The 55821-nt window shown below is 73.5% G+C and carries 56 protein-coding genes; 41 read left to right on the top strand and 15 right to left on the bottom strand.

The features are described from left to right. The first annotated feature begins 42 nt into the window (after positions 1-42). Entirely contained in the window at positions 43-408 is a 366-nt protein-coding gene (locus CRP52_RS07995; RefSeq protein WP_097235764.1) for a hypothetical protein, read from the top strand. A gap of 21 nt (positions 409-429) precedes the next feature. Here CRP52_RS07995 and CRP52_RS07990 read toward each other — a convergent pair whose 3' ends face one another. After that, on the bottom strand, positions 430-1329 hold the full coding sequence (locus CRP52_RS07990; RefSeq protein ID WP_097235763.1) for a HipA family kinase: 900 nt from the start codon (positions 1327-1329) through the stop codon (positions 430-432). Between the two features lie 91 nt (positions 1330-1420). Between CRP52_RS07990 and CRP52_RS07985 the strand changes: the two genes are divergently transcribed. The 9 genes from CRP52_RS07985 to CRP52_RS07945 all read left to right on the top strand — a co-directional run bounded on the left by CRP52_RS07985 (position 1421) and on the right by CRP52_RS07945 (position 12377). Beyond that, a complete protein-coding gene (locus CRP52_RS07985; protein ID WP_097235762.1) occupies positions 1421-1861 on the top strand; it encodes an SRPBCC family protein in 441 nt (146 codons plus the stop codon). A 270-nt stretch (positions 1862-2131) separates the two neighbouring features. Further along, a complete protein-coding gene (locus CRP52_RS07980; protein WP_097235761.1) occupies positions 2132-3286 on the top strand; it encodes a glycosyltransferase in 1155 nt (384 codons plus the stop codon). Positions 3287-3680: 394 nt separating this feature from the next. After that, on the top strand, positions 3681-5204 hold the full coding sequence (locus CRP52_RS07975) for a sugar transferase (RefSeq protein ID WP_097235760.1): 1524 nt from the start codon (positions 3681-3683) through the stop codon (positions 5202-5204). Positions 5205-5208: 4 nt separating this feature from the next. Beyond that, positions 5209-6570, top strand: a complete 1362-nt coding sequence (locus CRP52_RS07970) for an O-antigen ligase family protein (RefSeq protein WP_097235759.1) — start codon at positions 5209-5211, stop codon at positions 6568-6570. Beyond that, complete coding sequence (locus tag CRP52_RS07965; protein ID WP_101948164.1) at positions 6567-8336, top strand: lipid II flippase MurJ; 1770 nt, start codon at positions 6567-6569, stop codon at positions 8334-8336. Before CRP52_RS07970 ends, CRP52_RS07965 begins: the two co-directional genes overlap by 4 nt. After that, a complete protein-coding gene (locus CRP52_RS07960) occupies positions 8326-9297 on the top strand; it encodes a polysaccharide deacetylase family protein (protein ID WP_097235757.1) in 972 nt (323 codons plus the stop codon). The genes CRP52_RS07965 and CRP52_RS07960 overlap by 11 nt, the downstream gene beginning before the upstream one ends. Beyond that, entirely contained in the window at positions 9294-10409 is a 1116-nt protein-coding gene (locus tag CRP52_RS07955; RefSeq protein ID WP_097235756.1) for a glycosyltransferase, read from the top strand. Before CRP52_RS07960 ends, CRP52_RS07955 begins: the two co-directional genes overlap by 4 nt. 49 nt (positions 10410-10458) lie before the next feature. Then, on the top strand, positions 10459-11220 hold the full coding sequence (locus tag CRP52_RS36905; protein ID WP_101948162.1) for a Wzz/FepE/Etk N-terminal domain-containing protein: 762 nt from the start codon (positions 10459-10461) through the stop codon (positions 11218-11220). Beyond that, positions 11217-12377 (top strand): GNAT family N-acetyltransferase, encoded by a 1161-nt coding sequence (locus CRP52_RS07945; RefSeq protein WP_097235755.1) that lies wholly within the window; start codon positions 11217-11219, stop codon positions 12375-12377. Before CRP52_RS36905 ends, CRP52_RS07945 begins: the two co-directional genes overlap by 4 nt. 4 nt (positions 12378-12381) lie before the next feature. Here CRP52_RS07945 and CRP52_RS07940 read toward each other — a convergent pair whose 3' ends face one another. Beyond that, on the bottom strand, positions 12382-13587 hold the full coding sequence (locus CRP52_RS07940; RefSeq protein WP_107474890.1) for a glycoside hydrolase family 26 protein: 1206 nt from the start codon (positions 13585-13587) through the stop codon (positions 12382-12384). A 368-nt stretch (positions 13588-13955) separates the two neighbouring features. Between CRP52_RS07940 and CRP52_RS07935 the strand changes: the two genes are divergently transcribed. From CRP52_RS07935 to CRP52_RS07895, 9 genes are all read left to right on the top strand, one after another. Beyond that, the gene (locus CRP52_RS07935; protein WP_097235754.1) at positions 13956-14978 is read left to right on the top strand and encodes a hypothetical protein; all 1023 of its coding nucleotides are present in this window, start codon (positions 13956-13958) and stop codon (positions 14976-14978) included. Between the two features lie 213 nt (positions 14979-15191). Continuing rightward, positions 15192-16790 (top strand): ABC-F family ATP-binding cassette domain-containing protein, encoded by a 1599-nt coding sequence (locus CRP52_RS07930; protein ID WP_097235753.1) that lies wholly within the window; start codon positions 15192-15194, stop codon positions 16788-16790. 327 nt (positions 16791-17117) lie between these two features. Beyond that, a complete protein-coding gene (locus CRP52_RS07925; RefSeq protein ID WP_030059940.1) occupies positions 17118-17351 on the top strand; it encodes a helix-turn-helix domain-containing protein in 234 nt (77 codons plus the stop codon). A 263-nt stretch (positions 17352-17614) separates the two neighbouring features. After that, positions 17615-18421, top strand: a complete 807-nt coding sequence (locus CRP52_RS07920) for an enoyl-CoA hydratase/isomerase family protein (RefSeq protein ID WP_097235752.1) — start codon at positions 17615-17617, stop codon at positions 18419-18421. 208 nt (positions 18422-18629) lie between these two features. Beyond that, the gene (locus tag CRP52_RS07915) at positions 18630-19139 is read left to right on the top strand and encodes an Asp23/Gls24 family envelope stress response protein (protein ID WP_097235751.1); all 510 of its coding nucleotides are present in this window, start codon (positions 18630-18632) and stop codon (positions 19137-19139) included. 99 nt (positions 19140-19238) lie between these two features. Then, positions 19239-19430, top strand: a complete 192-nt coding sequence (locus tag CRP52_RS07910; protein WP_097235750.1) for a hypothetical protein — start codon at positions 19239-19241, stop codon at positions 19428-19430. Further along, on the top strand, positions 19430-19777 hold the full coding sequence (locus CRP52_RS07905) for a hypothetical protein (RefSeq protein WP_097235749.1): 348 nt from the start codon (positions 19430-19432) through the stop codon (positions 19775-19777). Before CRP52_RS07910 ends, CRP52_RS07905 begins: the two co-directional genes overlap by 1 nt. Then, entirely contained in the window at positions 19774-20376 is a 603-nt protein-coding gene (locus tag CRP52_RS40395) for a DUF6286 domain-containing protein (RefSeq protein ID WP_097235748.1), read from the top strand. Before CRP52_RS07905 ends, CRP52_RS40395 begins: the two co-directional genes overlap by 4 nt. Next, complete coding sequence (locus CRP52_RS07895) at positions 20373-21017, top strand: alkaline shock response membrane anchor protein AmaP (RefSeq protein ID WP_097235747.1); 645 nt, start codon at positions 20373-20375, stop codon at positions 21015-21017. Before CRP52_RS40395 ends, CRP52_RS07895 begins: the two co-directional genes overlap by 4 nt. An 8-nt stretch (positions 21018-21025) precedes the next feature. On the opposite strand, the gene CRP52_RS07890 is transcribed toward CRP52_RS07895, so the two are convergent. Next, positions 21026-21787 (bottom strand): SDR family oxidoreductase, encoded by a 762-nt coding sequence (locus CRP52_RS07890; protein WP_097235746.1) that lies wholly within the window; start codon positions 21785-21787, stop codon positions 21026-21028. A gap of 133 nt (positions 21788-21920) precedes the next feature. Here CRP52_RS07890 and CRP52_RS07885 point away from each other — a divergent pair, with 133 nt between their 5' ends. Further along, positions 21921-22328 carry a MerR family transcriptional regulator gene (locus CRP52_RS07885; protein WP_097235745.1) on the top strand — a complete coding sequence of 136 codons (408 nt, stop codon included), beginning with the start codon at positions 21921-21923 and terminating at the stop codon, positions 22326-22328. A 3-nt stretch (positions 22329-22331) separates the two neighbouring features. Beyond that, positions 22332-22664: a thioredoxin gene (gene trxA / locus CRP52_RS07880; RefSeq protein ID WP_097235744.1), complete on the top strand. Its 333-nt coding sequence runs from the start codon at positions 22332-22334 to the stop codon at positions 22662-22664. A gap of 20 nt (positions 22665-22684) precedes the next feature. On the opposite strand, the gene CRP52_RS07875 is transcribed toward trxA, so the two are convergent. Both CRP52_RS07875 and CRP52_RS07870 read right to left on the bottom strand, forming a co-directional pair. Next, positions 22685-23485 carry an SURF1 family cytochrome oxidase biogenesis protein gene (locus tag CRP52_RS07875; RefSeq protein ID WP_097235743.1) on the bottom strand — a complete coding sequence of 267 codons (801 nt, stop codon included), beginning with the start codon at positions 23483-23485 and terminating at the stop codon, positions 22685-22687. A 31-nt stretch (positions 23486-23516) separates the two neighbouring features. Next, positions 23517-24512, bottom strand: a complete 996-nt coding sequence (locus CRP52_RS07870; RefSeq protein ID WP_097235742.1) for a DEDDh family exonuclease — start codon at positions 24510-24512, stop codon at positions 23517-23519. Between the two features lie 127 nt (positions 24513-24639). On the opposite strand from CRP52_RS07870, the gene CRP52_RS07865 reads away from it, so the two are divergent. The 4 genes from CRP52_RS07865 (at position 24640) to moaA (ending at position 28975) form a co-directional block, all read left to right on the top strand. After that, positions 24640-25683 (top strand): zinc-dependent alcohol dehydrogenase family protein, encoded by a 1044-nt coding sequence (locus CRP52_RS07865; protein WP_097235741.1) that lies wholly within the window; start codon positions 24640-24642, stop codon positions 25681-25683. 257 nt (positions 25684-25940) lie between these two features. After that, the gene (locus tag CRP52_RS07860; RefSeq protein WP_097235740.1) at positions 25941-26297 is read left to right on the top strand and encodes a DUF485 domain-containing protein; all 357 of its coding nucleotides are present in this window, start codon (positions 25941-25943) and stop codon (positions 26295-26297) included. Continuing rightward, on the top strand, positions 26294-27913 hold the full coding sequence (locus CRP52_RS07855) for a solute symporter family protein (protein ID WP_097235739.1): 1620 nt from the start codon (positions 26294-26296) through the stop codon (positions 27911-27913). Before CRP52_RS07860 ends, CRP52_RS07855 begins: the two co-directional genes overlap by 4 nt. A gap of 75 nt (positions 27914-27988) precedes the next feature. Further along, positions 27989-28975 (top strand): GTP 3',8-cyclase MoaA, encoded by a 987-nt coding sequence (gene moaA / locus CRP52_RS07850; protein ID WP_097235738.1) that lies wholly within the window; start codon positions 27989-27991, stop codon positions 28973-28975. A gap of 69 nt (positions 28976-29044) precedes the next feature. On the opposite strand, the gene CRP52_RS07845 is transcribed toward moaA, so the two are convergent. The 6 genes from CRP52_RS07845 to CRP52_RS07820 all read right to left on the bottom strand — a co-directional run bounded on the left by CRP52_RS07845 (position 29045) and on the right by CRP52_RS07820 (position 35015). Then, positions 29045-29275: a hypothetical protein gene (locus CRP52_RS07845; RefSeq protein ID WP_097235737.1), complete on the bottom strand. Its 231-nt coding sequence runs from the start codon at positions 29273-29275 to the stop codon at positions 29045-29047. Positions 29276-29577: 302 nt separating this feature from the next. Continuing rightward, on the bottom strand, positions 29578-29961 hold the full coding sequence (locus CRP52_RS07840; protein WP_097235736.1) for a DUF3099 domain-containing protein: 384 nt from the start codon (positions 29959-29961) through the stop codon (positions 29578-29580). A gap of 163 nt (positions 29962-30124) precedes the next feature. Then, on the bottom strand, positions 30125-30673 hold the full coding sequence (locus CRP52_RS07835) for an RNA 2'-phosphotransferase (protein ID WP_097239919.1): 549 nt from the start codon (positions 30671-30673) through the stop codon (positions 30125-30127). 32 nt (positions 30674-30705) lie between these two features. After that, positions 30706-32103 carry a metallopeptidase TldD-related protein gene (locus CRP52_RS07830; RefSeq protein ID WP_097235735.1) on the bottom strand — a complete coding sequence of 466 codons (1398 nt, stop codon included), beginning with the start codon at positions 32101-32103 and terminating at the stop codon, positions 30706-30708. Then, complete coding sequence (locus tag CRP52_RS07825; RefSeq protein WP_257032352.1) at positions 32103-33665, bottom strand: TldD/PmbA family protein; 1563 nt, start codon at positions 33663-33665, stop codon at positions 32103-32105. Before CRP52_RS07825 ends, CRP52_RS07830 begins: the two co-directional genes overlap by 1 nt. A 204-nt stretch (positions 33666-33869) precedes the next feature. Next, positions 33870-35015, bottom strand: coding sequence for an MBL fold metallo-hydrolase (locus tag CRP52_RS07820; protein ID WP_097235733.1), 1146 nt, complete (start codon positions 35013-35015; stop codon positions 33870-33872). 319 nt (positions 35016-35334) lie between these two features. Between CRP52_RS07820 and fabG the strand changes: the two genes are divergently transcribed. Together fabG and fabI are read left to right on the top strand one after the other, a co-directional pair. Continuing rightward, positions 35335-36054, top strand: coding sequence for a 3-oxoacyl-[acyl-carrier-protein] reductase (fabG, locus tag CRP52_RS07815; protein WP_097235732.1), 720 nt, complete (start codon positions 35335-35337; stop codon positions 36052-36054). A 2-nt stretch (positions 36055-36056) separates the two neighbouring features. Beyond that, complete coding sequence (gene fabI / locus CRP52_RS07810) at positions 36057-36824, top strand: enoyl-ACP reductase FabI (RefSeq protein WP_097235731.1); 768 nt, start codon at positions 36057-36059, stop codon at positions 36822-36824. Between the two features lie 124 nt (positions 36825-36948). Here the strand turns inward: fabI and CRP52_RS07805 are convergent, their stop codons facing one another. Continuing rightward, positions 36949-37704, bottom strand: a complete 756-nt coding sequence (locus CRP52_RS07805; RefSeq protein ID WP_097235730.1) for a FadR/GntR family transcriptional regulator — start codon at positions 37702-37704, stop codon at positions 36949-36951. 115 nt (positions 37705-37819) lie between these two features. On the opposite strand from CRP52_RS07805, the gene CRP52_RS07800 reads away from it, so the two are divergent. The 3 genes from CRP52_RS07800 to CRP52_RS07790 all read left to right on the top strand — a co-directional run bounded on the left by CRP52_RS07800 (position 37820) and on the right by CRP52_RS07790 (position 40043). Continuing rightward, complete coding sequence (locus tag CRP52_RS07800; RefSeq protein ID WP_373560469.1) at positions 37820-39124, top strand: CynX/NimT family MFS transporter; 1305 nt, start codon at positions 37820-37822, stop codon at positions 39122-39124. A gap of 124 nt (positions 39125-39248) precedes the next feature. Further along, on the top strand, positions 39249-39371 hold the full coding sequence (locus tag CRP52_RS39335; protein WP_097235728.1) for an SGM_5486 family transporter-associated protein: 123 nt from the start codon (positions 39249-39251) through the stop codon (positions 39369-39371). Between the two features lie 144 nt (positions 39372-39515). Further along, positions 39516-40043 (top strand): SixA phosphatase family protein, encoded by a 528-nt coding sequence (locus CRP52_RS07790; protein ID WP_097239918.1) that lies wholly within the window; start codon positions 39516-39518, stop codon positions 40041-40043. Positions 40044-40132: 89 nt separating this feature from the next. Here the strand turns inward: CRP52_RS07790 and serB are convergent, their stop codons facing one another. Then, positions 40133-41389, bottom strand: a complete 1257-nt coding sequence (gene serB / locus CRP52_RS07785; RefSeq protein WP_097235727.1) for a phosphoserine phosphatase SerB — start codon at positions 41387-41389, stop codon at positions 40133-40135. A 224-nt stretch (positions 41390-41613) separates the two neighbouring features. Here serB and CRP52_RS07780 point away from each other — a divergent pair, with 224 nt between their 5' ends. The 3 genes from CRP52_RS07780 to CRP52_RS07770 all read left to right on the top strand — a co-directional run bounded on the left by CRP52_RS07780 (position 41614) and on the right by CRP52_RS07770 (position 46320). Then, positions 41614-44208 carry an FHA domain-containing protein gene (locus CRP52_RS07780; RefSeq protein ID WP_097235726.1) on the top strand — a complete coding sequence of 865 codons (2595 nt, stop codon included), beginning with the start codon at positions 41614-41616 and terminating at the stop codon, positions 44206-44208. 350 nt (positions 44209-44558) lie between these two features. Further along, positions 44559-45656, top strand: coding sequence for a GAF domain-containing sensor histidine kinase (locus CRP52_RS07775; protein ID WP_257033025.1), 1098 nt, complete (start codon positions 44559-44561; stop codon positions 45654-45656). Beyond that, the gene (locus CRP52_RS07770) at positions 45649-46320 is read left to right on the top strand and encodes a response regulator (RefSeq protein ID WP_097235724.1); all 672 of its coding nucleotides are present in this window, start codon (positions 45649-45651) and stop codon (positions 46318-46320) included. The genes CRP52_RS07775 and CRP52_RS07770 overlap by 8 nt, the downstream gene beginning before the upstream one ends. A 177-nt stretch (positions 46321-46497) precedes the next feature. On the opposite strand, the gene CRP52_RS07765 is transcribed toward CRP52_RS07770, so the two are convergent. Beyond that, positions 46498-47301 carry a hypothetical protein gene (locus CRP52_RS07765; RefSeq protein ID WP_097235723.1) on the bottom strand — a complete coding sequence of 268 codons (804 nt, stop codon included), beginning with the start codon at positions 47299-47301 and terminating at the stop codon, positions 46498-46500. Between the two features lie 150 nt (positions 47302-47451). On the opposite strand from CRP52_RS07765, the gene CRP52_RS07760 reads away from it, so the two are divergent. The 7 genes from CRP52_RS07760 to CRP52_RS40390 all read left to right on the top strand — a co-directional run bounded on the left by CRP52_RS07760 (position 47452) and on the right by CRP52_RS40390 (position 53586). Beyond that, complete coding sequence (locus CRP52_RS07760) at positions 47452-48243, top strand: ABC transporter ATP-binding protein (protein ID WP_097235722.1); 792 nt, start codon at positions 47452-47454, stop codon at positions 48241-48243. Positions 48244-48363: 120 nt separating this feature from the next. After that, on the top strand, positions 48364-48786 hold the full coding sequence (locus tag CRP52_RS07755; protein WP_097235721.1) for an NfeD family protein: 423 nt from the start codon (positions 48364-48366) through the stop codon (positions 48784-48786). Positions 48787-48796: 10 nt separating this feature from the next. Then, a complete protein-coding gene (locus CRP52_RS07750) occupies positions 48797-49846 on the top strand; it encodes an SPFH domain-containing protein (RefSeq protein WP_097235720.1) in 1050 nt (349 codons plus the stop codon). A gap of 187 nt (positions 49847-50033) precedes the next feature. Then, positions 50034-50792, top strand: coding sequence for a sulfite exporter TauE/SafE family protein (locus tag CRP52_RS07745; protein ID WP_097235719.1), 759 nt, complete (start codon positions 50034-50036; stop codon positions 50790-50792). A 63-nt stretch (positions 50793-50855) separates the two neighbouring features. Continuing rightward, the gene (locus CRP52_RS07740) at positions 50856-51035 is read left to right on the top strand and encodes a DUF1272 domain-containing protein (RefSeq protein ID WP_097235718.1); all 180 of its coding nucleotides are present in this window, start codon (positions 50856-50858) and stop codon (positions 51033-51035) included. 65 nt (positions 51036-51100) lie between these two features. Further along, on the top strand, positions 51101-51406 hold the full coding sequence (locus CRP52_RS07735; RefSeq protein ID WP_097235717.1) for a 4a-hydroxytetrahydrobiopterin dehydratase: 306 nt from the start codon (positions 51101-51103) through the stop codon (positions 51404-51406). Between the two features lie 116 nt (positions 51407-51522). Then, positions 51523-53586 carry an outer membrane protein assembly factor BamB family protein gene (locus CRP52_RS40390; protein ID WP_097235716.1) on the top strand — a complete coding sequence of 688 codons (2064 nt, stop codon included), beginning with the start codon at positions 51523-51525 and terminating at the stop codon, positions 53584-53586. A gap of 41 nt (positions 53587-53627) precedes the next feature. On the opposite strand, the gene CRP52_RS07725 is transcribed toward CRP52_RS40390, so the two are convergent. Further along, positions 53628-54158 (bottom strand): HNH endonuclease, encoded by a 531-nt coding sequence (locus CRP52_RS07725; protein WP_097235715.1) that lies wholly within the window; start codon positions 54156-54158, stop codon positions 53628-53630. A gap of 325 nt (positions 54159-54483) precedes the next feature. Here CRP52_RS07725 and tyrS point away from each other — a divergent pair, with 325 nt between their 5' ends. After that, entirely contained in the window at positions 54484-55761 is a 1278-nt protein-coding gene (gene tyrS / locus CRP52_RS07720; RefSeq protein WP_097239917.1) for a tyrosine--tRNA ligase, read from the top strand. The last annotated feature ends 60 nt before the right edge of the window (positions 55762-55821 follow it).

Below are 55821 nucleotides of genomic sequence, written 5' to 3'. Positions count from 1 at the left end.
ATGGATCCGTCACCACCGGAGCCACCACAGGAGTCGATCGGCATGGCGCAGTACCTTCCCGGCGAGCGGGCCCTCCCCGGCCGACCGGCCACCCCCGGCCGGCGGAACCGGATCGCCCTGGCCCTGGGCGTGGGTCAACTGCTGCTCGCCGCACCGATGCTCGCCCAGGTCCTGACCGGCGGCCTGGTGGTCGCGGTGATGGGCCTGGCCGCCGGAGGTCCGGCCGTCGCGGTGCTGCCCCTGGTCCTGCTGCTCACCGGCGGCCCGCTGCTCGGGTTGGGCGCCGCGGCCCTGGTCGCCCGGGTGCGGGGGCTGCCCGGGTCCGTGAGGTTCGCCGTGCTCGCCTCCGGCCTGCTGCTCGGCACCGCCGTCGAATACCTCGGCTGGGTCCGCCCCGCGATCGGCTGACGGCCTACGCCACCGGAGACCCTAGTCCTCGTCGAAGTGGTGGTCCCAGGCCGTCTCCACCGACGGCTTGCCGTGCAGGTCCGGTACGTCCCGCAGCCAGGCCGGCCGCCCGGCCCGGGTCCGGGCCGCCCGCCGGCGCTCGGCCTCGCGCAGCTGCTCGGGCGTGGCGAAGCCCTCCGGCATCCACTCCTCGGAGAGCACCGCCCGGGCGGCCAGGTGGGCGACGTACGCGTGCCGGACGGCGTCCACCGAGTCGAAGCCGGGCTCGCCGGCCAGCCACTCGTCCGGGACGAGCGCCAGCACCTCCTCCAGCAGCGGCACCGTGACCAGTGGGCCGAGCTCCTCGTCGGCCAGCCGGACGTCCGGGGCCGAGCCGCCGAGCGCGTGCGCGCTGAGGTCGTAGCGCTTGCCGACCGCCGCCTCGGCGCCCGCCCAGCGGTGGTGGAAGATCAGCGCGGCGCCGTTGTCGATCAGCCAGAGCCGCCCGTGCCAGACCACCAGGTTGGGGTTGTGCACGGTGCGGTCGACGTTGCCGGTGAGCGCGTCCAGCCAGACCACCCGGCCCGCCTCGGCGGAGTCCACCGGGACGAGCCCGGGCCGGTAGTCCGCCGCCCCGGGCAACAGGTCCATGCCGAGGTTGAGGCCGGCGCTGGCCTTGAGCATGTCCTGGATCTCGGTGTCCGGCTCGTCCGCGGCGACGGCCGGGTCGAAGTCCACCAGCCGCAGCTCCGGCACCCGCAGCCCCAGCCGCCGGGCCAGCTCGCCCACGATCACCTCGGCGATCAGCGCCTTGCGGCCCTGGGCGGCCCCGGTGAACTTGACCACGTACGTTCCCAGGTCGTCGGTCTCCACCACACCGGGCACCGAGCCACCGGCCCGCAGGGGGTCGACGTAGCGCACCGCAGTCACCAGATCGAGCACACCGGCCACCCTATCCCGCCGCGTCACGGGCGTGACCCTGTGATTGGCTTGCCGGTGAGAGCGCGACCCACCACACGAGGAGAGCAAGGTCATGGGACAGGTGCAGGCCACCACCGAGCGGGTCTACGATGCCGCCCCCGAGCGGGTCTACGAGGCGCTGGCCGACTACCAGGTGACCCGCCCGAAGCTGCTGCCCGCGCAGTACAGCGAGTACGAGGTCCGGGTCGGCGGCACCGGCGCGGGCACCCAGGTGCACTGGAAGCTGCAGGCCACCGAGAAGCGGGTGCGCGACTGCCTGTTCACCGTCTCGGCGCCCACGCCCGACCGGCTGGTGGAGAAGGACGCCAACTCCAGCATGGTGATCACCTGGACGGTCTCGGCCGTCGGCGAGGGCCGCTCCAAGGTCACGGTGACCGCCACCTGGCAGGGCGCCACCGGCATCGGCGGCTTCTTCGAGCGCACCTTCGCCCCCAAGGGCCTGAACCGGATCCATGACCAGGTGCTGGCCAACCTGGCCGCCGAGGTCCGCTGACGTCCGCTGACGTCCGCTGACGTCCGCTGACGTCCGCTGAGGTCCGCTGAGGCCTACCGAGGTCCGCCGAGGCACGCCGGCAGCGGAACCGGAGGCACCGGCACCGCGCGATTCGAGCCGTCCGTTCTTCAACACGCTTGAATCGCCCGGGAATTCGAATGGCTCGGGCACCCGTACGAGCAGCAAGCCGTACGGGTGGCCGAACCGCCACCTGCGGGTGACGAGGGCCGCCCGGCACGGGGGAGCCACCCTAGGCTCGCCGCCGTGCATATGACGATCCTTCACATTTCCCAACCGGTGGACGGCGGCGTCGCCCGCGTCGTCACCGACCTGGTCCGGGGGCAGCGCGAGGCCGGCCACCGGGTGCTGGTCGCCTGTCCGCGCGGCGGCCGGCTCGCCGAGGAGGCCGCCGCGGTGGGTGCCCTGGTCCAGGACTGGCCGGCCGGGCGCTCGCCCGGCGCGGGCACCGCCGCCGAGGCCTGGCGGCTGCGCCGGATCGTCCGGGCGGCCGCGCCCGACGTGGTCCACCTGCACAGCGCCAAGGCCGGGCTGGCCGGCCGGCTGGCCGTGCGCGGCGCGGTGCCGACCGTCTTCCAGCCGCACGCCTGGTCCTTCGCCGCCGTCGACGGCGCGCTGGCCGCCGCCACCCTGCGCTGGGAGCGCTTCGCCAGCCGCTGGGCGCACCGGCTGCTCTGCGTCAGCGTCCAGGAGCGGGCCGACGGCGTGGCCGCCGGGGTGCACGCCGACTGGGCCGTGGTGCCCAACGGCGTGGACGTCCGGCACTACGCGCCCGCCGACCGTCGGGCCGCCCGGATCGCGCTGGGCCTGGACCTGGACGCCCCGGTGGCGGTCTGCGTCGGGCGGCTCTGCCGGCAGAAGGGCCAGGACGTGCTGCTGGCCGCCTGGCCGGAGGTGCTGCGCCGGGTGCCGCAGGCCCGGCTGGCGCTGGTCGGCGGCGGGCCGGAGGAGCAGCGGCTGGCGGAATTGGTCCGCGGGACCGCCGAGCCCTCCCGGGTCCGGCTGGTCGGGGACGTGGCGGATCCGCGCCCGTGGCTGGCGGCGGCCGACCTGGTGGTGCTGCCCTCGCGCTGGGAGGGGATGGCGCTGGCCCCGCTGGAGGCGATGGCGGCCGCCCGTCCGGTGCTGCTGACCGACGTGCCGGGTGCGCGGGAGTGCCTGCCGCCGGGGGAGCGGGAGCACGCGGTGATCCCGCCCGAGGACGCGTCGGCCCTCGCCACCCGAATGGCCGAGGCGCTGTCCGATCCGATCGAGTGCGAGCGACGCGGCGCACGGCTGCGCGACCACGTCGTCGCCCGCCATGACGTGCGCACCGTGGTCGAACAGGTGGACGTCCTCTACCGCCATCTGCTGGGCGCCGGACCGGCCGCGGGGCGCCGCCGAGCCCGTGTCCCACAGCGGATCTGATCGTTTCACATGCCGTGAATGCCCGCCGTTCCGGCGCTGTCGTATTCGCACCCTCAACCGGATATGGGGCGAGGCGTCAAATCCGAAATACCTATTAATGGGCGGCTGGAATGAAACGGCAAGTCACCTTCCAGCCGGTGCTGCCCGGTTCTGTATTGTCGGATTTTGCCTGCTTCGTTCAGATTTCATTCCGGGAATTCACGGCTGAGCCCCTCGCAACCGAGTCCCTGGCGACCGGTCCCGTCGCGATCGGCCCCGCCGCGGGACATCCGAACGCCGCCAGCGGCAGCAGGTGCTGTCAGGACCGCGCCCGCCGGGCCGGGACGGCAGCCCCGCGCCAACCGGTGCCGGGGCACCGTCACCCCGGGCACACAGCAGGGGAGATCGTGCGCTGATGACCATTGACCACGACAGTGTGCCGCGAGCGGGCGGGCTGCTGTCCGGCCCCCGAAGGCCCGGCACCGGGCTGCTCGACCGTCCGACGGGGACGACGCGCGAACGCGCCGTCCCGGCACCGCGCCGCCACCGCGGGGCGGTCCGCAGCCGGCTGGCCCTGCCGCTCGCCCTGGTCCAGGCCGACATCATCGCGCTGTGCTCCGCCACCGGCATCGCCAACCGGGCCGTCGACCCGGCCGCCCCGCTCGACCCCCTGCTCGGCGTCCCCGCCGTCCTGCCCCTGCTGCTCCTGCTCAACCTCGCCGGCGGCCTCTACCGCTCCCGGCTCACCCTGTCCGTCCTGGACGAACTGCCCGCGCTGGCCGCCAGGGCGGTGGTCGCCGCCGCCTTCGCCGTCACCCTGTCCGGCTGCCTGAGCGGCCGCTGGCCCGACTGCGGCCCGGCCGACCCGGGCCGCCTCACCGCCCTGCTCGGCGCCCAACTGCTGATCGCCGGCATCGGCCGCGCGATCCTCTACGACATGGCCCGGCGGATCCGCCGCAGCCGCCCCAGTCCCGTCCTGGTGCTCGGCGCCGGCCGGCTCGGCCGCCGGATCGCCGCCGCCCTCGGCGAGCACGGCGAGTACGGGATGCGCCCGGTCGGTTTCCTCGACACCAACCCCCAACTGCCCTCCGACGGCACCGGCCTGCCAGTCCTCGGCGGCAGCGAGGTGCTGGAGCGCGAGGTGCGCCGGCACCGGGTCCAACACGTGATCGCCACCGCCGGCGCCACCGACGAGGCCGAGACCGCCACCGCCCTGCGCGAGGCCGCCCGGCTCGGCTGCCAGGTCTGGCTGGTACCGGCCCTGCGCGAGTACGGCTCGCTGCCCGCCACCCCGATCGCCGGCGCCGACCACCTGTGGGGCTTCCCCTGCCTGCGGGTCGGCCGCCCCGCGATGCGCCGGCCCGGCTGGGCCGCCAAGCGTGCCCTGGACATCACCGCCGCCACGATCGGCCTGCTGCTGCTCGCCCCCGTCCTGGTGCTCTGCGCCCTCGCCGTCCGCTTCGACACCGGCCCCGGCGTCCTCTTCCGCCAGCAGCGCACCGGACTGGACGGCAAGGTCTTCACCGTCCTCAAGTTCCGCACCCTGCGCCCCAGCAACGAGCACGAGTCGGCGACCCGCTGGAACATCGCCCAGGACCACCGGATGGGCGCCGTCGGCCGGCTGATGCGCAAGAGCTCGCTGGACGAGCTGCCGCAGCTGTGGAACGTCCTGCGCGGCGACATGAGCCTGGTCGGTCCGCGCCCCGAACGCCCGTACTTCGTCATGCGGTTCGGCCAGGCCTACCCCGAGTACGCCGACCGCCACCGCGTCCCGGTCGGCCTCACCGGCCTCGCCCAGGTCAACGGCCTGCGCGGGGACACCTCCATCGAGGACCGGGCCCGGTTCGACAACCGCTACATCGAGAGCTGGAGCCTCTGGCAGGACGTCAAGATCCTGTGCCGCACCGCGGCCATGATGCTCCACCCGGACGGGAGCTGACCGCGTGGCCCTGACCCTCACGGCCCTTCCCCGTCCCTCCTTACGGCGCGCCCTGCCCGCCCTCGCGGACCGGCCCAGCCTGCTGGCCGCGGCCACCGTCCTGCTGGTCTGCGTGCCCACCGGGGAGAAGGACGTCGCCGCGGCCGTCCACATCACCGCCGCCGACCTCGCCTCGCTGGCCCTCGTCGCCCTCACCGCGCTGAACCTGCTGCGCGGGCGGCTGCCCGCCGTCGACCGGACCACCTGCCTGCTGTTCGGCGGGATCGTGGTTGCCGCCGCCGTCGCCACCGTCGGCTCGATCGACCCGGCCACCAGCGTCACCGGCTTCGTCCGGCTGACCCAGGTCTTCGTCCTGGTGCCCGCCGGGGTGCTCTGCGCGCTGCGCGACCGCACCGACCAGCGCCTGGTCCTCGGCTCCTTCGTGCTCGCCGCACTGATCCAGGGCGTGGTCGGCGCGAACCAGTACCTCACCCGCACCGGCGCCTCCTACACCGGCCAGCCGATCCGCGCCGTCGGCACCTTCGGCGCGCTCGACATCATGGCGATGTCCACGGTGGTCAGCTACGGGCTGCTCGCCGCCCTCGCGCTCGCGCTGGGGGCCCGCGAGCCGGACGGCAACGTGCGGCTGCTGCGGCGGGCGATGTTCGCCGCCGCGGCCTTCCTCGCCTTCCCGCTCGCCGTCTCCTTCAGCCGCGGCAGCTGGATCGCCACCGCTCTTGCCGCCACCGTGCTGCTGCTGCGCGCCGACGCCCGGCTCGCCGTCCGCAGCGCCGTCCTCGGCCTGGCCGCCGCGGTCGTCCTGGTCGGCGGCCTCGGCCTCGGCGGCTCCGGCGTCACCCAGCGGCTCAGCTCGATCGGCTCCGTCTCCGCCGCCCCCGACCAGTCCGTCTCCGACCGCTACGACCTGTGGGCCACCGCCGGGCGGATCTGGCAGGACCACCCGGTGCACGGCGCCGGCCCCAAGGCCTTCCAGCAGCTGCGCGACAGCCACGCCCCGCTGCGGCTGTCCTCCGGCAGCGACGCCGCCGACGCCACCATCGGCTTCCAGCGCGAACCGCTGCTCTCCCCGCACAACATGTACTTCCTGGTCCTCAGCGAGCAGGGCCTGATCGGCATCGTCGCGTACGCTGCGCTCTTCCTCGTCCTCCTGATCGGCTGCCTGCGCCGCTCCCGCGGCCCCGGCCTCGCGGCGCTCGCCCTGCTCACCTGGGTACTGGTCGATTTCCTGTACGCCGACATCGGCGGCACCACCACCGTGCTGACCTCCGTCGTCCTCGGCCTTGCCGCCCGCGCCGCCGCCGGGGAGCCGGGACCCGGGGGCCGCGGGACCGAGCGCCCCGGAGGCGAGGGGGCGATGACGCCGTGAACACCGACCAGCCGGCCGCCCTGGCCCCCGCCCTCCCGGCCCCGCGCAGCGCCCCCGCCGTGCAGCCGGCCCCGGGTGCGGACCCGCCGCCCCGGCGCGGCTTCCTCGCCAAGGCCTTCGGCATCACCGCCGTGCTCAGCGCCGCCGGCTCCGGCCTCGGCCTGCTGCGCGACCTCCTGCTGGCCCGCTACTTCGGGGCCAACCAGGGCACCGACGCCTTCCTGGTCGCCTGGACCGTCCCCGAGACGGCCGCACCACTGCTGATCGAGGACGCCATGTCCTTCCTCATGGTGCCCGCCTTCGCCCTCGCCCTGGTGCTGCGCGAGGAGGACCCGGACGCGCCCGACCCGGTCCGCCAGCTGGTCCGCGCCACCATGCCCTGGCTGCTGATCGCACTCAGCGCCCTCGCCCTGGCCGCCGCCGTCGGCGCCCCGCAGCTGGTCGACCTACTCGCCCCCGGCCTGCCCGACCCGGGCCTGGCCGTCACCTGCACCCGGATCACCGCGATCACCGTGCTGCCCTTCGGCGTGGCCGGCTACCTGGCCGCCGCGCTGCGCGCCCACCACCGCTTCACCGCCCCGGCCGGCATCTACGTCGTCTACAACCTCGGCATCCTCGCCGTCCTGCTCGGCTTCCACGCCGCACTCGGCGTGAGCTCCGCCGCCCTCGGCGTCGCGGCGGGCAGCCTGCTGATGGCCGGTCTGCTGGTCGGCCCGTTCCTGCGCGGGCTGCGCCGGGGCCCGTCCGGCGCCGGGCGCGGCCGCCGCTCCCGGCAGGCGCTGGTGCTGATGCCGCTGGCCCTGCTGCCGGTGGGCGCCTTCACCCTGACCCGCCAGTCGCAGGTCTTCGTCGAGCGCTACCTCGGCTCGGCGCTGCCGCCCGGCACCATCTCGCACCTCAACTACGCCGCCAAGGTCTCCCAACTCGCCATGACGGCAGGCATCCTGATCTGCACCGTCACCTTCCCGCTGGTCGCCCGGGCGCTCGCCGCCGGGGACCTCACCGCCGCCCGCGACCGGGTGGAGAAGGACCTCGGCCAGGCGGCGGCCGTCGTCCTGCTCGGCACCGCCTTCCTGATGGCCTGCGCGCCCTCCGTGGTCTCGCTGCTGTTCGAGCGCGGCGCCTTCGGTCCGCACGACACCGCTGCCACCGCCGACGTCATCCGGGTGTACAGCTTCGGCCTGCCCGCCCAGGCACTGATCGGCGTGATGATCCGCCCGTACTTCTCGCTGCGCCCGGTGGTCCGCCGAGCCGACGACCCGGCCACCGAGGACGGCGGGCGCAGACTGCTGGACTGGTACCCGGCCGCGGCCATGGTGCTCGGCCTCGGCGTCACCGTCGCCACCGGCCTGCTCGCCACGTCCCGCTTCGGCGCCCTGGGGCTCGCCGCCGGCAACGCCGCCGGCATCACCACCACCGCCGCGCTGCTGCTGCGCGGCCTGGTGCTGCGCGGCATCCCGCTGCGGCTGCGCCGGGTGCTCGGCGGCCACGGCCGGCTGGTGGCCGCCGCCGCCGGGGCCACCGTGCTCGGCACCGCGGCCGCCGGACTGGCCGCCGACCCGCTGCTCTCGACCCTCCTCGGGGGCCTCACCGTGGCGCTGGCCTTCGCCGCGCTCGGCACCGGCCTCGGAGCCCGCGAGGTGCGCGGTCCGGTCCTCGCCGCCGCCCGGGCCGTGGGGCCGGTCCGGACTCCGCCGGCCGGCGCCGGGCCCACCGCCGCCGCGCCAACCGTCGCCGAAGAAGGGAAGCGTCCCGATGGACAATGAACGGGGAACCGTCCGTTCGGCCCGGAAGGGCGTCGGCAGCGTCCCGCCGTACCGGGCACGACTGCCCAGGAGCCGTCACCCGGTCGGCGAACCGCCGAACCCGGGCTCCGCCTCGCCGTGGATCCTGATGTACCACTCGGTGGCGGTCGAGAAGGAGGACCCGTACCGGCTCACCGTCAGCCCCGAGCGGTTCGCCGAGCAGATCGCCTGGCTGCACCGGAGCGGCCGGCGCGGCGTCTCCGTCCGCGAGCTGATGCGGGCTCGCGCGCTCGGCCGGGACGACCGGCTGGTCGGCCTCACCTTCGACGACGGCTACGCCGACTTCGCCCGGTACGCCGTGCCGATCCTCCAGGCGTACGGCTTCACCGCCACCGCGTACGTGGTCGCCGATCTGCTCGGGCGGGACAACGACTGGGACGCCGAGGGCCCGCGCAAGAAGCTGCTCACCGTCCAGGAGGTCACCGAACTCGCCGCCGCCGGCTGGGAGATCGGCTCGCACGGCCTCGGCCACCAGGCGCTGCCCGGCCTGCCGGCCGAAGCCCTGGCGGTGCAGGCCCGGGAGAGCCGGCGCCTGCTGGAGGAGGTCGTCGGCGGCCCGGTCACCGGCTTCTGCTACCCGTACGGCGCCGTCGACCTGCCCGCCACCCAGGCCATCCGGGACGCCGGCTACGACTACGCCTGCGCCATCGCGCACTCCCCGCTCACCGGCCGCTTCGCCTTGCCCCGCTGCTACGTCGGCGACCGCGACGGCGCCTGGCGGCTGCGCGCCAAGAAGGGCCGGCTCCGGCTTCGCGACGCCGTCACCGAACTGCGCCGCGCTCGCACCGCCCGAGGCGCGGGCGAGCGTGGTGGAGGCGAGCGGGCGAAGACGGACCGCCCCGAGCCGAAGCCGAAGGGGAATGTCGGCAGCGGGTCCGAGCGTCGTGGAGGCGAGCGGGCGAAGACGGAGCGCCGGTCATGAAGGTGCTGCACATCGTCACCGGGCTCGCCTCCGGCGGCGCGGAGCGCCAACTCCAGTTGCTGATCCGGAACTTGCCCGCGCACCAGCAGTGCGAGGTGCTGGCCCTGACCAACCCCGGCACGGTCGCCGCGGCCCTGCGCGCCGAGGGCGTGACCGTCCACCACCTCGACATGCGCGGCAACCGGGACCTCGGCGCCCTGCCCCGGCTGGTCCGGCTGGTCCGGGTCGGCCGTTACGACCTGGTGCACACCCACCTCTACCGGGCCCAGCTGTACGGCCGGCTGGCCGCGCGGCTGGCCGGGGTGCGCGCGGTGGTCTCCACCGAGCACTCGCTGCACGCCGGGGTGATCGAGGGCCGTCCGGTCACCCGGGGCGTCAAGGGCCTCTACCTGGCGGCCGAACGGCTCGGCAGCACCACCGTCGCGGTCTCCCGCCAGGTCGCCCAGACGCTGCGCTCCTGGGGCGTCCCGTCGGCCCGGATCGAGCTGATCCCCAACGGCATCGACACCGGCCGCTACCGCCTCCCGCCGGTCGAGCGGGCCGCCGCGCGCCGTCGGCTGCGGGCCGAACTCGGCCTGCCGCAGGGGAGTTGGGTGGTCGGCGGGGTCGGCCGGCTGGTCCCCGGCAAGCGCTTCGAGGTGCTGGTCGAGGCGCTGGCCGAGCTCGACCCGGCGACCCGGCTGGTGCTGGTCGGCGAGGGCCCGGCGCGCACCGCATTGGAGCGCCGGGCCGACGAGCTCGGTGTCCGGGAGCGGCTGTTGCTCACCGGCGAGCGCGACGACGTACCGGAGTTGCTGACCGCGCTGGACGTGCTGGCCGCGCCTTCCACCGCGGAGACCTTCGGCCTCGGGGTCCTGGAGGGCCTGGCGGCCGGGCTGCCGGTGCGGCACAGCGCCTGCCCGGCGCTCGACGAACTGCCGCCCAGCGCCGCCCCGCAGGCCCGCCGCATCCCCTCCGAGCCCGCCGCCTACGCCGCTGCGCTGCGCGACCTGCGGCACCTGAGCGAGCACATCGCCGACCCGCTGCCGCACCCCCCGGCCGTCGGCCACTACGACATCGCCCGGGTCGCCGCCGACCTGGGCGCCCTCTACGACCGGCTGGCCCGCGTCTGACCGCCCGCCACCGCCGGAACCGCCGTCCCATCCCCAAGGAGCCACAGCCATGACCACACCGCGCCGAACCGCTCGCCGCCTGGCCCGCCGCTGGTGGCCGGTGGCGCTCGCGGTGCCGCTGGGCGCCGCGGCCGGCGCCGGGTACGCCGTCGTCTCGCACCCCTCGTACGCCGCCAGCGCCTACGTCCTGGTGGTCCCGCAGAACCCGGGCGAGGCCGCGACCGCGACCAACTTCGCCCAGGCGTACGGACGGTTGGCGGGCCAGCCGCAGGTGCTCGCGGTGGCGGCCGGCGAGACCGGCCACACCCGGGCGGAGCTGGAGTCCCTGGTGCACGGGACGACCTCCCCGGACGCTCCGATGATCGAGATCACCGGCACCGGGACGAGCGGACAGGAGGCCGCCCGGACCGCCGACGCGGTGGCCGACTCGCTCGTCGCCTTCGCCAACACCAGCAGCAGGGACACCAACGTCCGGCTGGTGACGCTGGCCCCGGCCGCCGCGCCGGACAAGCCGACCACGCCCTCCGGGAAGCTGGACGTCGCGGTCGGCGGCGCGGCCGGGCTGCTGCTCGGCGCGCTGGTGATGATGACCCGTCGGCGGGGCGGGGCCGGGGCGCCGGAGGCCGCCGAGGCCGTCGAGGGCACCGGGAGCGCGGACGCCGTTGCGGAGCCGACCGAGGCTCCCGTGACGCCGCGCCCGCGCAGCGAAGAGCAGCCGGCCGAGGCCGAGGCCGACGCCAAAGCCGACGCCAAGGGCACGGCGGTCGCGGCGCCGGTCAAGGAGAAGGCCGTGGCCCGGAGCGGACGATGAGCACCGAGACCCGCGGCGCGGGACTGCCGGCCCAGGCCGCGGCGCCCTCCTGGACCACCGAGCTGCGCCACGAGGACGACGCCCTGGACAGCCTCGCCGAGGAGTGGGACGCCCTGGCCGCCCGCTGCCGGACGGCCACCTTCTTCCAGGCCGCCGCCTGGCAGCGCTCCTGGTGGCGTCAGTACGGCCGCCCTGGTGCCCTGCTCGTGGTGCTGGTGCGCCGGGACGGCCGGCTGGTCGGCGCGGGCGCCTTCATGCGCCGCGGCGGCCCGCTCGGCGGTCTGACCGGCCTCGGCGCCGGGCTGGTCGACTACTCCGACGTGCTGCTCGACGACGACTGCGCCGACCGGGCCGCCGCCGAATTCGCCGCCGCGCTCCCGCTGAACCGCCCCTGGCACTCGCTGGAGCTGCGCGAGGTGCACCCCGAGGCCGCGGTGCAGCGGGTGTACGAGCACTGGCGGGGCAGTCGCCGCCGCTTCCAGGACTCGCTCTGCCAGTACCTGCCCGCCGTCCCGATGGAGCGGCTGCTCAAGCGGTTGCCCGGCAAGACCGCCCAGCGCAGCCGAGTGAAGCTGCGCAAGATCGCCGAGGCCGGGATCCAGGTCCGCTCGACGCCGCCGGCCGAGGTGGCGGAGGCGCTGGAAGGGCTGCTGCGGCTGCACTACCTGCAGTGGCAGGAGCGCGGCGTCACCCCCGAGCACCGCACCGAGCGCTTCGCCCGGCACCTGACCGAGTCCACCACGGGGCTGGTAGCCGCCGGCAAGGCCGCCGTCCACCAGTTCCACCTGGACGGGGAGCTGGTCGCGGTGAACCTGCTGCTGCTCTGCCCGTCCTTCGGCGGGCTGTACCTGTACGGCGCGCATCCGGTGCTGCGCGAGCGGCTGGACATCGCCGGGCTGCTGTTCGGCGCGGCGCTGGAGGAGACGGTCGGCGCGGGCATCCCGGTGCTCGGGCTGCTGCGCGGCCAGGAACCGTACAAGCAGCGCTGGCGGCCGGACCGGCTGCCCAATCAGCGGTTGCTGCTCGGCCCGGCGGGGGCGGCGCCGGTGGCGGCCGTCCGGGCCGGGGCGGTGCGGGTGCGGCAGCAGGCGGCGCACCAGCTGCGCACCCGCTTCCCGCGGCTCAAGGAGGCGCTGCTGGCCTGCCGCCGCGGCTGACCGCTCACCGCCGCGCCGGCGTCGAGGTCGGCGTCGAGGTCGTCACCGGGCTCGCGGTCGGGCTCGGCGTGGCCGGCGACGGGCTCGGCCGGGCGGGGAGGCTCGGGCTGGCGGGCGCGGTGGGCACCGCCGGGGCGGTGGGGGCCGGGGGCGCGGTCGGCACCGCCGTCGGCGCCCCCTTCGAGCCGGACATCAGCTGCTTGAACCGCGCCGCCGAGCGCGGGTTGCGGGAGCACTGGAAGAAGCCGTGCGGGCAGTAGTCGGTCACGGTCTGGTAGGCGGTGTCGTGGGTGCGCATCCACTCGACCATCCGCTGCACGAACTCGGGGTTGTCGCCGTTGCGGAACAGCCCCCACTCCGGGTACGAGACCTGCTTGCCGCGCTTGGCGGCGAACTCCACCTGGTCCTGCAGGCCGTACGGCTCGCGGACGTAGTCGTCGAAGGTGCCCCCGGCGGGCTGGTCGTAGCTGTCCATGCCGATGATGTCGACCACGTCGTCGCCGGGGTAGCACTTGGTCCAGGGGATCGCGTCCAGGCCTCGGTTGGGGGCGAAGTCGAAGCGGAAGCGCTGCCCGGGCACCGAGCGCATCACGCCGACGATCCGCCGCCAGTACGACTTCCAGGCGGAGGGGTCGGGCTTGCAGCGGTGGGTGTAGGTAGTGCCGTTCATCTCCCAGCCGAGGGTCAGTACGGTGTCCGCGCCGCCCAGCGCGACCAGCCGCCGGGCGAGCTTGAGGAAGTGCCCGTCGAAGTCGCCGCGCGCGCCCTGGGCGAGCAGCTTGGCCACCTCGCCGTCGGGCACGTTCGCCTCGTTGGGCACCAGCATCGGCACGCCGAGCACGAGCAGCCGGGAGGGGTCCGCCAGCCGCCACTGGGACCACATGCCGAGGACCACCGGCTCGCCCTCGACGTCGGCCCAGCCGTTGCCCGCCAGGTAGGTGTGGCCGACCTGCAGGTTCGCGTTGCCCAGCCACTGCGCGTACCGGCCGATCTGCGGGATGTAGTTGTCCCAGGAGCCGACGAAGGCGCCGAAGGGCGGCTCGTGCCGGGGCCGCTGCACCGGTGGGCGGGGAGCGGCGCCTCGGGGTTCGAAGGCGTCCGAGGAGAGGCTGTGCCGTTCGGTCTGGCTGAACGGCGTCCCGGCCGGGACGCTGGCGGTGGCCATCAGCAGCAGGGCGGCGGCGGCCAGCGTCAGACGGCCGATTCGCATGGTCTCTCCTCCGGACGTCGCGGGGGTGGGGCGCCCGGTCTCGGCGTGGACGGACCGTGGCGCCCCGGTCGCCGAGAGTAGGTCCGCCGGGGGACGAAAAAGCCGAATGTCACCCTAAAGTGGGCGGTATTCGAACGCCGTCTGCCGCATCGGCGGCCGCTGCACCGCCATGTATCAGCTCTGTAACGGTCCGGCCGGGCCCGCGCGGGCCGCTCCGGCGCGCCCCGCGAAGCGGCCCGGGCGCCGACGACGCAGGTGGGCGGGCGGACGAACGGGCGGGTCGGACGGGCCCGGGCCGCCGACCGCGGAGCCGGGCGGGGGAGTGAACCGAGCTGACTCGCGTGCCCGCCGAAAGGTACGCTCCGGCCGTGTCCCGGAAGCCGCTGCGTGTACTGACCCCCCGCTCGATCCTGCCTGCCCTGGCGGTGATGCTGGTCCTTGCGGCCGGAGCGGCGGCACACGCGAACAAGCCGGTGCCGTTCGGCGACCGGGTGGCCGGGCCGGGCGCGGAGGCCACGCCGGTGAACTCGGAGTCGCTCAGCGCGGCCGACCTGGACCTGCGGGTGGGCCCGGGCCTGGAGGCCTTCCACAAGCAGACCGGCGAGCAGGCCTGGTCGTACCGGCGCGAGGGCGCCGAGGCGCTCTACCTGGCGATGGCCGGGGACAACGCGATCGTGGTCTGGGACGACGGCCTGGTCACCTCGGTGCGCCCCGGCGACCACGAGGTGCGCTGGCACCGCGCGGTGCCCGGCCTGGCGGACTGGCTGCGCGGCGACGGCGAGCCCGGCGCCGACAAGCGGACCGACGTCCAGCGCAAGCAGCTCGCCAAGCAACGGGCCGCGGCCGCGCTGCACACCGTCCAGCGGGACGGCTCGCCCTGGCTGGCCCTGGTGACGCCCAACCTGACCATGGGCCTGCGCGACGCCGACGGCGACCTGCGCTACAACGACAAGCCGTCCAACGGCTGCGTCTACGACCCGCTGCGCGCCGTGCACACCGACTACGCGGTGCTCATCCCGCGCACCTGCAGCAACAGCAGCGGGCAGGCCGTCTCCGGCGGCATCACCGGCTACCGGCTGGACAGCAACGGCTGGGCGACGAGCACCGGCCCGACCGCGACGGTCAAGGTGCTGGACCGCAGCCGGGTGGAGATCACCGACGGCCCGATCGTCCCGCCCCGGGTGTTCGACACCAGGGCGGCCGCGCCCGAGACGCCCTGCGGCAGCCTGGACGCGCCGTTCGCCGCGGTCCGTCCGCAGGGCGGCTGCGCGGACCCGGCGGTGACCCCGACCGTGGACGCCCCGCCGGCTCCGGTCGCTCCGGTGGCCCCGGCCGGGTCGGACGCCCCGACGGCCCCCACGGGGGACCAGCCGGACGCGCAGCAGCAGTGACCGGCCGCCTCGCGGGCACCCCCGGTCGGCCGTCCCCCAAAGGGGTGTTCCGGACGGCCCGGTAGACTTGCCGCCATGGCTATCTTCTCCGGGCAATAGCGGGCGGCGGCGCCCTGCCCGTCGCGCCGACCGCCGATGAAGCCCCTTTCCGCTCGCCCGGCCCCGGGCCCTCCGTCCGGCCGCCCGCCCACGTCCCAGGAGTAGTTCCCAGCCATGATTTCCGCCAACGCCGTAGAGCTGCGCGCCGGTGCCCGGATCCTGATCGAGTCCGCGAGCTTCAAGGTCGCCGCCGGTGACCGGATCGGCCTGGTCGGGCGCAACGGCGCCGGCAAGACCACGCTCACCAAGGTGCTGGCCGGCGAGGGCCTGCCCGCCGCCGGGACCATCACCCGTTCTGGCGAGGTCGGCTACCTCCCGCAGGACCCGCGCACCGGCGACCTGGACGTCCTCGCCAAGGACCGCATCCTGTCCGCCCGCGGCCTCGACACCGTGCTGAGGAAGATGCGCGAGAACGAGGACCGGATGGCGAACGGTCAGGGCGCCACCCGGGACAACGCGATGAAGAAGTACGCCCGGCTGGAGACCGAGTTCCTCACCAAGGGCGGGTACGCCGCCGAGGCCGAGGCCGCCACCATCGCCGCCGCGCTGGGCCTGCCGGACCGCATCCTCGGCCAGCCGCTGCACACCCTCTCCGGTGGTCAGCGCCGTCGCGTCGAGCTCGCCCGGATCCTCTTCTCGGACTCCGACGTGCTGCTCCTCGACGAGCCCACCAACCACCTGGACGCGGACTCCATCGCCTGGCTGCGGGACTTCCTGAAGACGTACAAGGGCGGCTTCATCGTCATCTCGCACGACGTCGACCTGGTCGAGACGGTCGTCAACAAGGTCTTCTACCTGGACGCCAACCGCTCCGCCATCGACGTCTACAACATGGGCTGGAAGCAGTACCAGCAGCAGCGCGAGGACGACGAGAAGCGCCGCAAGCGCGAGCGCGCCAACGCCGAGAAGAAGGCCGCGACCCTCAACGCGCAGGCCGACAAGATGCGCGCCAAGGCGACCAAGACGGTGGCCGCGCAGAACATGGCCCGCCGCGCCGAGAAGCTGCTCACCGGGCTGGAGCAGGTGCGCCAGAGCGACAAGGTCGCCAAGCTGCGCTTCCCGGACCCGGCCCCCTGCGGCAAGACCCCGCTCACGGCCAGCGGGCTCTCCAAGTCCTACGGCTCGCTGGAGATCTTCACCGACGTCGGCCTGGCCATCGACCGCGGCTCGCGGGTCGTCATCCTCGGCCTCAACGGCGCCGGCAAGACCACCCTGCTGCGGATGCTGGCCGGGGTGGAGCAGCCCGACACCGGCGAGGTGATCCCGGGCCACGGCCTGAAGATCGGCTACTACGCCCAGGAGCACGAGACGCTGGACCCGGAGCGCTCGGTGCTGGAGAACATGCGCTCCTCGGCGCCGGACACCGACCTGGTGCAGATCCGCAAGATCCTCGGCTCCTTCCTGTTCTCCGGCGACGACGTCGACAAGCCGGCCGGGGTGCTCTCCGGCGGTGAGAAGACCCGTCTGGCGCTGGCCACCCTGGTGGTCTCCTCGGCCAACGTGCTGCTGCTCGACGAGCCCACCAACAACCTCGACCCGGCCAGCCGCGAGGAGATCCTGGGCGCGCTGCGCGAGTTCTCCGGCGCGGTCGTGCTGGTCACCCACGACGAGGGCGCGGTCGACGCGCTCCAGCCGGAGCGGATCATCCTGCTGCCGGACGGCGTGGAGGACCTGTGGAGCCCGGCCTACGCCGACCTGGTCTCCTTGGCCTGACCGGAAGTAGACACGGCATCCGCTTTTCGGACCAGAAAATCTAGTCCTTACGGCGTGTCCGGGAATGAAGTAGACCCGGATTCCGTTTAAGGACTTCCTGTCGGCCCGCCACTCGATCGTGGTCGGGCCGACGCTGCTGATCAGCTCTTTCTCGGCGAACGGCGGCACCCGCCCGGGGGCGTGCACTCTGCGTGAGCGCCCTGGTGCGCTCGGATCACCACCGACGGACCACGCATTTCCGACATCGACCTTGTCGAATGGGTGGCCAGGACGCGGTGGATGGGTGATCATGGGAATCTGACCGAGCAACGCTACGAGGAGGCACGGGTGGCCGAGACTCTGAAAAAGGGCAGCCGGGTGACCGGTGCCGCGCGTGAGAAGCTCGCGGCCGATCTCAAGAAGAAGTACGACTCCGGGGCGAGCATTCGCGCTCTCGCGGAGGAGACCGGTCGTTCGTACGGCTTCGTGCACCGGATGCTGAGCGAGTCCGGAGTGATCCTCCGGGGCCGCGGCGGTGCCACGCGGGGCAAGAACAAAGCGACTGCCGGGGCCGGTTCCTGACGGTTCGTCAGTCATTGGCTGGATGACGCGGCGGCAGGACGCCGACCGAGGAGACGACAGCTGGACGGTCAGCTGGGCGTCCGCCCTCGGGTCGTGTGAACCGGCCGCCGATCGTCATGTCCGGGGTGTCCGCCGACCCCGCCCTCCTTTCTCCGGCGGCGCCCGAAGGCCCCCGTCGATCTTTCCGGGCCGGGCCCCTGCCCTCGCGCGCCCAGGTTTGTTACTCTCCGGTAGCCACGTCCCTCGCCACCGGAGGTCCCCGCATGACCGCCCCCGCCACCGAACCGCAGGCCCCGAGCTGGGAGCGGGACGGCGTCCGCCTGGAGATCGAAGGCGAACTCGCCGTCGTCACCCTCTGTCAGCCCAAGCGGCGCAACGCCCAGTCGCCCGCGCTCTGGCGTGCCCTCACCGCCGCCGGCCGCGAGCTGCCCGGCAGCGTCCGGGTGGTCCTGCTCCGCGCGGAGGGCGTCTCCTTCTCGGCCGGGCTCGACCGGGCCATGTTCACCGCCGAAGGCATCCCGGGCGAGCCCACCTTCCTCCAGCTCGCGGCCGAGGGCGACAAGGAGCTGGACGACACCATCGCCTCCTACCAGGAGGCCTTCACCTGGTGGCGCCGCCCGGACCTGATCTCCATCGCCGTCGTCCAGGGCCACGCCGTCGGTGCGGGCTTCCAGCTGGCGCTCGGCTGCGACCTGCGGGTCGTCGCCGAGGACGTGCAGTTCGCGATGAAGGAGACCTCGCTCGGTCTCGTCCCTGACCTGGCCGGCACCAAGCCGCTCACCGAACTCGTCGGCTACGCCCGGGCGCTGGAGATCTGCGCCACCGGTCGCTGGGTCGGCGCCGAGGAGGCCGCGGCGATCGGGCTGGCCAACCTGGCCGTGCCGGGCGCGGAGCTGGACGCCGCCGCCCGTGACCTCGCGGGGGCCCTGCTGGCCGCTCCGCGCGGAGCGGTGATCGAGACCAAGGCCCTGCTGCAGGGGGCCGCCGGGCGCTCCTTCGAAGAGCAGCGTTCAGCCGAACGGGCGGCCCAGGCCCGTCGGCTGCGGGAGCTGGCCGGGATCGGCGACTGACCTTCCGTCGCCGACCGGTCGTCTCCGACCGCTCGTCGCCGAGCAGAGGCCCAGCCTCGGGGGACACCCCCGGGGCCGGGCCTTCCGCGTTTCCCGGGCACTCCGAGGGAGCCGGGCGGGCGCCGCTCGGCGGGCGAGGAACGTGGCGAAATGCCAGAGTTGGGGAGGTTTGCGATATAGCTGGAGCCGTACGACGGGAGACTCGCCCATGCCTGACACTCCGACGCCCGCGACCCTGCACAAGAACGCCGGCGGCACCCCGAACCCCGGACCGCCGCCGGGTTCCGGCGGCGCGAAGCCGGTCGCGGATCGCGGTCGTACGGCGCTGGCCGTCGGCGTGGTGGAGAAGATCGCCGGGATGGCCGCCCGGGAGGTCCCCGGGATCCACGCGCTGGGCTCCGGGCTCGCCCGGACCTTCGGCGCGATGCGGGACCGGGTGCCCGGCGGAAAGCCCAGTGTCGGGCGGGGCATCAAGGCCGACGTCGGCGAGAAGCAGACCGCGATCGACATCGCCCTGGTCGTCGAGTACGGCGTGGTCATTCCCGAACTCGCCCGCCAGGTACGGGAGAACATCATCAACGCGGTCGAGCGGATGACCGGCCTGGAAGTCGTCGAGGTCAACATCGCGGTCAACGACGTCCACCTCCCGGACGAACCGGAGTTCGAGGAGGAAGAGGAGTCGGTGTCGGCACCGGGGCAGCGGCCCAAGCTCAAGTAGGGCGCCCGCCCGGGCGGAGACGGCACGAGGCGGCGCGCAACGAGGCAGCGCGCAACGAGGCAGCGCGGAACGAGGCGGCGCGGAACGAGGGAGTAGCGGATGAACCTGGCCATCGTCGGCCTGGTGGTGGGCATGGCCCTCGGCTTCGCCGGGTACTTCGGGGGGTTCGCGGCGTTCCTGCTGGTGGCCGCGCTCGGACTGGTCGGCTTCGTGGTCGGGCGTCTGCTGGAAGGCGACATCGAGCTGAGCGAGCTCGGGGACCTGCTCCGCGGCCGCGACCGGCGCCGCTGATGGCGGCCCCCGTTCCCGCGACCGTCCCTGCCCCGGGGCGCCGGGGGCGGCTGCGGGTCGCCGACCGCGTCTACGCCGGGATCGCCGCCCGGGCCGTCCGGGAGGTGCTGGCCGAGGCCTGGCCCGCCGGGCGGGCGAAGGGGGCGCCGCCGCACGTCACGGTGGCCGTGCCGGGCAGCACGGTGACGGTGCGGGTGGCGCTGGAGCTGCCGTTCCCGTCCGATGTCGCGGGGCTGGCCGGGGAGGTGCGGGCGCGGATCGCGGCGCGGGTGGTGGGGCTGACCGGGACGAGGGTGTCGGACGTGGTGATCGTGGTCGAGAAGCTGGTGACGGGGGGAGCGTCGTGAGCACGGAGGTCTCCGAGGTCTCGGACGCCGCCGAGAAGGCGGAGCGGGCCGGGAGGTTGCGGGCGCCGCGGACGGCGGCCGCAGCGCTGGTGGCGACGGGGGTGCTGGTGGTCGCGGGGGCGCTGCTGTACGACGTGGTCGCGGTCCGGGCCGGGCAGCCGGCCCGCAGGTGGCGGGCGCAGATCGCGGACGAGCTGGCGACGCGGCACCTCGACGACCTGTGGGTGCTGGTGGGGGCCGGGGTGGTGACGCTGCTCGGTGGGTGGCTGCTGTGGCTGGCGATCGCGCCGGGGCTGCGGCGGTGGCTGGTGCTGCGGCCGTACGGCGGGACCACCGCGGCCATCGAGCGGGCCGGGATCGGGCACCTGCTGGTGGACCGGGCGGCGGGGCTGGACGGGATCGAACATCTGCGGATCCGGGTCGGGCGGCGGCGGGTCCGGGTGTCGCTGGTCGGGCCGGCGGATCCGGCGCCGGTGGAGCGGCAGCTGCGGGACGAGCTGGAGAGGGTGGGGCTGGCGCGGCCGCTGCGGCTGGATGTGCGGACGGCCGGTGGCCGGGCCGCCGTCGGTGCGCAGGAGAGCACGGAGGTGGCGGAGTGAGGCGGGCAGTCGTCAACCGGGTGCTGCTGGGGGTGGTGGGGGCGGTGCTGCTGGGAGTCGGGGCGCTGGTCCTGCTGGGCGGGCTGGACCTTTACCGGCGGGTGGGCCTGCACCCGCCCGCGCGGTGGCCGCTGTCCTCGCCGGAACAGCCGGTGGTGAGTGCGCGGTCGCGGGGGCGGTGGGTGTCCTCCGGGTGGTGGTGGCCGACGGTGATCGGCGGGCTGGCCGTCCTGGTGGCCGGCATGGCCTGGTGGCTGGTGGCGCAGCTGCGGCGGACCGGGCTGTCGAGCGTCGCGGTGCCGACGCCGGGGGTGAGCGGGTTGCGACTGCGGGTCGGTGCGCGGGCGTTGGAGGAGGCGCTGGAGACCGGGACGGCGGTGCTGCCGGAGGTGGAGCGGGCGGGAGTGCGGCTGGTGCGGGCACCGGGGCACCCCCGCCTTCGCGGTGCGGTGCGGTTGACGCCGGGCGGGGATCCGGCGGCGCTGGTGGAGCACTTCGAGGACGGGCCCCGGGCCGATGCGCTCGGCAGTCTGCGGCTCCCGGAGCTGCCCGCCGACCTGCGGATCCGGGTGTTGCAGGCGGCCCCCGCCGAGCCGCGGCACCGGTGGCCGCGGCGGCGGAGGCCGTCGAGGGTGATGTGACCCGGCGGTCAGAGGGTGCGGAGCGCGCCGCCGTCGACGGGGATCATGACGCCGGTCAGGTAGGAGGCGGCGGGGGAGAGCAGGAAGGCCGCGACCTTGCCGAACTCCTCGGGGGTGCCGTAGCGGCCGAGCGGGATGCCGGCGCTGGCCTGGGCGCGGGCGGCCGCCGGGTCGGCGGCGAGCGAGTCGAGTTCGCGGACCCGGTCGGTGTCGATCCGGGCCGGGAGCAGGCCGACCACCCGGATGCCGCGGGGGCCGAGCTCGTCGGCGAGCGCCTTGGCGGCCATCGCCAGGCCGGGCCGCAGACCGTTGGAGATGCCCAGGCCGGGGATCGGCTGGCGGACCGAGCTGGAGAGCACGAAGCCGATCACCCCGCCGTCGGAGAGCGCGGCGGCGGTGGTGCGGGCGAGACGGAGGGCGCCGAGGAAGACGGACTCGAAGGCGTCGCGCCAGGCCTCCTCGGGGGTGGTTTCGACCGGGCCGGCCTGCGGGCCGCCGACGCTGATCAGGATGCCGTCGAGACGGCCGAACCGGCTCCGGGCCTCGGCGACGAGGCGCTCGGGGGTGGCGGGGTCGGCGTTGTCGGCGACCAGGCCCCGGGCGGTGCCGAGGGTGTCGAGTCCTGCGACGGCGGCGTCCACGGCGGCCTGGGTGCGGCCGCTGACGAGGACGCGGGCGCCGTCGGCGGCGAGCTCGCGGGCGGCGGCGAGGCCGAGGCCGCGGGTGGCGCCGGTGACGATGTAGGCCTTGTCTTTCAGTCCGAGATCCATGGGGGACATCTTGCCGGGTGGGGCGGCGGCGCCGACCGGGGGTGGGTGCCGGACAGGCCCTGGTTGGGGCTGGCGTTGACGTCGGGGGGAAGGTTTACCGTCGACAGCGGCTGTACGGGAGGAGTGGTCCGGCATGCGGATCGGGGAGTTGGCGGAGCGGGCGGGGACGACCACGCGGGCGTTGCGGTACTACGAGCAGCTGGGGCTGCTGCCGGCCCGGCGGGCGGGCAACGGGTACCGGGCGTACGACGAGGCGGACCTGCGGTTGCTGCGGGAGATCCGGATGCTCCAGGACGTCGGGTTCGAGCTGGAGGAGACCCGGCCGTTCGTGGAGTGCCTGCGGGCCGGGCACCCCGAGGGGGACTCGTGCCAGGCCTCGCTGGAGGTGTACGAGCGCAAGCTCGCGGAGCTGGACGACTGCATCGCGCGGCTCCGGGACGCCCGGGCGCGGGTGGCCGGGCAGTACGAGCGGGCGGTGCGGGCACGGGACGAACTCGCGGCCTCCGAGCAGCCGCCACGGTGTGAACTGACGAGGGAGTAGGCGATGGTGGAGATCGCGGGTGTGCCGGCGGTGACGGACGAGACGTTCGCCGCGGAGGTGCTGGCGGCGGACGGGCCGGTGCTGGTGGACTTCACGGCGGACTGGTGCCCGCCGTGCCGGATGATGGCGCCGGTGCTGGCGGACATCGCGCGGGAGGAGGCGCACCGGCTGCGGGTGGTGAGCCTGGACGTGGACCGCAACCCGCGGACGCAGGCGGCGTACGGGGTGCTGTCGATGCCGACGCTGGTGGTGTTCCGGGACGGCGAGCCGGTGCGGTCCGTGGTGGGGGCGCGGGCGAAGGCGCGGCTGCTGCGGGAGCTGGACGACGTGCTCTAGGACCTGTTCCGGACGGGACGTCAGGCCGGCACGGGTTCGGTGACCGTCTCGGGTTCGCCGGCCTGCCGGGCGCGGTCCTTGGCCTCGCGGCGGGCGAGGATCCAGACGCCGACCGGGATCATCGCGGTGAACAGCCACCACTGGATGGCGTAGGCCATGTGCGGGCCGATGTCGGAGTGGTTGGGCTCGGGAATCAGCTGGGGCTGGTCGGCCGGGGCCGGGGTGGTGGCGGCCAGTTCGAGGTAGCCGCCGAGGAGGGTGGCGCCGGTCTCCTTGGCCTGCTGGTCGGTGTTGATCAGGTTGAACTGGCGGTCCGGCAGGCCGGCGCGGTCCTTGATGCCGCTGGCGCCGTACGTCTCCTCGGCGCGCAGGCGGCCGGTGAGGGTGACCTCGCCGGCGGGGGCGGCCGGGACGGGCGGGTACTCGGTGGCGGTGGCGCCGGAGGCGACCCAACCGCGGTTGACCAGGACGGTGCCCTTGCCGTCGGAGAGCTTCAGCGGGGTCACGACGAAGTAGCCGATCGTGTCCCCGCTGGAGTCGGTCCGCTTGCGGACCACGAACTCGTGTGCCGGGTCGTACTGCCCGGTGGCCGTCACCGCGCGCCAGGTGAGGTCCTTGGGGACCGCGAAGCCCGGGGCCGGCGACAGGCTGTCGTACGGGACGGGCGGGTCGGTGAGGGCCTTGCCGATCAGCTCGTTCCGGGCCACCCGCGCCTCGTGGCGGTGCAGCTGCCAGAAGCCCAGCCTGATCGTCGCGGGGATCAGCAGCAGCGCGATCAGCATGGTGATCAGCCACTGGCGGGTCAGCAGAAATCGGTACACATGGGAACCGTACGCCGACCTCACAACCGGCTCACGCACCGGGGTGCGGGGCGACCTCGCGCAGCAGCTGGAGGAACGCGTCCTCGGTGACCACGGGGGTCCCGACCTCGCGGGCCTTGCGGGCCTTGCCGCTCCAGCTGTCCGGTTCGTTGGTGACCAGCAGGCTGGTGAGGCGGCTCACCGAGGTGGCGATGTGCAGGCCGGCCTCGGCGGCACGGTCCTCCAGGAGCTCGCGGTCGGTGGAGGTGTCGCCGGTGAAGGCCACCCGCATGCCCTGGACGAGCGGCTTGCCGTCCTCCCAGCGCCCCGGGTTGGGGTACGGGCAGGGCGGGCGCTTCTTGGCCTGGCGGTAGGCGGCGCCGGTCCAGGAGGCGCGGTTCGGGGCGGCGGGCTCGTCCTCGCCGAGGTCGGTGACGGCGACGCAGTTCTGCAGCGGCAGGGCGACCCCGCCGGAGCGGGCGAGGTGCAGGCTGGGGCGGAAGGCCTCGGCGAGCACCCGGGCGTCGTCCAGGGCGTTGTGGGCGTGGCGCTGCTGGACGCCGAAGTGCGCGGCGAGCGAGGACAGCTTGCCGTTGGGCAGCGGCAGGCGCAGGTCGCGGGAGAGGACCATGGTGCACAGCCGCTGCTCGACCGGGGCGTGCAGGCCGGCCCGGGAGAACTCGCGGGAGATCATGTTCCAGTCGAAGAGCGCGTTGTGCGCGACCAGGACCCGGCCGCGCAGCCGGTCGGCGAAGGCGTCGGCGATCTGCGGGAAGGTCGGGGCGGTGGCGAGCAGTTCGGCGGTGAGGCCGTGGATCCAGACCGGGCCCGGGTCCCGCTGGGGGTTGACCAGGGTGTACCAGTGGTCGGTGACCTCGCCGTCCGGGTCCAGCTGGTAGACGCCCGCCGAGATGACGCGGTCCGAGCGGCCGAGACCGGTGGTCTCGACGTCGACCACCGCGAAGCCCTCGGTGGGGGCGGCGGAGCGCTGGGCGGGGACCGGGGCGGTCCGCTGCGCGCCGTACGTCTCGGGCTGGATCGGTTGCATGGTCCAACAGGATAAGGGGCGGGCGGGAGGGGCTCGGCCGGAATGTTCCGACCGGGCGCCCGGAATAGAGTGGTCGGAGGGGGTGTCGTACACCTGGTCGAGTTCGTTTTCAGCGAAGGAACAGCGCATGCGTGCCACCGTGATCCACGGCCCCAACGACATCCGGATCGAAGAGGTACCGGACCCGGTGATCCAGCAACCGACGGACGTGGTGCTCCGGGTGGTGAACGCCTGCATCTGCGGCAGCGACCTGTGGGCCTACCGCGGAGTGGCGCAGCGGGTGGCGGGGCAGCGGATCGGGCACGAGTTCCTGGGCGTGGTCGAGGAGGTCGGCGCCGAGGTGCGCGGCTTCGCCAAGGGCGACCTGGTGGTGGCGCCGTTCGTCTGGTCGGACGGGACGTGTGATTTCTGTCGCGAAGGCCTGCAGACCTCCTGCCCGCACGGCGGCTTCTGGGGGCAGGTCGGCTCGGACGGCGGCCAGGGCGAGGCGGTGCGGGTGCCGTTCGCGGACGGGACGCTGGTGAAGCTGCCCAAGGAGGCGGCGGGCGACGAGAAGCTGCTGCCCGGGCTGCTGGCGCTGTCCGACGTGATGTCGACCGGGCACCACGCGGCGGTCTCGGCGGGGGTGCGGCCCGGTGCGACGGTGGCGGTGGTCGGCGACGGTGCGGTGGGCCTGTGCGGCGTGCTGGCGGCGCACCGGCTGGGCGCGGGCCGGATCATCGCGATGGGGCGGCACACCGCCCGTACCGAGCTGGCCCGGCGCTTCGGCGCGACGGACGTGGTGGCCGAGCGCGGGGAGGCCGCGATCGAGGCGGTCAAGGAGCTGACCGGCGGCCAGGGCGCGCACGCGGTGCTGGAGGCGGTGGGCACCGAGGAGTCGATGCGGACGGCCGTCTCGATCACCCGGGACGGCGGCGCGGTCGGGTACGTCGGGGTGCCGCACGGCGGCAGCGCGGGCGTGGACATCGGCCAGATGTTCGGCCGAAACGTTTCACTGAACGGTGGCGTGGCACCGGCCCGCGCGTACATCCCCGAGCTGCTGCCGGACGTGCTCTCGGGGGCCATCGAGCCGGGCCTGGTCTTCGACCGCACGGTCGACCTGGACGGCGTGCCGGACGGCTACCGGGCGATGCACGACCGCTCGGCCCTGAAGGTCCGGATCGCGTTCTGACGCTTCGTCAAGAGGGGCGGCACCGTTGCTCGGTGCCGCCCCTCCTGCATGGGGCGGGGGACTTCCGACGCGTCCGGAGTGATGGTTTTCGGCCAATCGGGTGGTACGAGGGGGTGAACGTCCGGCTGATCGCCGTCAACCCCTTCCGGGGCGGGCGTGACGCTCCTAGCATTGCGCGGCGCACAGGAGGAATGTGACGCCCCTCACGTCCGCTCGTTCCCCTCGTGTGACCTACGCCGAATGAGTGAGGAGACAGAGTGGATTCGCCGCCGATCACCACTGCCCCTACGGAAGTCCAACTCATCGATGACAGTGAGGAGTTCCGGACCCTTCGGCGCTCGTTCCGGAGCTTCGCGTTCCCGGTCACCATCGGCTTCGTGCTCTGGTACCTGCTCTACGTCCTGCTCTCGTGCTACGCCCCCGGCCTGATGCGCACCAAGGTCGTCGGGCACGTCAACCTGGCGCTGGTGCTCGGACTGCTGCAGTTCGCCACCACCTTCGCCATCGCCGCCTGGTACGCCCGCTACGCGGACCGGCGGATCGACCCGGCCGCCACCGCGATCCGCGAGGCGCACGGCGCCGTCGTCCACGCCCCCCGGGAGTCTGCCGAATGACATTGATCGCCAGCTCCGCCACCGAGCACCGCGCCCTGACGATGACCCTGTTCGGCGTCTTCGTGGTGGCCACCCTGGTCATCACCGTCTGGGCCGGGCGGCAGAACCGCAGCGCCGCCGACTTCTACGCCGGGGGCCGCGGCTTCACCGGCTTCCAGAACGGCCTGGCCATCTCCGGCGACTACATGTCCGCCGCCTCCTTCCTCGGTATCGCCGGGCTGATCGCGCTCAACGGCTACGACGGCTTCCTGTACTCGATCGGCTTCCTGGTCGCCTGGCTGGTCGCGCTGCTGCTGATCGCCGAGCCGCTGCGCAACTCCGGCCGGTTCACCATGGCGGACGTCCTCGCGTTCCGGATGCGCCAGCGCCCCGTGCGCACCGCGGCGGGCATCTCCACCATCGTGGTGTCGATCTTCTACCTGCTCGCCCAGATGGTCGGCGCCGGGGCGCTGGTGGCCCTGTTGCTGGGCGTCACCGGGGACGCCGCCAAGCGCTGGACGATCCTCGCGGTGGGCGCGCTGATGATCATCTACGTGGTGATAGGGGGCATGAAGGGCACCACCTGGGTGCAGATCGTCAAGGCGGTGCTGCTGATCGCCGGCGCCGCGCTGATGACCGTCCTGGTGCTCGCCAAGTACCACTTCAACCCCTCGGAACTGCTCGGCGCGGCCGCCTCCGCGAGCGGCAAGGGCTCGGCCTTCCTCGAACCAGGGCTGAAGTACGGGGCCACCGGCACCTCCAAGCTCGACTTCATCAGCCTCGGGATCGCCCTGGTGCTCGGCACCGCCGGCCTGCCGCACATCCTGGTCCGCTTCTACACCGTCCCCACCGCCAAGACGGCCCGGAAGTCCGTGCTCTGGGCGATCGGCATCATCGGCGTCTTCTACCTGATGACCCTGGCGCTCGGCTTCGGCGCGGCGGCGCTGGTCGGCCGCAGCGGCATGGTCGCCGTCGAGGGCAAGACGCCGTCCGGGAACACCGCGGCGCCGCTCCTCGCGGAGCAACTCGGCGGCGGGGCCGGCAGCACCGGCGGGGCGATCATGCTCGCGGTGATCTCGGCGGTCGCCTTCGCCACCATCCTCGCCGTGGTGGCCGGGCTCACCCTCGCCTCCTCGGCCTCCTTCGCCCATGACCTGTACGCCAACGTGATCCGGCGCGGGAAGGCGAGCGAGAAGGAAGAGGTGCGCTCGGCGAAGTGGGCCGCGGTGGCGATCGGCGCGGTCGCCATCGTGCTCAGCCTCTACGCGGGCAAGCTCAGCACCGCGGCCCTGGTGGCGCTGGCCTTCGCGGTGGCCGCCTCGGCGAACCTGCCCACCCTGCTCTACTCGCTGTTCTGGAAGCGCTTCACCACCGTCGGCGCGGTCAGCTCCGTCTACGCCGGGCTGATCTCCTCGGTGGTGCTGGTGGTGTTCTCCCCGGTGCTGTCCGGGGCCAAGAACTCCTTCTTCCAGGGCGTCGACTTCCACTGGTTCCCGCTGGAGAACCCCGGCCTGGTCTCCATCCCGATCGGGTTCCTGGCCGGCTGGCTCGGCACCCTGCTGTCCGCCGAACGCCCCGACCCGGAGAAGTACGCTGAACTGGAGGTCCGCTCGCTGACCGGACTGGGTGCTCATTGATCGTCCCGCGATGACTATGCTGGCCCGGCCCGCCGTGACGGTGGCCGGGCCGGCCGCATCTCGGGAAGGACGCACGTGCTGCTCGACACCTTCGGACGCCAGGCCGTCGACCTGCGGGTCTCCCTCACGGACCGGTGCAACCTGCGCTGCACCTACTGCATGCCGGAGGAGGGCCTGCAGTGGCTGGCCAAGCCCGACCTGCTCACCGACGAGGAGATCGTCCGGCTGGTCACGGTCGCCGTGCGCGACCTGGGAGTCCGCGAGGTCCGCTTCACCGGCGGCGAACCGCTGCTGCGCCCCGGGCTGGTCGCCGTGGTGGCCGCCTGCTCGGAGCTGGAGCCGCGCCCCGAACTCTCGCTGACCACCAACGGCATCGGACTGGCCCGCACCGCCACGGCGCTGCGCGAGGCCGGGCTCGACCGGGTCAACGTCTCGCTGGACACCCTCGACCCCGAGGTGTTCCACACCCTCACCCGCCGCCACCGGCACCAGGACGTGCTGGACGGGCTGGCCGCAGCCGAGGCCGCCGGGCTGGCACCGGTGAAGCTGAACGCGGTGCTGATGCGCGGGGTCAACGACCACGAGGCGGCCGACCTGCTGGCCTGGTGCCTGGAGCGGGGCTACGAGCTGCGCTTCATCGAGCAGATGCCGCTGGACGCCCAGCACGGCTGGGACCGCTCCTCGATGGTCACCGCGACGGAGATCCTCGACCTGCTCCGCGCCCGCTTCACGCTCACCCCGGAGCCGGCCGCCCGGGGCGCGGCGCCCGCCGAGCGCTGGCTGGTGGACGGCGGACCGGGCCGGGTGGGCGTGATCGCCTCCGTCACCCGGCCGTTCTGCCGGGCCTGCGACCGAACCCGGCTGACCGCCGACGGGCAGGTGCGCAACTGCCTGTTCGCCACCGGGGAGACCGACCTGCGCAGCGCGCTGCGCTCGGGCGCGGACGACGCCGAGCTGGCCGCGCTGTGGCGGGCGGCGATGTGGGGCAAGAAGGCCGGGGCCGGGATCGACGACCCGGAGTTCCTGCAGCCCGAGCGGCCGATGTCGGCGATCGGCGGCTAGGACGGCCTTCGGCGGCGGGGCGGCCCTTCGGCGGCTGGGACGGGCCCGACTGGGACGGGCCTTCGGGGGCTAGGCCGACGCCCCGGGGGCTTCCGGGGTCCAGTCGGCGAAGGCGACGACCTCCTTGAGGAAGCCGCGCACGCCGAGGAACTGGGACAGGTGCTCGCGGTGCTCGTCGCAGGCGAGCCAGGTCTTGCGGCGGTCCGGGGTGTGCAACTTGGGGTTGTTCCACACCAGTACCCAGCCGGCGTCCGCCCGGCAGCCCTTGGCGGAGCAGATCGGCGGCTGCGGGGTGTCCATCGGGCGTCCTCAACGGTAGGCGGGAAGGTCGGCACCGCCAGTCTGTCACGCGCGTTCGAAGGGCCCGCTCGAAGCCTGCGCCGGAGGCGTCCGGCCGAGGCCTCCGGGTCCGGGCATGGCGACGCCGGGCAGCCACGGGGGGAGCCGCCCGGCGTCGGTCCGTCGCTCCGACGGGGGATGCGGAGCGCGTACGCAGTATGTCACGCCAGGACCCTCGGTTGGGGAGGTCTTGCATGATTAATCTGAGCTTCTTTTGAGCTTTCCCGGAGCCGTACGGGGGTGAAGCGGGGTGAAAAGGACGGTCAGTTCACGTCCTGTGAAGGATCGGTGGCAGCGGCCTTTGCCTCTCCTGTACCGCCTGCCGCACCAGCCCCACCCTTACCGCCGGGGCCCAGCATCAGCGGGGTGTCCAGCGGGATGTCGAAGGTGCTCGGCAGGCCCGGTGCCCGCTCCCGGCCCGCGTTGGCGATCAGCACCGCGAAGTACGGCAGCAGCACGGCGCCCGCCAGCGCCCCGAACGCCAGCCACCGCTGGACGTCCCACAGCACCACCGCGAGCAGCACGCAGACCGTACGGAGCAGCATCGAGATGACGTAGCGGCGCTGGCGCCCCCGGACGTCCTCGCTGAGGCTGCTGCGCGCTCCCGTGATCCGGAAGACCTGGCCGTCGCCGGCGCTCTTGCCCATGTGTCCTACCGCCCTCGTCACACCCCCGCGCGCCGTGCCGCGCGGCCTCCTCACGGTACGCCGGGGTGGTCGCGGCGACGAGACCGGGTGGGGCGGACGCACCCGGTCGGGTGCGCGAAGGGCCTGTCCGGCGGAGCGGACAGGCCCTTCGGGGAGATCGGCGTCAGGAGCGCCGGGAGAGGTACTGCGGGGGCACGGCGTCGGTGAGCCAGACGCCGTTCTCGCTGAGCCGGAACTCGTGGCCGGCCGCCGTCATCGCGGCCGCGTTGACGGTCAGCACCACCGGGCGGCCGTGCCGGGCGCCGACCCTGGTGGCCGTCTCGGTGTCCGCCGAGAGGTGGACGTCCTGGCGGGCCATCGGGCGCAGGCCCTCGCGGAAGATCGCCGCCAGGTGCCGGTCGGCGGTGCCGTGGTAGAGCACGTGGGGCGGTACGGCGGCGGCCAGACCGAGGTCGACCGCCACCGTGTGGCCCTGGTTCGCACGGATCGAGAGACCGTCCGGCGAGTAGCCGAAGCGGCGCTTGTTGTTGGTGGCCACGACGTGGTCCAGCTCGGCCTTGGTCAGCCGGTTGCCCTTCGCCGCGAGCGCGGTGAGCAGCGCGTCGATCCGGACCCAGCCGGCCTCGTCCAGCGTGACGCCCACCCGGTCCGGGTCGTGCCGCAGGATGCGCGAGAGCATCTTGCTCGTCTTGACCAGCCGTTTCTCGTCCATCATGTCTCTCGTATCCCCCCGTGGGTCAGCGGCTAAGAGGCCTGGCTGACCGAACTCATGTTGAAGTCCGCGACACGCACGGGTGGCATCGCGGTGCGGGTGAAGTAGTCGTTCCACTCGCGGGGCAGGCAGCGTTCGGTGCGGCCCACCTCGGTGATCCGGCCGAGCAGGTCGACCGGGGACTCGTTGAACCGGAAGTTGTTGACCGCGCCGACGACCTCGCCGTTCTCCACCAGGTAGACGCCGTCCCGGGTGAGGCCGGTGAGCAGCAGCGTCGCCGGGTCCACCTCGCGGATGTACCAGAGGCAGGTGAGCAGCAGGCCGCGTTCGGTGCGGGCGATCATCTCGTCCAGCGTCGGCGCCGACTCCTGCTCGGCCGTCTCCAGCACCAGGTTGTCGATGGCCGGGCGCACCGGGAGGCCGGTGAGGCCGGCCGCGTGGCGGCTGGTGATCAGCTCGTGCAGCACGCCCTCGCGGATCCACTCGGTGGCGGCGACCGGCTGGCCGTTGTCGAAGACCGAGACGTCCCCGCCGCTGGAGTGCGCCAGGACGAACGGCGCGGCCTGCAGGTCGGGCTCGTACGGGTCGGAGCGCAGCGTCAGCGGCAGGCCGCTGAGCTTGTCGCCGACCCGGGTGCCGCCGCCGGGCTTGGAGAAGACCGTCCGGCCCTCGTGGGCGTCCCGGCCGCCGGAGGCCCAGTTGAGGCAGATCAGCAGGTCGGCGACGGCCGAGGGCGGCAGCAGCGTCTCGTAGCGGCCGGCCGGCAGGTCCACCTTGCGGGCGCCCCAGCCGAGGCGCTTGGTCAGCTCGGTGTGCAGGGCCGGGAGGTCGATGTCGGTGAAGTCCCGGGTGGCGGCGCCGACCCAGGCAGAACCGGACAGGTCGGCGGTCTTGGCGTTGATCTCGACCATGCCGGTCGGCTGGTCGTGGCGCAGCCGCAGGCCGGTGGAGCTGCCCAGGTAGCTGGTGACGAGCTCGTGCCGGGCGAAGCCGTACAGCAGCTCGCCCTGCGCGGCGGCGCGGGCGAAGGCCTCGCCGAGGGCCGGACCGAAGGCCTCGAACACCTCGATCGAGGTCTGCGCGGGCGGCCGGGTGAAGTCCGGGGACGGCGGCCGGTCGGCGACCAGGGGCTGGGCGTCCTCGGCCGGGCCGGCCGCGCGGGCGGCCTCCTCGGCGGCGCGCACCAGGGACTCCACCTCCTCCGGCGTGACGGCCTCGCGGGAGACCACGCCGGAGGCGGTGCCATCGGCGCCGGCCACGGTGGCGATCACGGTCAGCCGGCGGCCGCGGGTGACGCCGTTGGTGGTCAGGGCGTTGGCCGCCCAGCGCAGGTTGGCGGTGGACTCCTCGTCGGCGATCACCACGCAGCCGTCGGCGCGGGAGAGGCCGAGCGCCAGCTCGACGAGTTCGTGGGGCTGCATCGCGGCCATCAGTGACCCGCCTCCTGCTGGGTGTTGAGCACGTTGACGTTGCGGAACAGCGCCGACGGACAGCCGTGGCTGACCGCCGCGATCTGGCCGGGCTGCGCCTTGCCGCAGTTGAAGGCGCCGCCGAGCACGTACGTCTGCGGGCCGCCGACCGCGGCCATCGAGCCCCAGAAGTCGGTGGTGGTGGCCTGGTAGGCGAAGTCCTTGACCTGGCCCGCGAGTTCGCCGTTCTTGATGGCGTAGGCCCGCTGGCCGGTGAACTGGAAGTTGTAGCGCTGCATGTCGATCGACCAGGAGCGGTCGCCGACGATGTACAGGCCGTTCTCCACTCCGGCGAACAGGCCCTGGGTGTCCGGGCCGTCGGCGGCGGGCTGCAGCGAGACGTTGGCCATCCGCTGCACCGGGACGTGCGCGGGGGAGTCCGCGAAGGCGCAGCCGTTGGAGCGCTCGAAGCCCTTCAACTTGGCCATGCCGCGGTCGAGTTGGTAGCCGACCAGGACGCCGTCGCGGATCAGGTCCCAGGACTGGGTGGCGACGCCCTCGTCGTCGTATCCGATGGTGGACAGGCCGTGCTCGGCGGTGCGGTCGCCGGTGACGTGCATCAGCTCCGAGCCGTACCTGAGGGAGCCGAGCCGGTCGAAGGTGGCGAAGGAGGTGCCGGCGTAGGCGGCCTCGTAGCCGAGCGCGCGGTCCAGCTCGGTGGCGTGGCCGATCGACTCGTGGATGGTCAGCCAGAGGTTGGACGGGTCGATCACCAGGTCGTAGCGGCCGGCCCGGACGCTCGGCGCCTTCATCTTCTCGGCCAGCAGGGCGGGCAGTTCGGCGAGCTCCGCGTCCCAGTCCCACTCGGTACCGGTCAGGTACTCGTAGCCACGGCCGACCGGCGGGGCCAGGGTGCGCATCGAGTCGAAGGCACCGGTGCGCTCGTCGACCGAGGTGGCCTCCAGCTTGGACTCCAGCCGGATCCGCTGCTGGGTCGTCACCGTGCCTGCGGTGTCCGCGTAGAACTTGTTCTCCTGGACCGTCTGCAGCGCCGCCTGGACGTGCGAGACGCCCTCGGCGGCCAGCAGTCGGGCGCTGCGCTCGGCGAGCAGCGCCGTCTTCTCGGCGTCCGGCACCTCGAACGGGTTGACCTCGTACGAGGAGACCCAGGTGACGTCCCGGTGGACCGGCTCCTCGGCCAGCTCGACCCGCTCGGCGGAGCCGGCCGCCCGGCTGATCCCGCCGGAGAGCCGGGCCACCGCGACGGCCTGCTCGGCGACCCGGGCCGCCGTGCCGGGGTCGAGGTCGACACCGGCGGCGAAGCCCCAGGCGCCGTCCAGCAGCACCCGCACGGCGAAGCCGAGTTGCACGCTGTCGGAGGTGCCGGCCGGGCGGGCGTCGCGCAGCCGCCAGGAGGCGCTGCGGATCCGCTCCAGGCGGAAGTCGGCGTGGCTCGCGCCGAGTTCGCGGGCCCGGGCGAGGGCGGCGTCGGCGAGGGTGTGCAGCGGCAGGGCGAGGAACAGCGGGTCGACGGCGCGCCCGGGCGCGGCGCCGGCGCGGTCGGCCGGAAGGATCGGAGGCAATCGGGCTCCCAGGTCGCGGAGGGTGACGGTGTGGTGCCACAGGGGCAGCCACACCGCATCATTTCCCGTCCACCGGCTTTCCGGCCAGCGCATTTCGACCGGTGCGCTGCGGTTTCGGCCAGGCCCGGCGCCAGGTCGGCGCGGGCGCGCCGGGGCACTGGCTCACGGCCGGGCGGCGCGCCGGCCGGCCTTCGGGAGGGGGCGTCAGCCGACGGACTCCCACCAGCTGTCGAGCTCCGGCGGGTTGTCGACGTCCACCCGCTCGCCGGGGCGCGGCACGGCCAGCGGGACGGCGTGCTCCTTCGCCTCCGTCACCAGCCGCTCGATCGGCTCGGCCCAGCGGTGCAGGCCGAGGTTGAAGGTGCACCAGTGGACGGGCACCAGCAGGCCGGCGGTGAGGTCCCGGTGCGCGAGGACGGCGTCCTCCGGGGTCATGTGGATGTCCGCCCAGGCCTCGTCGTAGGCGCCGATCTGGACCAGCGCGGCGTCGAACGGGCCGTGCTGCTCGCCGATCCGGGCGTAGCCCTCGAAGTAGCCGGAGTCGCCGGTGTAGAAGACCCTGCGGTTCGGGCCGGCGATCACCCAGGAGCCCCACAGGGTGGTGTTGCGGGTCAGGCCGCGGCCGGAGAAGTGGTGCGCGGAGGTCAGGGTGAGCACCAGCTCGCCCAGGTTGCAGGTCTCGTCCCAGTCCAGCTCGATGATCCGGTGCTCCGGGACGCCCCAGCGGCGCAGGTGGGCGCCGATGCCGAGCGGCACCGCGAAGGGCGCGGACTGGCTGCGCACCAGGCGCTTGACCGTCGCCATGTCCAGGTGGTCGTAGTGGTCGTGCGAGATCAGTACGGCGTCGACCGGCGGCAGCTCCTCCAGCTCGACCGGCACCGGGTGCAGCCGCTTGGGGCCGATGTGCGCGGACGGGGAGCAGCGCTCGCTCCAGATCGGGTCGAGCAGCACCCGGAAGCCCTCGATCTCCACCAGCGCGGAGGCGTGGCCGTACCAGGTGATCTCCACGCCCTCGGCGGGCGGCCCCGGCGGGGTGGCCGGGCGGACGGTCGGCACCGGGTGGGCCGGGACGCGGCCCTCACGCTCGAAGAGCATCCGGCGCGCGGTGGCGCCGTCGAAGCCGGGCGCCCCGGCGCTGCGGGCGAGCGTGGAGGGCGCGTTGTGGAAGACGCCGTCGCGGTACTGCGGGGAGTTGCGCACCCGCTCCTCGCGCTCGCCGTCCGGCCGCCGCCCGAACGCCGCCGGCAGGTCGCGCAGTGCCCAGCCGGCCGTGCCCAGGCCGGCCGCCAGGGAGGCGAGGGCCAGCAGTCGTCCGCGTCGGGGGGTGCCCCCGGGCCGTGCCTTGGTCATCCGCTGCTCTGCCTTCGTCGTTCGCCGGGACGGGTCGGGTGAACGGTACGGCAGGTCCCGGGCCGGTCCCTACCCACGGGGGGCAACGGGCGCACCCGCCCGTGTTGTTCCCGTACAGTCGCCCCGATCGAGTCACTGCCCGGGCCTGCGGCGCTGTCCCGGGCCCCGGCGGGGCGGCGGGCGCGGATTGTCGGATTGCGACAGTTCCTTAGGTGCGGCGCTGTGGGAGACCGATGCGCCGCCACCGCCGACCGCCCGATAGCGTCACACTGCGTACGCATTCCGACGTACGCGCTCACACACGGAGAGAGGTGGATCGTTGAGCCGCTCGGTTCTCGTCACCGGAGGAAACCGGGGCATCGGCCTCGCGATCGCCCAGGCCTTCGCCGAGGCGGGCGACAAGGTGGCCATCACCAGCCGCTCGGGCGAGGTGCCCGAGGCCCTGGCGAAGTACGACGTCCTCGCCGTCCGCTGTGACATCACGGACGCCGCGCAGGTCGACGCCGCCTTCACCGAGATCGAGCAGAAGCACGGCGCGGTCGAGGTGCTGGTCGCCAATGCGGGCATCACCAACGACACCCTGCTGCTGCGCATGTCGGAGGAGGACTTCACCTCCGTCGTGGACACCAACCTGACCGGCACCTTCCGGGTGGTCAAGCGCGCGTCGAAGCTGATGATGCGCGCCCGGAAGGGCCGCGTCGTGCTGATCTCCTCCGTGGTGGGCCTGTCCGGCTCGCCGGGCCAGTCCAACTACGCCGCCTCCAAGGCCGGCCTGGTGGGCTTCGCCCGGTCGCTGGCGCGCGAACTCGGCCCGCGCAACATCACCGTCAACGTGGTCGCGCCCGGCTTCGTCGACACCGACATGACCGCCGTGCTCACCGATGAGCGCCGCGCGCAGATCGTTGCGGACGTGCCGCTCGGCCGGTACGCGGCGCCCGCCGAGGTCGCCTCCACCGTGCGGTTCCTCGGGTCGGACGAGGCCGCGTACATCACCGGAGCCGTCATTCCCGTCGACGGCGGATTGGGCATGGGTCACTGAACATGAGTGGAATCCTCGAAGGCAAGCGGATCCTGATCACCGGTGTGCTGATGGAGTCCTCCATCGCCTTCCACACCGCGAAGCTCGCGCAGGAGCAGGGCGCGGAGATCATCCTCACCGCCTTCCCGCGCCCGAGCCTGACCGAGCGGATCGCCAAGAAGCTGCCGAAGCCGGTCAAGGTCCTGTCGCTGGACGTCTCCAGCGAGGAGGACCTGGCGGGCATCGCCGACCAGGTCCGCGAGCACCTGCCGACCCTGGACGGCATCGTCCACTCGATCGGCTTCGCCCCGCAGGACGCCCTGGGCGGCAACTTCCTGAACACCCCGTGGGAGTCGGTGGCCACCGCGATGAACGTCTCGGCGTTCTCGCTGAAGTCGCTGACCATGGCGCTGCTGCCGCTGATGCAGGACGGCGGCTCGGTCGTCGGCCTGACCTTCGACGCGCAGTACGCCTGGCCGCAGTACGACTGGATGGGCCCGGCCAAGGCCGCCCTGGAGTCGACCAACCGCTACCTGGCGCGCTACCTGGGCGAGCGGGACATCCGCTGCAACCTGATCTCGGCCGGCCCGATCGGCTCGATGGCCGCCAAGTCCATCCCGGGCTTCGGCGACCTGGCCGACACCTGGAACCACCGCTCCCCGCTGAAGTGGGACCTGAGCGACCCGGAGCCGGCCGGCCGCGGCATCGTCGCGCTGCTGTCGGACTGGTTCCCGAAGACCACCGGCGAGATCATCCACGTCGACGGCGGTCTGCACGCCATCGGCGCCTGACGCTCCGCTCCGCCCGTACGCCGCTGCCCGGTACCCCTCGTGGGGTGCCGGGCAGCGGCGTACGTCGTGTTCGGGGCGGGGGACGGGGTCGGGGCGCCTGGGTCTACGCCCGGGGCGCCTGGGTCTACGCCTGGGGCGTCCGGAGCGCCTGGGCTGCCTGGGTCGCCGCGTCGGCTGCCGCCTGGGCGGCCAGGGCCACCTGGGCCGCCGCCTCGGCCGTCCCGCAGGCGCCGATGGCGCGGCCGGCCTCGATCGAGGCGCGCTGGGCGTCGCCGGCCCGGATGGCGTCCAGGATGGTGTCGTGGCCGATGTAGCGCTCGGCGATCAGCTCCGGGCCGACGTCGTGCCGCAGGTGTGCGCGGGTGACCTCGCCGAGGTCGGCGTAGACGGCGAGCAGCACGTCGTTGTGGGCGGCGGCCACCACGGCCTGGTGGAAGGCGGCGTCGGCCTGGATGAAGTCCTCGGCCTCGCCGGAGCGCCAGGCGGCCTCCCGGCGGGCCAGGGCGCCGTCCAGCAGCTCTAGGTCGCGTTCGGTGCGGCGCTGGGCGGCAAGGCCCGCCGCGGAGGTCTCCAGCGCCGCCCGCAGCTCGGCGACCTGCGCCTGGTCGGCGTCGGCGAAGCGGCGGTGCATCACTCCGGCGAGCTCGCTGGTGGCCAGGACGTACGTGCCGGAGCCCTGCCGGATGTCGAGCAGGCCGTTGTGCGCGAGGGCGCGGACGGCCTCGCGGACGGTGTTTCGGGCGACGCCCAGCTGCTCGACCAGGGCGGCCTCGGTGGGGATGCGGGAGCCTACCGGCCACTCCCCGGACGTGATCTGGGCACGCAGCTGCGCGATCACCTGGTCGGACAGCGGGGTGCGCCTCGGCGAGGACAGCGCCACGGGGACTCCTTGCGGCTACGGCTCGGGTGGGGCCTGGGTGGGAGGTGGCCGGTGGATGAACGGTCGGCACATCATGCCAATTCCGAGGTGCATCAATTCATCCCATCATTCTATGATGGCCCGTATGCCCGCAGCAGACACCACCGTTCCCCGGCGGAACGACGCCCGGCCGCAGACCGAGCGGCCCGCCGGACCCGCCCCTTCCACCCCCTCCGCCAGGTACTCGGTCTGGCTGTTCGCCGTCGCGATCGCCGCCGCCGCCTTCAACCTGCGTCCCGTGGTCACCAGCCTCGGACCGCTGCTCGACCAGGTCCGCGCCGACCTCGGGATGAACCCCACCCTCGCCGGGCTGCTCACCGCCGTACCCTCGCTCTGCTTCGGCCTGTTCGGCTTCGCCGCGCCCACCATGGCCCGGCGGATCGGCCCGATCGCGGTGATCACCGCCGGCATGGGCGCGATCACCGCCGGCGTGCTGGCCCGCTCCTTCGCCGGCGGCACCGCGGTCTTCCTGCTGCTGACCGCGCTCGCGCTGGCCGGCGTGGCCGTCTCCAACGTGCTGATCCCGGTGGTGATCAAGCGGTACTTCCCGGAGAAGGTCGGGCCGATGATCGGCCTCTACTCGATGGCGCTGTCCGCCGGCACCGCGCTGGCCGCCGCCGTCACCGTGCCGCTGACCAGCTCCCTCGGCGGCGACTGGCGCTACGGCCTGGGCATCTGGGCCGCGCTCGGCGCGCTCGCTCTGGCGCTCTGGCTGCCGGTGCTGATCGCCAGGCGCGAGCGCGGCGAGCGGGCGGGCGGGGCCGCGACCCCGGCGAAGCTGCCGATTGCCCGCAGCCGTACGGCCTGGGCGCTGGCCTGCTTCTTCGGCCTGCAGGCGACCGGCGCGTACGTGGTGATGGGCTGGCTGCCGAAGATCTTCCAGGACGCCGGCATCGACAAGGGCACCTCCGGGTTGCTGCTCGCGGTGACCATGGTGATCGGCGTGCCGGTCTCCTTCGTGCTGCCCAACCTGGCCGCCCGCCGCGGCGACCAGCGGCTGTTCGTGGTGGTGCTGGCCTCCTGCGGGATCGCCGGGTACGTCGGGCTGGCGCTGGCCCCGGCCGGTGCGCCGTGGGTCTGGGCGGCCCTGGTGGGCCTGTCCAACTGCGCCTTCCCGCTGGTGCTGACGATGATCGGGCTGCGCGCCCGGACGGCGGGCGGGGTGGCCCAGCTGTCGGCCTTCGCCCAGGGCGTCGGCTACCTGATCTCCATCCCCGGTCCGATCCTGATCGGCCGGATCTACCAGGTCACCGGCGAGTGGTACTGGCCGCTGGGCTTCCTCGCGCTGCTGCTGGTCCCGCAGATGTTGTTCGGCCTGCGGGCCGCGCTGGCCCGGCACATCGAGGACGAGGCGGTCCGCCCGGCGGCGGTCAAGGGCTGAGGCCGGTCGAGGCCTGACGCCGGTCAAGGGCTGAGGCCGGTCGAGGCCTGACGCCGGTCAAGGCCCGACCAAGAAGGCGGGGCCACCGCGGGGCGGGCGTGTCGGGGATGGGAGAATTCCCGACATGCCCGTTCTCGACCCGAACCCGACCGACGGCCGCAAGCAGCTCGGCCGTATCGCCCTGGCCTTCGCCGCCATCGTGGTGCTGGTGGCGGTCATCGCCTCCGTCGCCACCTCGCTGGGCTGACGGCCTACCGGCTGCCGTCCGCCGCCGGCTGTCCGCCGTCCGACACCCCGGTGAACGGGGTGTGACGGCACCCGCCACCCCTGCGAGTGGCGGCATCCGGGAGCATCGCGCCCCCGGGCCGCTTTTCTGCCAAGCTTGCTGGGTATGAGCGCCGACACGCCCCGCAGGATCATCGTTCTCCGCCATGCCAAGGCCGACTGGCCGAACGGCGTGGACGACCATGAGCGGCCGCTGGCCGACCGGGGCCGCCACCAGGCCCCGGACGCCGGCCGCTGGCTGGTCGACTCCGGCATCAACCCCGACTACGTGCTCTGCTCCACCGCCCTGCGCACCCGCGAGACGTGGAAGCTGGCGGCGCACGAGCTGCCCAAGCGGGCCCGCAAGACCGTCTACGAGGACCGGATCTACGAGGCCAGCCCCGGCGAGATCATCACCGTCCTCCAGGAGACCCCGGAGGAGTACTCGGACCTGGTGCTGGTCGGCCACAACCCCGGGGTGCTGGGGCTGACCCAGGTGCTGGCCGGGGACGCGGGCGACCGGGACGCGCTGGAGCGGCTGCGCCTCGGCGGCTTCCCGACGGCGGCGATCGCGGTGCTCAGCTTCGACGGGTCGTGGAAGGGCGTCGAGCCGGGTGTCGCCGAGCTGGTCTCGTACTACACGCCGCAGGACTGACGGCCTGAACCACCTGAGGGGCGTGCGGATCGATCCGCACGCCCCTCAGCTGCCTCCGTGGGCCCTCCTCAGGGGCCGGGGAGGGTCCGTCACTCGGTGGGGGTGCCGTGCAGCGCGTCGGCCGCCTCGACCTCCTCACGGGTGATGCCCAGCAGGTAGAGCACGGTGTCCAGGAACGGCACGTTCACCGCGGTGTCGGCGGCCTCGCGCACCACCGGCTTGGCGTTGAAGGCCACCCCGAGCCCGGCCGCGTTCAGCATGTCCAGGTCGTTGGCGCCGTCGCCGATCGCCACCGTCTGCTCCAGCGGCACCTTCGCCTGCTCGGCGAAGCGGGCCAGCCAGCGGGCCTTGCCGGCCCGGTCCACGATCTCGCCGAGCACCCGGCCGGTGAACTTGCCGTCCACCACCTCCAGGGTGTTGGCGGCCGCGAAGTCCAGCCCCAGCTCCGCCACCAGGTGGTCGGTGACCTGGGTGAACCCGCCGGACACCACCGCGACCTGGAAGCCCAGGCGCTGCAGCGTACGGATCAGGGTGCGGGCGCCCGGCGTGAAGCGGACCTCCGCGCGGACCTTCTCCGTCACCGAGGCGTCCAGCCCGGCCAGCAGCGCCACCCGGGCGTGCAGCGACTCGGCGAAGTCCAGCTCGCCCCGCATCGCCGCCGCCGTCACCTCGGCGACCTGCTCCTCGCAGCCCGCGTGGGCGGCGAACAGCTCGATCACCTCGTCCTGGATGAGGGTGGAGTCGACGTCCATGACCACCAGGCGCTTGGCCCGGCGCTCCAGCCCGGCCGCCACCACGGCGACGTCCACCCGCTGGGTGGCCGCCTCCTGGGCCAGCTCGGCCCGCAGTTCCTCGGTGGCCACGCCGGAGACGAACAGTTCGACGGCCGTCACCGGGTACTTGGCGAGGCGGAAGACACGGTCGATGTTGCCGCCCGCCGCGGTGATCCGGGAGGTCAGGGCGGAGACGGCGGCGGCGGTCAGCGGGTTGCCGAGCACCGTGACGTGCGAACGGCCCTCGCGGCGCGGCCGGTTGTCGCCGATGCCGGAGAGGATCTCGGCCTGGAGCTTCTGCTCCTCGGCCCAGCGGTGGACGGTGGCCCGCAGCCCACCCTCGGCGCCGGGGGCGGTGGGCGGGGTGACCAGGGCACACAGCGTGATGCGGCCACGGGTCAAGACCTGCTCGATGTCGATGACGTCGACGCCGAAGCCTGCCAGTGTCGCGAAGAGGCCGGCGGTGATGCCGGGGCGGTCCTTGCCGAACACCTTGACGAGCAGGGTGCGCTCGTCCGCGGTCCGGTGCTGGGCGGCGGGGAGGGGCTCAGCGGCCAGGGGCGATGCGTTCATGGTGCCTCCCACGCTACCCGTCGCCCGGCGGGCCGAGAGCACCTGTCCCACCTCGCGGGACGCCACGGGCCGGGGCTCCGGTAGCAGCCTGGTCACAGTCACCCGGGGTGACTTTCACCGACGGTCGGCGGGCTGGAATGATTCCCCCCGTCAGTCACAGGAACATCGCCCTCCCGGCCGGGGGCCACAATTCGGGGGAACCGAGAGAGCGGGGCAGGCGAGCAGTGCCGCAACTCGTCATCGAGATCAACGGACAGCAGCGGACTCTGGAGCCCGGGCGGTCCTACACCATCGGGCGCAACCCGCAGTCGGACTTCCCGTTCGACGACGCCAGGGTCTCCTGGCACCACGGGACCATCAGCTTCAACGGCAGCGGTTGGCAGCTGGACGACCACGGCAGCACCAACGGCACGTACGTGGCCGGCGCCCGCACCATGCAGGCGCAGCTGTTCCCCGGCGCCGTGGTCAACCTGGGCAACCCGGAGAACGGCCCCCGGCTCGGCTTCTCCGCGCCCGCGCACGCCGCCGCCCCGCAGGCCACCCCGATCCACGAGGCCGCCACCAGCCGCGGTCCGGTGCCGCAGCCGCAGCAGCCGGGTTGGCCGCAGCAGGACCCGTACCAGCAGCCGCAGCAGCAGGGCTGGGCGGGTCAGCCGCAGGCCCAGCAGCCGTTCCCGCAGCAGCAGTACGCACCGCAGCCCCAGCAGGGCTTCCCGCAGCAGCAGGGCTTCCCGCCGGGGCAGGGCTTCCCGCAGCAGCAGGGCCTCCAGCCCCCGCAGCAGCACGGCGCCGGCCCGCAGCCGACCATGATCCGCAACCTGACCGCGGGCATGAACACCGTCCGGATCGGTCGCGCGCTCGACAACGACATCGTGGTGTCCGACCTCCAGGTCTCCCGCCACCACGCCGAGCTGCGCCAGCTCCCGGACGGCCGCTACGAGATCGTCGACCTCGGCAGCCACAACGGCATCTTCCTCAACGGCCAGCGGGTGCAGCGTCAGCTGATGGGCCCGCAGGACCGGCTGACCGTCGGCCACTCCAGCTTCGTGCTGGTCGGCGACCAGCTGCAGGAGTTCGTCGACACCGGCGCGGTCTCCTTCTCCGCCCGCCACCTGACCGTCGAGGTCGAGCACAAGGGCGGCAAGAAGATCCTGCTCAACGACGTCAGCTTCGGCGTCCCGGAGAAGTCCCTGGTCGCCGTCATCGGCCCGTCCGGCTCCGGCAAGTCGACCCTGCTGCGCGCCCTCACCGGCTACCGCCCCGCCGACCGCGGCGAGGTGCTGTACGACGGGCGCAACCTCTACAAGCAGTTCGCCGAACTCCGCTCCCGCATCGGCCTGGTACCGCAGTCGGAGATCCTGCACCGCGAGCTCACCGTCCGGAAGGGCCTCAAGTACGCGGCCCAGCTGCGCTTCCCCGGCGACACCGAGGCGCGCGAGCGCGAGGCCCGCATCGACGAGGTGCTGTACGAGCTGCGCCTGGACAAGCGCGCCGACAACAAGATCACCGCGCTCTCCGGCGGCCAGCAGAAGCGCGTCTCGGTCGCCCTGGAGCTGCTCACCAAGCCCTCGCTGATCTTCCTGGACGAGCCCACCTCGGGCCTCGACCCGGGCATGGACCGCGAGGTCATGCAGATGCTGCGCGGCCTGGCCGACGACGGCCGCACGATCCTGGTCGTCACCCACTCGGTGGCCGAACTGGCGCTCTGCGACCGGCTGTTGGTGATGGCGCCGGGCGGTTCGGTGGCCTACTTCGGCCCGCCGGACGAGGCGCTGCACTTCTTCGGCTACGAGACCTGGGCGGACGTCTTCCAGGCCTTCGAGAACTACCCGGACCACGACTGGGCCGGCCGCTACCGCGGCTCGGTGCACTACCAGCAGTACTCCGCCCCCACCGTGGAGGCGGGCGAGGTGCAGCACGTCCAGGTGGCCCAGGAGGCCATCCGCCCGCCCAAGCCGCAGAGCTGGGGCTCGCAGCTGTGGACGCTGATGCGGCGCTACATGTCCGTGCTCGCCTCGGACCGCGGCTTCCTCGCGCTGTCGGTACTGCTGCCCGCGGTCATCGGCGCGGTCAGCGTGCTGATCCCCAACGCGCCGGGGCTCGCGCCCAACCCGAAGTCGCAGCTCGGGCTCAACAGCGGGGCCGCGACGATCATGCTGATCCTGGCGATCGGGGCCTGCTTCTCCGGCGCGGCCAACTCGGTCCGAGAGTTGATCAAGGAACGGGCGATCTACGAACGGGAGCGGGCCACCGGCCTGTCCCGCTCGGCGTACATGATGTCCAAGATCATCGTGCTGGGCATCTTCAGCGTGATCCAGGGCGCCATCATCTCCGCCGTCGGCTTCCTGCCGCGCAAGCTCCCCGCGCACGGCCTGATCGTCAAGAACCTGCCGATCATCGAGATGACCATCGGCATGATCCTGCTGAGCTTCGCCGCGATGATGTTCGGCCTGATGATCTCCGCGCTGGTGAAGACCGCCGAGAAGACCATGCCCCTGCTGGTCATGTTCGCCATCGTCCAGGTCGTCTTCACCGGCTGCCTCTTCCAGATCTTCAGCAAGCCCGGCCTGGAGCAGGTCGCCTGGCTGATGCCGGCCCGCTGGGGCACCGGCATCGTCTCCACCACGCTCGACCTGTCGAAGCTGATGGGCCCCTGGAACAAGGACTTCCAGAACCCCAAGTACGACCCGCTGTGGACGCACTCCGTCGCCCAGTGGTCGATCGACGCGGGCGTGCTGATCGTGATCTCGGTCGTGATCGGCGTCATCGTGACCCGGCTCCAGCGCCGGCACGAGCCGGAGGTCATGCAGAAGGGCTGACGCCCGGACCCGAGCAAGAGGGCGGCCTTCCCGCGTCGGGGGAGGCCGCCCTCTGTTGCTCGCCCGCTCGCCTCCGGGGCGCTCGGACCCGGCACCGACGGTCGGCGCTCCCTCGCTTCTCCCTTTCGGCACCGGCGCGCCCCTTCGGCTCGGGGCGGGAGGGCCCCGCAGCCCTAGGTCCCCGGACCTGCTGCGTGCGCGGCCGCAGGCGGACGCGACCGTCCTGGTCGCGGCGGTAGTTTGGCGGTATGCCCAGCACCATAGGAGACCACCGGGCCCAGCACGGCCCGCTGCCCGCCTGCGACCCCTGCCTGTCCGGGATCGAGGCCGTCAGCCAGGCACTTCTCGCCATGAGCCGGCATCTGGAGGTCCGGGAGGTGCTGCGCCGCATCACCGCCTCCGCCCGGGACCTGCTCGGCGCCGAGTACGCGGCCCTGGGCGTGCCCGACGACCACGGCGGCTTCGCCCAGTTCGTGGTCGACGGCGTCACCGACGAGCAGTGGCGGGCGATCGGCCCGCTGCCCCGCCAGCACGGCGTGCTCGCCGCGATGCTGCACGAGACCGGGCCCACCCGCCTCGCCGACGTCCGCAAGGCGCCCGCCTTCGAGGGCTGGCCCTCCGCCCACCCCGACATGGACGCCTTCCTCGGCATGCCGATCCTGGACACCGACGCGGCCGAGGACGAACCGCAGGTGATGGGCGTCATCTTCCTCGCCAACAAGCGCGGCGGCGGCCTGTTCACCGACCACGACGAGGAACTGCTGCGGATCCTCGCCGCGCACGCCGCCCTCGCCCTGTCCAACGCCCGGCTGTACGAGCGCAGCCGCGAGCTCACCCTGGCCGGCGAGCGCGCCCGGATCGCCCACGACCTGCACGACGCCGTCTCGCAGAAGCTCTTCTCGCTGCGGCTGACCGCCAAGGCCGCCGCCAAGCTCGTCGACCGCGACCCGGCCCGGGCCCGGGCCGAACTCGCCGAGGTCGCCCGGCTGGCCGCCGAGGCCGCCGACGAACTGCGCGCCGTCGTGGTGGAACTGCGCCCGGCCGCACTGGAGGAGGACGGGCTGAGCGCCACCCTCGCCTCCCAGGTGCAGGTCCTCGACCGGGCGCACACCGCCGACGTCGCCTTCGCCGCCGACGGCGTGCGCGCCCTGCCGCCCGCCCAGGAGGCCGCGCTGCTGCGGGTCGCCCAGGAGGCGCTGCACAACGCGCTGCGCCACTCCGGCGCCGGCCGGGTCACCGTCACCCTGGCCGGGACGCCCGCGCGCGGCGCCGTGCTGCAGGTGCGCGACGACGGGCGCGGCTTCGACCCCGAATCCGTGCGCCGGGCCGGCCGCCACCTCGGCCTGGCCTCGATGCGCGACCGTGCGGCCGCCGTCGGCGGCACGCTCACCCTGGAGTCGGCCCCCGGCCGGGGGACGCTCGTCGAGATGGAGGTCCCCGGTGCCTGAGAGCACACCGTCGATCCGCGTCCTGCTGGTCGATGACCACCAGGTGGTCCGGCGCGGACTGCGCACCTTCCTGGAGGTCCAGGACGACATCGAGGTGGTCGGGGAGGCCGCCGACGGGGCGGAGGGCGTCGAGCGGGCCCGCGAACTGGACCCCGACGTCGTCCTGATGGACCTCAAGATGCCCGGTGTCGACGGGATCGAGGCACTGCGCACGCTCAAGGGGGAGGGCAGCCGGGCCCGCATCCTGATCGTCACCAGCTTCACCGAGCACCGCACGATGGTCCCCGCGCTGCGGGCCGGCGCCGCCGGGTACGTCTACAAGGACGTGGACCCGGAGGCGCTGGCCGGTGCGATCCGCTCGGTGCACGCCGGCCACGTGCTGCTCCAGCCGGAGCTGGCCGAGGCCCTGCTCTCCGAGGACGGCCCGCGCGCGCCGCAGGGCCGCGGCGGCACCCTCACCGAGCGCGAGCGCGAGGTGCTCGGCCACATCGCCGACGGGCGCTCCAACCGGGAGATCGCGCGCAGCCTGCACCTGTCGGAGAAGACGGTCAAGACGCACGTCTCCAACATCCTGATGAAGCTGGACCTCGCCGACCGCACCCAGGCCGCGCTCTGGGCCGTGCGCAACGGCGAGGCCCGGGAGGGGGCGGGGCCGCGGGCCTGACGGACTGTCAGTGCCGTGTGCAAGGGTGGCCCTGACGTCACAGCAGACGACACCGCAGGAGAGGGGGCGTCATGGCGGAGCCGCGCAGGGAGTCCGGGCTCCCCGGGCCCGGGGGCGGCCGCCCGTCGGGCCCGGGGGCGGTTTCCGGCCAGGTGCCGGACCGGCTCCGGCGGGCCGTCAGCGCGCCTCGCGCTCGTCCACCAGGGCGTTGTAGGCAGCCACCTGGGCCCGCCGGGCGGTGCGCCGCAGCGGCGCCAGGACGGACTGCCGCGCGGCCATCTCGGAGGCGCTGACGGCCGCGCCGTGGCCGCCGGAGGCGATCGAGAGCAGGGCGGACACCTGGCGGGCCGACTCCAGGACCCGCACGGCCTGCGGCGGGTAGCCCGGCGCCAGCAGCTCGGCGTGCCCGCGCCGGCGGTACGCCTCCAGGGCACGCAGGGCCTCCGGACCGGCGCCGGCCACGTCGAGCCGGGTGAGCAGGACGGTCGCCTCACGCAGCCCGTCCGCCAGCTCGCGCTCGGCCTCGTGCAGCGACGGCACGTCCGCCGGCGGGCCGTCGTTGACCTCGGCACAGCGCCACAGCACGGTCGCCGAGTGGTCCCCCTCCGGGCCGTACACCGTGACCTCCGGCACCAGGCCGAGCGGCACGCCCACCGCGAGCACCGCCTCGCCCGCGGCCATGGCGCGCTCGTTGAACGACGCCGGGCCGCTCAGCCCCAGCGGATGCCCGGCCGAGGGCAGCGCCAGGCGCAGGCCCTTCACCCCGAGCACCCGCAGCCGGCCCAGCGCCCAGGTCAGCCCGTGCTGCTCGCCCGGCTCGTCCCCGGGCAGCCCGCTCACCCGGTGGCTCTCGTCGGTGCCCAAAACGGCCGCGGCGGCGTTGTCGGGCGGCACCAGGCCCGCCAGCAGGGCGTTGCCCCAGGCGGTCAGCCGCCCCGAACGGGGTTCTTCGTACGGATTGTCGGCAGGAGTCACGAGCATCCGGCCAGCCTACGGAATCGGCGGTCGTCCGCGTGGCGTAGGTTTGCCCATGCGTGTGCGGCGCACCCACCTCGTGCCCACCGGCTGCCGGAGTAGGCTCGCCGCCCGCATCGACGGCCGAGAATCTTGTTTTTTGGGGAAGGCGTGGGCATGAGCGACGTGCTGGAGCTGGTGGACGTATCCGTGGTCCGGGAGGGGCGCGCGCTGGTCGACCAGGTCTCGTGGTCCATCTCCGAGGGTGAGCGCTGGGTCATCCTGGGCCCGAACGGCGCCGGCAAGACCACCCTGCTGCAGATCGCCTCCTCGTACCTGTTCCCGACCTCGGGCAAGGTCACCGTGCTCGGCGAGAAGCTGGGCGAGATCGACGTCTTCGAGCTGCGCTCCCGGATCGGCCTGGCCGGCGCCGCCATGTTCGACAAGCTGCCGGCCGAGCAGACCGTGCTGCAGACCGTGCTCACCGCCGCGTACGGCATGACGGTCAGCTGGCAGGAGACCTACGAGCAGTCGGACGAGGGCCGGGCCCTCGCGCTGCTCGACCGCCTCGGCATGGCCGGCCTCACCGACCGCAAGTTCGGCACCCTCTCCGAGGGCGAGCGCAAGCGGACCCTGATCGCCCGCGCCCTGATGACCGACCCCGAGCTGCTGCTGCTCGACGAGCCCGCAGCCGGCCTGGACCTCGGCGGCCGCGAGGACCTGGTCCGCCGGCTCGGGGCGCTCGCCCAGGACGAGTTCGCCCCGGCCATGGCGATGGTCACCCACCACGTCGAGGAGATCGCGCCGGGCTTCACCCACGTCCTGATGATCCGCCAGGGCAAGGTGCTCACGGCCGGCCCGATCGACACCGAGCTGACCGCCCGCAACCTTTCCAAGTGCTTCGGCCTGCCGCTCACCCTGGAGCGCCACGGCGACCGCTGGTCGGCCCAGGGCCTGCCGCTCGGCTGAGGCCCCGTCCGCCCGTCCCTCCGCGAGGCCGTCGGAACCGGTCGCACGTGCGACCGGTTTCCGCCCCTCGACCTGCGGGAACTGTCCGCCTCGAAGGCCTTCGCTCCCTAGGATGGACACGTGGACAGCTGGATCTGGTGGCTCCTGGCCGCCGCAGGGCTCGGCATACCGCTGGTGCTGACCGCGATGCCGGAGTTCGCCATGTTCGCGGTGGGGGCGCTGGCCGCCGCAGGAGTGGCTGCGTTGGGCGGGGGAGTGGTCCTGGAGGCCGTGACCTTCCTGGTGGTCTCGGTCGCGCTGGTGGTCTTCGTCCGCCCGATCGCCTACCGGCAGCTGCAGAAGGGCCCGCAGATCAAGATGGGCATCGAGGCGCTGCAGGGCGCCACCGCGGTCGTCGCGGAAACCGTCGACGGGGAGGGCGGACGGATCAAGCTGAACGGCGAGATCTGGTCGGCCCGCGCGCTCCATCCGGACCAGGTGTACCGGCCCGGGCAGCAGGTCGACGTCGTCGAAATCCAGGGCGCGACCGCCCTGGTCGTCTAGGGGAGAGTCCGTGGAACCCGTCCTTATCGTCCTGGTCGTCCTGGTCGTGGTGGCCTTCATCGCGCTGATCAAGACGATCCAGGTCATCCCGCAGGCCAGCGCGGCGATCGTGGAGCGCTTCGGCCGCTACACCCGGACGCTCAACGCAGGGCTGAACATCGTCGTCCCGTTCATCGACCGCGTCCGCAACCGGATCGACCTGCGCGAGCAGGTCGTGCCGTTCCCGCCGCAGCCGGTGATCACCCAGGACAACCTGGTGGTCAACATCGACACCGTCATCTACTACCAGGTCACCGACCCCCGGGCGGCCACCTACGAGGTCGCCAGCTACATCCAGGCGATCGAGCAGCTGACCGTCACCACGCTGCGCAACATCATCGGCTCGATGGACCTGGAGTCCACCCTGACCTCGCGCGAGGTCATCAACGCCGGCCTGCGCGGCGTCCTGGACGAGGCCACCGGCAAGTGGGGCATCCGGGTCAACCGCGTCGAGCTGAAGGCGATCGAGCCGCCGACCTCCATCCAGGACTCGATGGAGAAGCAGATGCGCGCCGACCGCGACAAGCGCGCCGCGATCCTCACGGCGGAGGGCCAGCGCCAGGCGCAGATCCTCAAGGCCGAGGGTGAGAAGCAGGCGGACGTGCTCAGGGCCGAGGGTGAGGCGCAGGCCGCGGTGCTGCGCGCCGACGGTGAGGCCGCCGCGATCCGGACGGTCTTCGAGGCCATCCACGACGGCGACGCCGACCAGAAGCTGCTCGCCTACCAGTACCTGCAGACCCTGCCCGAGCTGGCCAAGGGTGACTCCAACAAGCTGTGGATCATCCCCAGTGAGGTCGGCGACGCGCTCAAGGGCCTCGGCGGCGCCTTCACCGGGCTGTCCGGCAACGGCGGCGGGGCCAACGGCGGCGCGGTCGCGGCGCCCAGCGCTCCCAAGGGGGCCCCGGCCACCCAGGTGCCGATCGACCCGGCCGCCGGGCCGCGGCCGGTGGACACCGACAAGGGCGCGGCCCGTCCGCGGGTGGAGCCGACCCGGGAGTACCCCAAGATCGACCCGGAGTGACGGGCTGAGCTCCGGTTCGCTCGGTCCGCCTCGTCGAGGGCCCGCCGCCGTACGCGTTCCGTACGGCGGCGGGCCCTCGGGCTTTCGCGACTGTGTGGCGTACGTCCCGAATGACGGGCGGGCCTGGTCCGGCGGCCCGGTGGTCCGGCATGATCGCCTCGGACAGGACCGAGAGGAGAGGTGACCGATGACGCTCTGGGAGGCGATCGCCGTCCTGGTGGCCGGGGTCGGCGCCGGGATGATCAATGTGATCGTCGGCTCCGGAACCCTGATCACCTTCCCGGTCCTGCTCGCCGTCGGCATCCCGCCGGTCACCGCCAACGTCTCCAACTCCTTCGGCCTGGTGCCCGGTTCGCTCAGCGGCGTGATCGGCTACCGCCGCGAACTGGCCGACCAGGGTCGCCGGGTGCTGCGCCTGGGCACCGCCTCGCTGCTCGGCGGGCTGGTCGGCGCGCTGCTGCTGATCAAGCTGCCGAGCGGCGCCTTCGACGCGATCGTCCCGGTGCTGATCCTGCTCGCGCTCGTCCTGGTGGTGATCCAGCCCCGGGTGGCCAAGGCCGTCGCCGCCCGCCGCCGGCCCGGCGGCGATCCGGACGGCAGCCCGGTGCTGCTGGCCGGGGTGTTCCTCACCGGTATCTACGGCGGCTACTTCGGAGCGGCGCAGGGCGTCCTGCTGATGGCGCTGATGGGCATGCTGCTGCAGGAGGAACTGCAGCGGATCAACGGGGTGAAGAACGCTCTGGCGATGATCGTCAACGCCGTCGCGGCACTGTTCTTCCTCTTCACCTCGACCGTCAACTGGACGGCCGCCGGGCTGATCGCGGTGGGCTCGCTGCTCGGCGGCCTGGTCGGCGCCAAGGTCGGCCGTCGCCTCCCGCCGGCCGCGCTGCGCGGGGTGATCGTGGTGGTCGGCCTCGCGGCCGTCACCAAGCTGCTGCTGGCCTGAGCGAAACCGCTGCAGACCGAACCGAACGACCGTCAGACCGTACGAGAGTCGGAGGAATACGCCATGGCCCTGGAGATGCGCGAGACCTGCGAGCGCTGCGAGGTGTCGCTGACCGCCGACGGCCCCGCCTCGATATGTTCCTACGAGTGCACCTTCTGCCCGGACTGCACCGAGGCCATGGCCGGCAACTGCCCCAACTGCGGCGGCGAACTGGTGGTCCGTCCGCGCCGGAAGGCCGCCTGACCCCGGGCACCCGGGCACCCGGGTCCTCCGGTCCTCCGGACCGACGACGCACCAGGAGCGCAGCGATGAGCAGCAGGGCACGGCTGAGCGAGGACGAGATCACGGCGGCCCTGGCGGCGCTGCCGCAGTGGACGCGGGAAGGCGACAGCATCGCCCGAAGCGCCGACGCCCCGGACTTCCCGGCGGCGATCCGGGTGGTCGTCGCCGTCGCCGAGCAGGCCGAAGCGCTCGACCACCACCCCGACATCGACATCCGCTGGCGCACCCTGCGCTTCGTCCTGTCCACCCACAGCGCCGGCGGCCTCACCGGGCTGGACCTCACCCTGGCCGCCCGTATCGACGAGGCCCTGCGGGCCGAGTCCGCGGCCTGAGGCGGGCCCGGCCGAGGATCGGGAGCGTACGCCGAGGGCCCGGGTCGTCACCCCGGACGGGCGTGAGATGCTGACTGCCGCATCGGCAGGCAGGCGGCTCGGGAGGGACGGAACGGATGGCGCAGGAGCCCTTCGGAGACGCCCGCTCCCAGCAGCAGTGGCACCCCCAGGGCCCGGCGGACTGGCAGGTCGGCGGCTCGTACGGGCAGCAGCTGCAGGATCCGCAGCAGCCGCAGGAGCAGGCGCACTGGCAGCAGCAGGCGGGGTACGGCTCGCTCGGCTACGGGCAGCAGCCGTCGTACGACCAGGCGGGCTACGGCCAGCCGGGCTACGACCAGCCGGGCTACGGCCAGGCAGGCTACGACCGCGGCGGCTATCAGGGCGGCCATGACCAGGGCGCCTACGGGCAGACGGGGTATGTCGAGGGCGGCTACGTCCACGGCCCCGGGCCGTACGGCGGCCAGGAGCAGTACCAGCCGTACCCGGGGCACTCGGGGCACGGGCACTCGGAGTACGCCGGGTACCCGCAGCAGTTCCCGCAGTACGCCGATCAGCAGCAACCGTACGCGCCGTACCCCTCCCCGCAGGAGCCCGCCGGGGAGGGGCTGTACGTTCCGGCGGGGGCGGAGTACTCGGCGGACGGCTACGTGCACATCGAGGAGGCCGAGCCGGAGCCCGCACCATCCGACCCGGAGGAGACCTCGGAGCGCGCCGCGGAGTCCGCGGCCGGGCCCGGTGCCGCGCGGTCCCGGAGTGCCGGACGGCGGGGTGGTGACAGCGGATCCGGGCCCGGATCGGCGTCCGGATCGGCGTCCGGATCCTCGTTCTCGGCCAAGGCCCGGAAGGCCGCCGACGCGGTGCTGACCGGGGAGCACGTGCCCAGCCGGAAGGCGCTGCTGGTGCGGGCCGGCGCCGGGGTGGCCGCGCTGGGGGTGCTGGTGGCGGCCGGGCTGATGGTCGGTGCCGAGGGCGGCGGCAGCGCGGCGGCGAGCAGTGGCGGAGAGCCGGGGTTCGCGGTGGCGCACACCCGGGCGTGGTCCGCGCAGCCGGCCGCGACCGGGCAGCCCGCGGGTGACGACACCCTGGTCGGCAGCTGGCTGCTCGCGGACGCGGTGGTGCGGGCCGACGGCTCGGGGGTGCACGCGTACGACCGTGCCGGCGGCAAGCCGACCTGGTCGGTGGAGCCTCCGGCCGCCGGCGCCGTTCCGTGCGGGCTGTCGGCGGGCATCAACCAGGCCGGCCTGGGCGCGGTGCTGTTCCGGCCGCAGGCCGATCCGAAGAGCCCCTGCGTGCTGGTCGCAGCCGTGGACACCAAGAACGGCAAGACCGCCTGGACCAAGTCCGTCTCGGAGGCCAAGGGCGCCTACTCGGCGCGGATCGGCGTCACCGAGGACAAGGTGATCGCGATCGGCGACGACCGGGCGGTGGCCTGGGCGTCCGCGGACGGCGCGGACGTCTGGCAGTACACCGGCCAGGGCAGGTTCTGCACCCTCTCCGGCGGAGTCAGCGGCAAGACCGTGCTGGTCGCCTCCTCCTGCGCCGACTCGACGCCCGCCGACCAGGCCGTCGCGCTGAACACCGCGGACGGCAAGGTCGGCTGGTGGCGGGGCCTGAACAACCAGCCGAAGACGGTGACAGTGCTGTCCGCGGAGCCCGCCGTGGTCCTCACCACCGGCGACAAGCCGGAGAACGACCGGGTGTTCGCCTGGGGCGCCGCCGGCGACCCGGCCGCCGAGATCCCGGTGGTCACGGGCGGCGGCCGGCTGGATGTCGCCCACGGCGCGTTCGCGGCGACCCCCGAGGTGTTCTTCGAGGGCCGCACGATGGTCACCACCCTCACGCCGGCGAACGGCGGCGGGCCGGTGGCCGCGGTCGGCTACGACCTGGACACCGGCAAGCAGCGCTGGAAGACGCCGACCACCGTCAAGGGCACCGTGCGAGCGGTCGGCATCGACGGCGGCTCGCTGGTGCTCGCCGCCGACGAACGCCGCGACCAGCCCGCCCGCCTCAGCCGGTTCCCGCTGGTCGGAGGCCAGGAGGCGACCGGCGGCAACTTCCCGGCCGGCACCGGCTCGCTGCTGGTCTCCGGACGGGTGCTGATCGGCGGCGGGCAGGTGGTCGTGGTGCCCGAGCACTCGACCAACTACGGCACCGCGGCCGGGTACCAGGCGAAGGGCTGACGCCGCCTCCCCGGTACGCGGCTCCGCGGCTGGTGCTCGGGCTACGCGGCCGGGGCGGGCACGCCCGGTACGGGCGGCAGCCAGTCGGCGAGCTCCCGGACCTCCGCGCTGCGCAGGCCGAGCGCCAGCATCAGGCTGGCCTGCGGGGTCGGCACGAACGGGCGGCGCAGCAGTCTCATCCCGGCCTGCTCCGGCGTGCGGTCCGCCTTGCGCTGGTTGTCGTCCGCGCACGCGGCCACCGTGTTCAGCCAACTGTCCGCTCCACCGCGCGACTTGGGCTGCAGGTGGTCCACCGTGGTGGCCCGCCGCCCGCAGTACGCGCACAGGTGCTGGTCCCGGGCCAGGACACCCCGCCGCGACCACGGAGCCTGTTGTCGGAACGGTACCCGTACGTACCGTTGCAGTCTGATGACCCTCGGGACCGGAACGGCCACGCCCGTCCCCCGGATCGAGCGCAGCGGATGCGCCTGCTCCACCACCGCCTTGTCCTGGAGCACCAGGACGACGGCGCGCTGGAGCGACACCGTCGTCAGGGGCTCGTAGCTCGCGTTCAGAACCAGCGTGTTGCGCACTCGGCACACCCTTCCCACGGGCGTGCCACGGCGGCACGACCGTCTCCACACACGTCACTGCCGCCGCGCGGCGGTGACACCACTCTGAATGGACCCGCAGCCGACGAACAACGGAATTTCCGGTATCGCGGAGGCACCCGGGGGAGTGGGCGGGTCGACCGGCGGGCGTGGATCGGCGGGCTGGTGGGGTGCCTCGCGGAAGCCTGGGGGAAAACTCGCCGGTCGGAACCGCGTAGGCTCTGACAGGCTGGAGTCGTTCCGACCCGGGGCCCTACCGAACCGGGCCGCCGCCGGGCGGACGCCCGACAGAAGGAGAAGCGTGACCGTGACGGACATCGTCGACGAGCTGCAGTGGCGTGGACTGATCGCCCTGTCCACCGACGAGGACGCACTGCGCAAGGCGTTCGCGGACGGCCCGGTCACGTTCTATTGCGGCTTCGACCCGACGGCCCCCAGCCTGCACCTCGGCAACCTGGTGCAGATCCTCACCATGCGCCGCATCCAGCAGGCGGGGAACCTCCCGCTCGGCCTGGTCGGCGGTGCCACCGGCCTGATCGGCGACCCGAAGCCCACCGCCGAGCGCGTGCTCAACGACCCCGAGACGGTGGCCGGCTGGGTCGAGCGCCTGCGCGGCCAGATCTCGCGGTTCCTCGACTTCGACGGCCCGTACGCGGCGCGCATGGTCAACAACCTGGACTGGACGTCCGGGATGTCGGCCATCAGCCTGCTGCGCGACGTGGGCAAGTACTTCCGGGTCAACAACATGATCGCCAAGGAGGCCGTCGCCCGACGGCTCAACTCCGACGCGGGCATCAGCTACACCGAGTTCAGCTACCAGATCCTCCAGGGCATGGACTTCCTGGAGCTGAACCGCCGCTACGGCTGCACGCTTGAGACCGGCGGCAGCGACCAGTGGGGCAACCTGACCGCCGGCACGGACCTGATCCGCAAGGCCGAGGGCAAGTCCGTCCACGCGCTGGCCACGCCGCTGATCGTCAAGGCCGACGGCACCAAGTTCGGCAAGACCGAGTCCGGTACGGTCTGGCTCGACCCCGAGCTGACCACCCCGTACGCCTTCTACCAGTTCTGGCTGAACGCGGACGACCGGGACGTCTCCAATTTCCTGCGGATCTTCAGCTTCCGCTCGAAGGAGGAGATCGAGGAGCTGGAGCGCGAGACCTCCGAGCGCCCCGCCGCCCGCCTCGCCCAGCGCGCCCTCGCCGAGGAGCTCACCACCCTCGTCCACGGCGCCGAGCAGTACGAGCGCGCGGTCGCCGCGTCCAAGGCACTGTTCGGCCAGGGCGACCTCGCCGACCTGGAGGCCCCGACCCTGGCCGCCGCCCTGGCCGAGGTCCCCAAGGCCGAGGTCCCCGAACTCCAGCCGGTGGTCGACCTGTTGGTCGCCGTCGGCCTGGCGCCGAGCCGTTCGGCCGCCCGCCGGACGATCAAGGAGGGCGGTGCCTACCTCAACAACGTCAAGGTGACGGACGAGGAGGCGGTGCCGACCGAGGCCGACCTGCTGCACGGCCGCTGGCTGGTGCTGCGGCGCGGCAAGCGGAACCTCGCGGCAGCGGAGCTGACGCCGGCGTCCACGTCGGCGTGACCGGAATTCGACGCCGCTGACCTGCGGCTTCGACAGTCGGGGGCGGGATCCAGCCGGATC

Source organism: Streptomyces sp. 1331.2 (assembly GCF_900199205.1).
Taxonomy (GTDB): Bacteria; Actinomycetota; Actinomycetes; order Streptomycetales; family Streptomycetaceae; genus Kitasatospora.
This window is presented reverse-complemented; position numbering and strand designations above follow the sequence as displayed.

Excerpts from the sequence above, each read along its gene's own strand:
- CRP52_RS07995 (WP_097235764.1), top strand. The coding sequence starts at position 43 with ATGGCGCAGTACCTTCCCGGCGAGCGGGCCCTCCCCGGCCGACCGGCC.
- CRP52_RS07985 (WP_097235762.1), top strand. The coding sequence starts at position 1,421 with ATGGGACAGGTGCAGGCCACCACCGAGCGGGTCTACGATGCCGCCCCC.
- CRP52_RS07980 (WP_097235761.1), top strand. The coding sequence starts at position 2,132 with ATGACGATCCTTCACATTTCCCAACCGGTGGACGGCGGCGTCGCCCGC.
- CRP52_RS07975 (WP_097235760.1), top strand. The coding sequence starts at position 3,681 with ATGACCATTGACCACGACAGTGTGCCGCGAGCGGGCGGGCTGCTGTCC.
- CRP52_RS07960 (WP_097235757.1), top strand. The coding sequence starts at position 8,326 with ATGGACAATGAACGGGGAACCGTCCGTTCGGCCCGGAAGGGCGTCGGC.
- CRP52_RS07955 (WP_097235756.1), top strand. The coding sequence starts at position 9,294 with ATGAAGGTGCTGCACATCGTCACCGGGCTCGCCTCCGGCGGCGCGGAG.
- CRP52_RS36905 (WP_101948162.1), top strand. The coding sequence starts at position 10,459 with ATGACCACACCGCGCCGAACCGCTCGCCGCCTGGCCCGCCGCTGGTGG.
- CRP52_RS07945 (WP_097235755.1), top strand. The coding sequence starts at position 11,217 with ATGAGCACCGAGACCCGCGGCGCGGGACTGCCGGCCCAGGCCGCGGCG.
- CRP52_RS07940 (WP_107474890.1), bottom strand. The coding sequence starts at position 13,587 with ATGCGAATCGGCCGTCTGACGCTGGCCGCCGCCGCCCTGCTGCTGATG.
- CRP52_RS07930 (WP_097235753.1), top strand. The coding sequence starts at position 15,192 with ATGATTTCCGCCAACGCCGTAGAGCTGCGCGCCGGTGCCCGGATCCTG.
- CRP52_RS07920 (WP_097235752.1), top strand. The coding sequence starts at position 17,615 with ATGACCGCCCCCGCCACCGAACCGCAGGCCCCGAGCTGGGAGCGGGAC.
- CRP52_RS07915 (WP_097235751.1), top strand. The coding sequence starts at position 18,630 with ATGCCTGACACTCCGACGCCCGCGACCCTGCACAAGAACGCCGGCGGC.
- CRP52_RS07910 (WP_097235750.1), top strand. The coding sequence starts at position 19,239 with ATGAACCTGGCCATCGTCGGCCTGGTGGTGGGCATGGCCCTCGGCTTC.
- CRP52_RS07905 (WP_097235749.1), top strand. The coding sequence starts at position 19,430 with ATGGCGGCCCCCGTTCCCGCGACCGTCCCTGCCCCGGGGCGCCGGGGG.
- CRP52_RS07890 (WP_097235746.1), bottom strand. The coding sequence starts at position 21,787 with ATGGATCTCGGACTGAAAGACAAGGCCTACATCGTCACCGGCGCCACC.
- CRP52_RS07885 (WP_097235745.1), top strand. The coding sequence starts at position 21,921 with ATGCGGATCGGGGAGTTGGCGGAGCGGGCGGGGACGACCACGCGGGCG.
- trxA (WP_097235744.1), top strand. The coding sequence starts at position 22,332 with ATGGTGGAGATCGCGGGTGTGCCGGCGGTGACGGACGAGACGTTCGCC.
- CRP52_RS07870 (WP_097235742.1), bottom strand. The coding sequence starts at position 24,512 with ATGCAACCGATCCAGCCCGAGACGTACGGCGCGCAGCGGACCGCCCCG.
- CRP52_RS07865 (WP_097235741.1), top strand. The coding sequence starts at position 24,640 with ATGCGTGCCACCGTGATCCACGGCCCCAACGACATCCGGATCGAAGAG.
- CRP52_RS07855 (WP_097235739.1), top strand. The coding sequence starts at position 26,294 with ATGACATTGATCGCCAGCTCCGCCACCGAGCACCGCGCCCTGACGATG.
- CRP52_RS07845 (WP_097235737.1), bottom strand. The coding sequence starts at position 29,275 with ATGGACACCCCGCAGCCGCCGATCTGCTCCGCCAAGGGCTGCCGGGCG.
- CRP52_RS07840 (WP_097235736.1), bottom strand. The coding sequence starts at position 29,961 with ATGGGCAAGAGCGCCGGCGACGGCCAGGTCTTCCGGATCACGGGAGCG.
- CRP52_RS07835 (WP_097239919.1), bottom strand. The coding sequence starts at position 30,673 with ATGGACGAGAAACGGCTGGTCAAGACGAGCAAGATGCTCTCGCGCATC.
- CRP52_RS07830 (WP_097235735.1), bottom strand. The coding sequence starts at position 32,103 with ATGGCCGCGATGCAGCCCCACGAACTCGTCGAGCTGGCGCTCGGCCTC.
- CRP52_RS07820 (WP_097235733.1), bottom strand. The coding sequence starts at position 35,015 with ATGACCAAGGCACGGCCCGGGGGCACCCCCCGACGCGGACGACTGCTG.
- fabI (WP_097235731.1), top strand. The coding sequence starts at position 36,057 with ATGAGTGGAATCCTCGAAGGCAAGCGGATCCTGATCACCGGTGTGCTG.
- CRP52_RS07800 (WP_373560469.1), top strand. The coding sequence starts at position 37,820 with ATGGCCCGTATGCCCGCAGCAGACACCACCGTTCCCCGGCGGAACGAC.
- CRP52_RS39335 (WP_097235728.1), top strand. The coding sequence starts at position 39,249 with ATGCCCGTTCTCGACCCGAACCCGACCGACGGCCGCAAGCAGCTCGGC.
- CRP52_RS07790 (WP_097239918.1), top strand. The coding sequence starts at position 39,516 with ATGAGCGCCGACACGCCCCGCAGGATCATCGTTCTCCGCCATGCCAAG.
- serB (WP_097235727.1), bottom strand. The coding sequence starts at position 41,389 with ATGAACGCATCGCCCCTGGCCGCTGAGCCCCTCCCCGCCGCCCAGCAC.
- CRP52_RS07775 (WP_257033025.1), top strand. The coding sequence starts at position 44,559 with ATGAGCCGGCATCTGGAGGTCCGGGAGGTGCTGCGCCGCATCACCGCC.
- CRP52_RS07765 (WP_097235723.1), bottom strand. The coding sequence starts at position 47,301 with ATGCTCGTGACTCCTGCCGACAATCCGTACGAAGAACCCCGTTCGGGG.
- CRP52_RS07760 (WP_097235722.1), top strand. The coding sequence starts at position 47,452 with ATGAGCGACGTGCTGGAGCTGGTGGACGTATCCGTGGTCCGGGAGGGG.
- CRP52_RS07745 (WP_097235719.1), top strand. The coding sequence starts at position 50,034 with ATGACGCTCTGGGAGGCGATCGCCGTCCTGGTGGCCGGGGTCGGCGCC.
- CRP52_RS07740 (WP_097235718.1), top strand. The coding sequence starts at position 50,856 with ATGGCCCTGGAGATGCGCGAGACCTGCGAGCGCTGCGAGGTGTCGCTG.
- CRP52_RS07735 (WP_097235717.1), top strand. The coding sequence starts at position 51,101 with ATGAGCAGCAGGGCACGGCTGAGCGAGGACGAGATCACGGCGGCCCTG.
- CRP52_RS40390 (WP_097235716.1), top strand. The coding sequence starts at position 51,523 with ATGGCGCAGGAGCCCTTCGGAGACGCCCGCTCCCAGCAGCAGTGGCAC.